Raw genomic sequence first — 57671 nt, forward strand, 5'->3', positions numbered from 1 at the left:
TTACTCAACTTCTTTCACATCTAGCAAATAGCAAGCTGCCAGTAGGCTTATAAGTCATGGAAAATATACGTTACGACCTCATTACCGCCTTACCTGAAATCATCCTTTTAGGGATGGCAATGCTTGTATTAATTGCGGATCTGTTTTTAAAACAGTCTAATCGGATTGCAATTTATGGCTTGTCACAACTAGGTTTGCTTTTAGCCGCTTATTTTACGGTGACAACACACGTGCCAAGTGTAGGTTATGCTTTTACGGGCACATTTGTTGATGATACTTTGGCTGATGTGTTGAAGCTGATGATTTATGTAGGGACGTCATTAATCTTTGTCTACACTAGACAATATATTCAACTACGTAATATGTTCCGTGGTGAGTTTTATGCACTAGTTTTATTCTCAGTAGTCGGCATGATGATTATGGTGTCAGGCCAAAGTATGTTGACGCTGTATATTGGTTTGGAGTTGCTGTCTCTCAGCCTCTACGCTTTAGTTGCATTAGATCGCGATAATCATCGTGCGACAGAAGCAGCGATGAAATATTTTGTGTTAGGTGCTTTAGCATCGGGCATGTTGCTATACGGTATGAGCATGATCTATGGTATGACAGGTAGCTTAAATATCTCTGATATTAATCATGCGTTAATGAGTGGTGCCAGAATACATTCAGTCTTGGTATTGGGTTTGGTGTTTATCGTAGCTGGTCTAGCGTTTAAATTAGGTGCTGTGCCATTTCAAATGTGGGTGCCTGATGTCTATGAAGGCTCGCCAACGGCCATGACAATGCTGATTAGCTCTGTGCCTAAACTAGCCGCGTTTGCTTTTGTGATCCGTCTTCTGGCTCAGGCCTTACCAACATTGGCAGTTGATTGGCAGCAAATGCTGTTAATTATGGCGGTGCTGTCGATTGTGCTTGGTAACGTGACTGCAATTGCACAAACGAATCTTAAACGGATGTTGGCATACTCAACTATCTCTCATGTTGGCTTTGTGTTGCTAGGTTTGATGAGTGCTAGTGGTAATGGCTATGTTTCAGCGTTGTTTTATATTGCTAGCTATGTGGTGATGACACTTGCAGGCTTCGGCATTATTCTTTTGTTATCACGCAAAGGCTTTGAAGCAGAAAACTTAAGTGATTTAAAAGGCCTCAACCAACGTAGCCCTTGGATTGCTTTTTTAATGCTAATCGTGATGTTTAGTATGGCTGGCGTTCCACCAACCTTAGGTTTCTACGCTAAATTCGCAGTGTTGCAAGCTGCATTACAAGCAGGCTTCTTGTGGGTGGTTGTATTTGCAGTATTGATGGCAGTGATTGGCGCGTTTTATTATCTGCGCGTCATCAAGTTGATGTACTTTGATGAGCCACAAGATAATAGTCCGATTGTTGCTCCATTTGACATGCGTGTTATTTTAAGCATGAACGCTTTGGCTTTGCTTGCAATAGGTATTATGCCGCAAGGTCTAATGAGTGTATGTTTTTATGCAATTAGCAGAAGTCTAAGCTAATGACAAATTGGGTGTTACTCGGCATTATGTTTTTAGCTGCAAATCTACCTTGGTTTTCAGATAAACTCTTTTATATGGTTCCGCTAAAGACTACCAACAAAACCAAGAATTTAGGTTGGTGCTTGTTAGAGTTAGTGATTCTTTATTTTCTAGTTGGTGCTTTGGCTGTATACGCAGAGCATGCAACTTTTGGACAAGTGTCGCCGCAAGGCTGGGAGTTTTATGCGGTTACAAGTTTCCTATTCTTAGTATTTGCTTTCCCAGGGTTCGTTTATAAAGTGCTCTGGAGAAAAGCAATCTGATACTCAAATCAATTGGTGGACTAGATATTAAATTTAGTCTGCCAACATTGGCTATTTGTCCTCCGTTGAATTTTTGGTCTTTTTCAATTATCTTCTATCATAGATAACGTTCCCGGCCTTTTCTTGAGGTATATTCTCACTACTTTTCGATATCTGTAACCAAAAGGATTTTTGATGGATTTGACAGAGCATTGCATTAGCACCGAAGATTTAGCTATAGGTGATTTTCTCTGTGTTAAACGAGATCAAGTTCGCTTGCCCAATGGGAATGTAAGTCAGCGTGAATATGTCACGCATCCAGGCGCAGTGGTAATCGTTCCATTGTTAAGTAATGGCAATATCGTACTGGAGCGTCAGTTCAGGTATCCTTTACATCAAGTATTTATCGAGCTACCAGCTGGGAAGATTGATGCTAATGAAAGCACATTGCAAACTGGACAAAGAGAGTTACTGGAAGAAACGGGTTATCAAGCCAAAGATTGGGTAAAACTAGGCGAGCAACACCCATGTATTGGATACTCTAATGAAGTGATTCATATTTACTTGGCAAGAGATTTGACGGCAGGGCTTTGTCATCGAGATGATGATGAATCTTTAGAGGTATTTCAACTCGCGCTAACAGATGCCATCACGTTAATACAGCAGGGTGAAATCACCGATAGTAAAACCATCGTCGCATTGTTTTTAACTGAAAAATATATCAAACAAAATGGATAGCATGCCCAAATTGAAAGTATTAATTGTTGGATATGGTGATCTTGGCAGCGATATTGCGGGTAAGCTAACACGTTTGGGTGTGCATGTTTTTGGTGTTGCTAGGGGCCCAAGAGCAACTGCTGAGGTTGATATGATTCGGGCTGATGTTACCGCGCCTGAATCACTTGTTAGGCTGCGAGCAATTCAGCCCGACATAATTGTGTATTGTGTTGCAGCTAGTGGGCAAACTGATGCTGAATATAAGCTAGCCTATGTTGATGGATTAAGTAATGTCTTAATGACTCAGGCAGGTAATCACCAATTAAAACATGTGTTTTTTGTCTCAAGCACACGTGTTTATGGACAGCAAACCGACGATATTCTAGATGAAACAATCACGCCGATAGCCAGTGATTTTGGTGGTGAACGTTTGTTGGAGGCTGAATCTTTACTACAACAGTTGACATGTGGTACTACCATATTGCGATTATCTGGTATTTATGGACCAGGTCGTTTACGTATGATTCAATTAGCAAAAGCAACTGAGCGTTGGCCTCAACACAATAACTGGAGCAATCGAATACATCGGGGCGATGCGGCTTCGTTTGTCGTATTTTTAATTCAAAAATTATTAGCAGGCAAAACCATTAGTGCTTGTTATATCGTAACAGATGCTAAGCCAGTGAGTCAGTATGAGGTGCTTATTTGGATTGCATCGGAATTAGCATTGGGGCACCCTGAGCAACTGCCGGTAGTTGGTGGCAAGCGGTTAAGTAATCAATTAATGATGTCATCTGGCTTTCAGTTGCAATATCCTGATTATCAAGCTGGCTATCATGCCTTATTGCAGGAACTCTCCGTTGACTAGGTACTTGTATTTACATTCAGTATTTATTCTGTTTGCGATGTTGTTCCCCAATACGCTTTTGGCCAAAGAAGACTTCTCAGTATGGCTACAGAATGTAAAGTATGAGGCTAAGTCGCTAGGTATCTCTGATGACACTACCGCTGATTTTACTAGCCACACAATTTTTTTGCCTAATGTTATTAAGCAAGATCGTGCGCAACCAGAGTTCATCACTCCATTCCTAGATTACTTTTCAAAACGTGTTGACGACAAAAAAGTAGCTTATGGGCGCGCGCTTATGCTTAAGCATCATGAGTTGCTTACTCAGATAGAATCGAAATACGGTGTCCCTAAGCAGGTACTAATTGCGTTTTGGGGAATGGAAACTCAGTACGGCAATGTTAAAGGAAATATCGATGTGTTGTCCGCTTTAGCTACATTGGCATATGAGGGACGTCGATCTGATTTTTTTCGAGCACAACTGCTAGATGCGATACTCATGATTGAGCTTGGGTATGTTGATATTGAGCGTTTTAAAGGATCATGGGCAGGTGCTTTTGGAAATATGCAGTTTATGCCAACTACATTTATGCTTTATGCTGTAGATGGCGATGCTGATGGTGTTATTGATGTTGTTAACTCTCTACCTGATGCATTTGCTTCTGCTGCACATTACCTTGCTAGTATAGGGTGGAAGCAGAATGAGCCTGTCATGGTGGAAGTTAAATTGCCAAATGATTTTGATTGGCAAAGCGCACAGATGGCTGTAAGGAAGGCACCTGAAGAGTGGTCTAAGTTGGGTGTGCAAGTTTGCGTGATTGAAACAGATACTACTGATAATCTTACGTCTATGAATGTTGATACTCCCTTAGGTGGTGATAATCAAAAAACAAAGCGGCAAGTGTGTGACCAAGAACAAACAGAGACAACCCTAAACATCAAATCATCTGGAGCCTTTCCAAACGTATCAGGAATGGCCTCTATTCTCTTGCCACAAGGTTGGCAGGGTCCAGCCTTTATGGTGTTTGATAATTTTGACATTATCATGCAGTGGAATAGGTCAGTTAACTATGCATTATCAGTCGCACAGTTGGCCAAACTATTAAATCGAGAACCTAGTATCTTGGGCGGTGGCTTTGCAGAGAGTGGAGCGCTTACTTATCAACAAATGTTGGAGTTACAAAATAGACTTAATGATCTTGGTTTTGATGCTGGCGTTGCCGATGGTTTACCTGGTTTGCAAACGCAGGCCGCTGTACGTTCATATCAATTGGAGCAACAATTACCTGCTGATGGTTACGCAAGTCCTAGTTTCTATCAAAGATTGCTACTGCACTGATTAAAGTTCAGATAACTCGATTTCACCAATCTTATTTATAGTCTTTTGCATTTGAGTCATTATTTATGTTTGCGCCTGATGTCACAATCGGCTAAAATCATGCCCTGTCTAGATTTGCTGAAAACGTGAAGGCACTTTTTATATTTTTAGGCATTAGCTAATATAAATACAGGCGGTTAGCTCAGTTGGTTAGAGCGCTTGGTCGACATCCAAGAGGTCAGCAGTTCGAATCTGCTACTGCCTACCAAATTTAAAACCACTTCAAATTTGAAGTGGTTTTTTGTTATGTATCACGGAGTGACATCAATTTTTATTGATTATTCGATTAGATAATCGAATAATTGCCGTCTTTTATCTTGCTGTGAGATAATTCTTATCTTTGTGCCTTATGTCATTTAAAGCCGCTTGCGGCTTTTATGTTTTAGAAAGAAATTGTATGCCAGTCATTCGTCTGCCCGATGGGTCGCAACGTAGTTTTGATCAGCCAGTAACAGTGGCCGAAGTCGCCATGAATATCGGTGCTGGCTTAGCCAAAGCAGCGCTAGCTGGTAAAGTGAATGATAAACTAGTGGATACAAGTTATTTAATTGAGACTGATAGTGACTTAGCGATTATCACTGACAAAAACCCTGAAGGGTTGGAGGTGATTCGTCACTCAGCTGCCCATTTGTTGGCGTATGCAGTGAAAGAGTTATTCCCTGATGCACAAGTGACCATTGGTCCTGTGATTGACAATGGCTTCTATTATGATTTTTCATATAAACGCCCATTTACGCCAGAAGATTTAATCGCCATTGAGAAAAAAATGGCGGAGCTTGCGAAAAAAGACGAGCCGGTTACGAGAAAAGTATTACCACGCGATGAAGCTGTGGCTTACTTCAAAAGCATAGGCGAGCAATATAAAGCTGAAATTATCGAGTCTATTCCTGCCGGTGAAGATGTCTCTCTTTACACGGAGGGTAGCTTTACTGACTTATGCCGTGGTCCACACGTGCCAAGTACAGGTAAGCTTAAATCATTCAAGCTGATGAAGTTAGCTGGTGCATACTGGCGCGGTGATAGCAATAATGAGATGTTGCAGCGTGTGTATGGTACTGCTTGGCGTAATAAAGAAGAGCTAGAGGCTTATTTGTTCCAGCTTGAAGAGGCTGAGAAACGCGACCACCGCAAATTGGGTAAACAGTTGGATTACTTCCATATGCAAGACAATGCCCCGGGTATGGTGTTTTGGCATCCTCGTGGCTGGAGCATGTGGCAAGAGATTGAGCAATACATGCGTCAAATGTTTAAAGACTTTGGCTATCAAGAAGTCCGCACGCCAACCGTGATGGATAAGACGCTTTGGGAGCAGTCTGGTCACTGGCAAAATTACCGTGACAATATGTTCGTGACTTCATCTGAAAATCGTGAGTACGCGGTGAAGCCGATGAACTGTCCTGGCCATGTACAGATTTTTAATAACCAGTTGCATAGTTACCGCGACTTACCTTTACGATTGGCTGAATTTGGCTCTTGTCATCGTAATGAGCCATCAGGTTCATTGCATGGCTTAATGCGTGTGCGTGGTTTTACGCAAGATGACGCACATATCTTTTGTACTGAAGATCAGGTTGAAGCAGAGGTGGCTGACTTTATCCAGATGCTTTATAAGGCTTACGGTGATTTCGGCTTTCATGATGTATTGGTTAAGCTGTCTACACGCCCAGAAAAACGTGTAGGCGCTGATGAAACTTGGGATAAGGCTGAAGCTGCATTGGCCAATGCTTTAAATAAAAACAAGCAAGTTTTTGATTTGCAACCCGGAGAAGGTGCATTTTACGGCCCTAAAATTGAATTTACATTAAAAGACAGCTTAGGCCGCCTCTGGCAGTGCGGTACCATCCAGCTCGACTTTAACTTACCAGAGCGCTTAGGTGCCGAGTATGTGGCCGAAGATAACACACGCCAGCGACCAGTCATGTTGCATCGTGCGATTGTAGGTTCAATGGAGCGCTTTCTCGGCATCCTGATTGAGAACTATGCAGGTGCAATGCCATTATGGTTAGCGCCAGTACAGGTGATGGTGCTGAATATTTCAGAAAGTCAGGCGGATTATGTACGCCAAGTAGTTGAAACTTTGAAACAAAATGGCATTCGATGCGAATTTGACTTGAGAAATGAGAAGATTACCTATAAAATACGCGAACATAGCATGCAGAAGATGCCTTATCTGCTCGTTGCAGGTGAGCGCGAAATGCAAGCAGGACATTTAGCCGTGCGTACCAGAAAAGGTGAAGACCTAGGTTCTATGCCGATTGACGCGTTAATTGAGCGCCTAAAGGCAGAGATTGAAGCTAAGGTTTAAACCCACAGGTGCACGGCTTAACTATTTGGAGAATTTGATATAGCACAGGAAAAAGAAACCCGAATCAATGGCGACATTACAGCGTCACAGGTTCGTTTGGTGGGTGTTGAGGGTGAACCCTTAGGTATTGTGAGTTTAGCGGAAGCTTTTGCAAAAGCGGAAGAAGCTGACATTGATCTTGTAGAGATAGCGCCGAACGCGGCGCCGCCTGTTTGTAGATTGATGGACTACGGCAAGTTTAAATATGCCGAGAGTAAAAGACAGCACGAAGTTAAGCTTAAGCAAAAACAAGTGGTTGTGAAAGAAATCAAGTTCCGTCCAGGGACAGATGATGGTGATTACAACATTAAAGTGCGCAATATCATTCGATTCATTCAAGAAGGTGATAAGGCAAAAATTACTTTGCGCTTTAGAGGCCGTGAAATCACGCACCAAGAGTTTGGTATGGCTTTATTGAAACGTGTTGAAGCAGATTTGAAAGAATACGCAATCGTTGAACAATACCCGAAAATGGAAGGTCGCCAAATGGTGATGGTATTGGGTCCGATTAAGAAAGTTAAGTAGTTGCTTAGGTTGATTCCAGAGTAATTGCACTAAAGAAGTAGTAAGTAGTAACCCTGAGTGATACGGCTAAACGGCATGCCTAAGCACTCTTAACCACTCTAAGGAGAACAAAATGCCAAAGATGAAAACCAAGAGCGGCGCCAAAAAGCGCTTTAAATTCTTGGGTAATGGTAAAGTGAAGCGTACACACTCTCACTTGCGCCATATCCTAACGAAAAAGACCACCAAGCAAAAGCGTAAATTACGCGGCACGGCGATCATTTCTTCAACTGATGTCAAGCGCGTCCGCGCTATGATGCCAACACAATAGGAGTAGAACATGCCTAGAGTAAAACGTGGTGTCATCGCTCGCGCTAGACACAAAAAAGTATTAAAAGCAGCTAAAGGCTACCGTGGTCGTCGTAAAAACGTTTACCGCGTAGCTAAACAGGCGGTAATGAAAGCGGGTCAATACGCTTACCGTGATCGTCGTCAAAAGAAACGCCAATTCCGTACATTGTGGATCGCACGTATTAACGCGGGTTCACGTGAGTTCGGTTTGACATACAGCCGCTTCATGAATGGCTTGAAAAAAGCTGCGATTGAAGTGGATCGTAAAGTTTTGGCTGACTTGGCTGTGTTCGATAAAGCTGCATTTGCAAAATTCGTTGAATTAGCAAAAGCAGGTTTAGCGGCTTAACCGATAGGTTAGTACTTTTCAAACTTAATTTAAGTTTGATTAAAAAAAGAGGCTTCGGCCTCTTTTTTTTGTTGTAAAATCCTACCTTGCATTTTTTACATGCAAATCAACGTATTACAAAAACTTATCGTGATCTATTGTTAGCATCACTTTGACTTCAAACGCTAATAGCATTAACCATAATTAAAGATCGAAATAACATGGCAGACTTAACGCATTTAATTGCAGAAGCAGAAGCAGACTTTATTAACAGTGCTTCAATGAATGATTTGGAAATTGCTAAAGCAAAGTATTTAGGTAAATCAGGGTCACTTACAGATGCTTTAAAAGGTTTAGGTAAGTTAAGCGCAGAAGAGCGTCCGGCTGCTGGTGCTGTAATTAATGTGGTAAAACAGGCGATTGAGGCGGCATTAACTGCACGTAGAGAGTCAATCTTAAATGCCGAACAGGCGAAGCAGTTGTCGCAGGAGTCTATTGACGTGACGCTGCCTGCAAGAGCACAGTCCCAAGGTGGCTTACATCCTGTAACCTTAACTTTAAAGCGCGTTGAAGAGTTGTTTCACTCTATCGGTTTTGAGGTCGCGACAGGCCCTGAAATTGAAACGGATTTTTATAACTTCACCGCATTAAATATTCCAGAAGATCATCCTGCGCGAGCCATGCATGATACGTTCTATATTGATGAAGCCAATGTGCTGAGAACACATACGTCACCAGTCCAAGCACGTTATATGGAAAATGCATTAAAAAATAATCAAACGCCACCATTCAAAATTATTGCACCCGGTCGTGTGTACCGTGTGGATTCAGATGCAACCCATTCGCCTATGTTCCATCAAGTAGAGGGTTTGTGGGTAGATGAGGATATTAGCTTTGCAAATTTAAAAGGCGTAGTTCAGGATTTCTTACAGAAGTTCTTTGAACGCGATGACCTAACTGTGCGTTTTAGACCCTCATTCTTTCCCTTTACCGAGCCATCAGCTGAAATGGACATGAGCTGGAACGGCGGTTGGTTAGAGATTGGTGGATGTGGCATGGTACATCCTGAAGTATTTAAGCACGTGAATATTGATAGTGAAAAATATCGTGGTTTTGCTTTTGGTTTAGGCATTGAGCGGTTGACCATGCTTCGCTATGGCGTAAACGATTTACGTCATTTCTTTAATAATGACTTGCGTTTTTTAAGTCAGTTTAAATAACTCGACAGTTTGCAAAACGCACACTGAGTACTTAGATATTTAATCCTTAATTTAAGGTTATAAAAGCATTATGCAATTTTCAGAAAATTGGTTACGTAGTTTAGTAAATACTGACTTGGATAGTCAGGCACTGAGTCATGCCTTAACAATGGCAGGGCTTGAAGTCGAAGAAATGCAGCCTGTTGCTGCATCATTTAGCAAAGTGGTTGTGGCTAGAATTATTTCTGCCGAGAAGCATCCTGATGCAGACCGTCTGCAAGTTTGTCAGGTGGATGTAGGGCTTTCTGCACCATTGCAGATTGTATGCGGTGCAGCTAACGCACGCGCTGGCCTCATTGCACCATGCGCTTTAGTGGGAGCAGAGCTACCAGGCATTTCTATCAAACAAGCAAAAGTACGTGGGGTAGAATCATTCGGGATGATGTGTTCATCTAAAGAGCTTGGTATTACCGCTGAAGCATCAGGTTTGTTAGAGTTGGATAATGATGCTGTCGTTGGGCAAGATATTCGTGAGCATCTAGATCTAAACGACCATCTTTTTACCCTAAAGCTGACCCCAAATCGTAGCGATTGTTTAAGTTTGACTGGTATCGCACGTGACGTTGCAGCCATTACTGGCGCAACTACCCAATTTGCAGCTATTCCATCTCTAGCTACTGAACATTCAGACGTCAAACAAGTAATGGTGAATGAATCTGTTGCTTGCCCTCGATATTGTGGTCGATTGATTACTGGTATTAACGCTCAGGCTACTACGCCTGCTTGGATGGTAAAGCGTTTAGAGCGTAGCGGCTTACGTAGCATTAGTGTGGTGGTTGATATTACCAACTACGTGTTACTGGAGCTAGGTCAACCTATGCATGCGTTTGATGCTGCTAAGTTAGACGGTGATATCAGTGTGCGTTTTGCTAAAGCTGGTGAATCTCTTGCTTTACTCAATGACCAAACCATAGAATTAAAAGCGGATGATTTGGTGATTGCTGATAAAAGTGGTGCACTTGCACTAGCTGGTGTAATGGGTGGTCAGGCCAGTGCTGTGAGCGAGACAACGACTGATATTTTCTTGGAAAGTGCTTTCTTCACGCCAGCCGTGATTGCTGGTAAAGCACGGAGGTTAGGGTTTAGTACCGATTCATCTTACCGGTTCGAGCGTGGTGTTGACTTTGGTAATACACGTAACGCAATTGAGTATGCAACGTCACTAGTGAAAACATTATGCGGTGGGCAGGTTGGACCTATCACTGAAGTAATAGCCGCATTGCCTGCACGTGACCCAGTTAAACTGAGAATGTCGCGCTTGGTCTCTGTGTTAGGTATTAGCCTTGATCCGCAGAGTGTTGCACAGCTATTAACGCAACTTGGTTTCGCATTTGAATCTGCTGACGACGTATTCACAGTGGCGCCTCCTAGCTATCGTTTTGATATTACAATCGAAGAGGATTTGATTGAAGAAGTTGCGCGCTTGCATGGTTACGACCATATTCCTGCGACACCACCAGTAGCTGCATTAAATATGCTAGCAGCACCAGAACAACATTTACATTTGAATCGGCTGCGTGATGGGTTAGTGGCAGCAGGATATCAAGAAGTCGTGACTTATAGCTTTGTGGATGAAGGCTGGGAGCGCGATTTACTGGGTAATCATTCGCCAATTAAACTTAAAAATCCGATTGCAAGCAATTTAAGTGTGATGCGTACAAGTTTGTGGGGCGGACTGTTGGACACGCTTACTTATAATTTGAATCGCAAACAAGAGCGTGCTAATTTATTTGAAATTGGTGCTGTGTATCATCAACAGGCTGGTGCTTACCATGAAACTACGCGTATTTCAGGCCTGGCTTACGGTAGTGCAATGCCTGAGCAATGGGCTACAGCTACTGCTGATATTGATTTCTTTGATGTTAAGGCAAATGTTGATAGTTTGCTTGGTGCAGACAGCTCAACTAAGCATGTTGTTTATGAAAAAGCAGAGCATTCGGCGCTTCATCCAGGTCAGACGGCACGAGTTTTGTTAAACGGAAAAGTAGTGGGTTGGTTAGGCAAGTTGCATCCTAAATGGCAGCAGCATTATGGCTTTGCTAAAAGTACTTACCTTTTCGAGCTTGATGCAGATGCCTTGGTAAATCGCATGTTGCCCGCATACCAAGAAGTTTCAAAGTTATTACCTGTGCGTCGTGATTTAGCGATTGTTTTAGATGAGAGTGTTGCTGTACAAAGTGTGTTGAGTGCAATTAATGAAGAAAATATTCCATTGATTGCGGATGTCGCATTGTTCGATTTGTATCAAGGTAAAGGCGTACCAGAAAATAAAAAAAGCCTTGCATTATCAGTACTTATGCACGATACTCAAAAAACATTAACAGATGGTGATGCTGATACAGCAATTGCAAATCTGCTACAATTGTTGCAAATAAAATTTGATGCAGTATTAAGAAACTAACTTTTCCACGCCGCTGTATGGAAGAGTTTATTTTTTTGTTGTGCTTCAATCAATAATATTAAATAGCGATACAAAGCATTAAAAAAACGGGAGTGTTTATGACTTTAACAAAAGCTGAGCTTGCTGATTTATTGTATGAGCAAGTTGGGTTGAATAAGCGTGAAGCCAAGGATATGGTGGAAGCATTTTTTGAAGAAGTGCGTACTGCGTTAGAAGCTGGTGATAGTGTTAAATTATCTGGCTTTGGTAATTTCGAGCTGCGTCAAAAATCAGAGCGGCCAGGCCGCAACCCAAAAACGGGTGAAGAAATACCAATTACTGCACGTCGCGTTGTTACTTTCCACGCTAGCCAGAAATTAAAAAGCAAGGTTGATGCAAATTTCGCTGTATAAATAACTTCTCTTGAGACGACTGCTTTTTTTAAAGCTCAGTCTAGTGTTGGTTAGAATGTATTAGTGAGTAGTTTTCTTAATGTAATAGCAATATGAGTGAGAAAGCCGAAAGTATGAGTGAGCAGATCGCCAAGGTGCAATTGCCACCAATTCCAGCAAAGCGTTACTTTACAATTGGTGAGGTTAGTGAGCTTTGTGGTGTAAAACCACACGTATTAAGATACTGGGAACAGGAGTTTACCCAACTTAAGCCAGTTAAGCGCCGTGGTAATCGCCGTTATTATCAACATCATGAAGTGCTACTGATTCGTCGTATTCGCGAGTTGTTATATGAGCAAGGATTTACCATTAGTGGTGCTCGTAATAGGCTTGATGATGTTGAGTTTAGTGCTAAGTCTAGTCAACATGATAAGCAAGCCACAGTAAAGCTCGATGATGGTAGTCTTTCATCAGCAAATCTAGGGTCAGATATTGCTGTTTCTGCTCAGGGAGACAATAATCCTTTCGATTATGCGAAGATTAAGTCAGAGTTGCGTGAGATATTAACTCTACTACGTGCTGATTTTTCTGTTGTAAAGGCAGCACATTAATTGTTTATACGCTCAGTTAGTTGAATGGCTTTTGCGATATAATGCAAACCTTGTTACATGCGGTAAGTAACATAGGTTCGGGGCGTAGCGCAGCCTGGTAGCGTACTTGCATGGGGTGCAAGGGGTCGTGTGTTCGAATCACACCGTCCCGACCAAAAAATATAACTTTCAAAATAGTCAGCCAAGCGCTGGCTTTTTTGTATGTAGATTTAACGCTTAAATAGGCGCGAATATTGCGGTGATTTCTTGCAATTAAATATTTTAATATGATGTATATTTTGCGCTATCGCAATAGTTTGATTGTCAGTTTTTGTTAGTAGGTAATCTAGCTTAAGCATCAAGTTTTGATAAGAATTCATGGCTTAATAGGAAATTCATGGAACACGCTACATTTGACCATAATGAAGAGCAGTATATTGTGCATAACTCGAAAGAGGTTATGCAGATTCTGAACGACTTGATTAAGCATAAAGCTATGCTCAAGGTATCGTTTAACCATGGAGCAGACGATTATCTAACAAATATTATTAGTATTGACCCTAAAGTTGGTGCGGTCTACTTGGATATTGGTGTCGATGAGGAATTTAATCGACGATTGCTTGCAAGTAGTCATGTGGTGTTCTTAAAAGAAGACGGCGTTAAAATTAAATGGACCAGTACGCAAGTGACTGAAGTAAGTTTGAAAGACGGTAAGGCCATTAAGATTGCCCTACCTAAAGACTTGATTCGCCTTCAGCGTAGAGACTTTTATCGTTTTGCTACTCCTGTTGCTAATCCCGTGATGTGTCGAATTCCAGTGCCGGATGTATTAGATCCTGAGGCTGAAAGTATTCTAGAATTGACATTAGTTGATGTTAGTCTAGGGGGGGTAGGTGCTTTTGTGTCTTCTCCATTAAACCCTGCAATTGAAGTTGGTAAAACATTTAGTGGTTGTAAGATTGGTTTTCCGGATGTCGGCGAAACAAATCTCACTTTAATGGTTAAAAATATTACCGAGACCCACACAAAAGAGGGGGTAACTAAATACCGTATTGGTTTTGTGTATGTAGATCCATCACGGGGTAATGAGGGATTGATTAATCGTTACGTCTATATTTTAGAGCGACAAGCAATAGCGTTAGCGCATGGAAATTAGCATGTGCGCTGATTTGCACATGCGATGAGCTTAAGTTGGTTGAGAACTTAAGTTTTTAAATACCTAATGATTCCGCCCAAGCTAAAGCAGCAATGTGACATTCATTTACTTTGGCTGCATCGTACTGTAAAAGCTCTGCAAGTTCTAATATGCGCTTGCTATCAGCACCTTCACACGCTTCTGTTAACTGCAAGAACGGTCCATATACCCCTTCGCGGTTAAGTAGTGCCTCTGATACATTTTCCGGTAATTGAATTTTTTCCAGAACCTGATCCATAGGCATTTTAAGTATGGCATCCAGCAACGAGAACACGCCTACAATAAATAAATTATCCCTATCATGTTTGTCAAAATAGCCCTCACCTAGGAGTTCGGTAAGCCGCCCACGTGTGATAGAGGTTTTCATTAAGGCAGGAGGAGTTGAGTTTTCTCCTGCAGTGACCATTAGTAGTGTTAGCCAGCGATAAAGCTGCTTTCTACCTAAAATAGTGAGAGCATGCTGAATGGATTGAATCTCACATGAAAGGCCAAAGCCGACAGAGTTAATGTAGCGCAGTAACTTAAATGAAAGTGCTGCATCACGTTTAAATCCGTTTTCGATTTCTATGTTGTCTGAATCTTGTGTTACTAGATTCAGTAGATTTAATACGCTATCAAATGATGGATTGATGACTTTAGCTGTGAATGTTTCGGGTCTTGCAAAATAGAAGCCTTGAAAGCGTCTGAATCCAATTTCTTTGTAAGCATTGAACTGGTCTGATGTTTCAATTTTTTCGGCAATCATTTGCACGTTAGGTGCGGAGTATTTTTGGAATAGTTTATAAGCTTCTTGAGTGCTGACGCTTAGTGAGTCAATTTTAATAAAGTCGGCAAGTTCGACAAGAGGTTCTAATTGAGTGCTCAGTTGGGGATTATCTAATGCGATTTTAAATCCAAGTTTGTGCAACTCCTTGCACCGTTCAAGTACAGCTTCGCCAGCAACTACTGAGCGTAGAATTTCTAGGGCCGTACGTTGCGGAGGCATCAGTTCGATAAATTCGCTCATGAGCATTGCTTCATTCACGTTGATAAAAGCGAGTTTGTCACCTAATAACCATTGCACATCCATATCACCCATCGTGTTGACGAGTACGCTAGAGCAAGCCTTCAATTCGTCTTCAAAAACTGCTTTATCTGCATCAGCACTGTGTCTGAAAAGTAGTTCATAGCCGATGATGTGTTGTTTCACATCCATAATTGGTTGGCGTCCAATAAATACTTGATCTTCCATTTTCTAGCCTTAAAGTGTTCTTATAGTCAGGTGCTAAATTGTAGAGATAACATTAAGCATGGTAGCTTTGCTTGATGCTAAATGCAGATTATAAATTCTACCTGACTAAAGCTTACTAGGTGACGTATTTGTAAAATATTTGGTCTGATATTCAGAATTGTTGTTGAGTTGAGCAACATACTTTATATTGTGTGATGTGATTTAAGAAAAGAGTGGATTCTATGAGAGTTATTGTAACGCCAACGCAACCATTTAATGACCAGAAGCCAGGGACGTCTGGGCTGCGCAAAAAGGTGAAGGTATTTCAGCAAGCACATTATCTTGAAAATTTCGTACAAAGTTTGTTTGATACCTTAACTGTTCCAAACGATGCTGTATTGGTGATAGGTGGAGACGGGCGCTATCATAATAGGCAAGCGATTCAGACAATCATTAGCATGGCTGCAGCAAATGGTTTTGCTCGTGTGTTAATCGGGCAAGGTGGCATCTTATCAACCCCAGCTGCCTCTCATGTTATTCGCAAATATAAGTCCTTTGGCGGGATGGTATTATCGGCAAGCCATAATCAGGGTGGGGTTAATGGTGACTTTGGTATTAAGTACAATATTAGTAATGGTGGCCCAGCACCTGAAAAGATTACAGACGAAGTGTTTGCAAAAAGTAAGGTAATTTCTGAGTACAAAGTATCAGATTTACCAACGGTTGATATTGATACGATAGGTGAGAAAAATTTTGAAGGTATGGTCGCTGGACATTCTTTTACGGTGCAAGTGATTGACGCTGTTCAGGATTACGCTGATTTAATGCAGAGTCTATTTGATTTTAAGGCAATTAAACAATTGCTTGCTAGTGGTTTTGAGATGAAGTTTGACGCGATGCATGCAGTGACAGGGCCCTATGCTAAAGAGATTTTTGTGAATCGACTAAATGCACCGATTGAGAGCTTGATGAATTGTGAGCCTTCGGAGGATTTTGGCGGAGGACATCCTGATCCTAATCTAACTTACGCAGAAGATTTGGTGAATATCATGTTTGCTGGAGAAGATGCGCTTGATTTTGGTGCCGCATCTGATGGCGACGGTGATCGCAATATGATTCTAGGTCAAAACTTTTTTGTGACGCCATCGGATAGTTTGGCAGTCTTAGCCGCTAACGCAACTTTAGTGCCGGCTTACGCAACCGGTATAGCGGGTGTTGCTCGTTCTATGCCGACTAGCGGTGCTGTAGATCGTGTGGCTGCAAAATTCAATGTTCCGTGTTTTGAAACGCCGACTGGTTGGAAGTTTTTTGGTAACTTGATGGATGCAGGTAAAGTGACTTTATGTGGTGAAGAGAGCTTTGGTACCAGTTCTAATCATGTGCGTGAAAAAGATGGCTTATGGGCTGTGCTGTTCTGGCTTAATATCATTGCAGCAAAAAAGATGGGGGTAGAGGCCATTTTAAAAGCCCATTGGCTGGAATATGGACGTAACGTTTACTCACGCCATGATTATGAGGCAATTCCAACTGAGGCTGCCAATAGTGTCATTGCGCATATTAAGTCTCAGTTTTCTAGTTTGCCAAATCAGAAGTTTGGACACTATACCGTCAAGCTGTGTGATGACTTTAGTTACCATGATTCAATTGATGGGTCCGTGAGTAACAATCAAGGGATTCGTATTTTGTTTACGGACGGGTCGCGTATTGTATTTAGGCTTTCTGGTACAGGTACTGAGGGCGCCACTTTGCGTATTTATCTTGAAGCATATGAGCCAGATAGTACCAAACATCATCTGGATGCACAGGTTGCGTTGGCAGAAATGATACAAATCGCTTTGCAGATTTCACAACTTATTGAAAAAACTGGACGTGTTGCACCTACTGTCATTACCTAGATTCTGATGTTAGGAGTTGCTGTGTTTTAAAGTTTGAGTTGCTAGATATTCAAGCCTCTTGAAACACTAAGCCGTTATTTTAGTGAGCTTATTTTCACAAGTAACGGCTTAATCAACTTGCGTGATGGTCATTTCACCTTTGTAAAGTCGGATGTCCATTCTTCCTAAAAATGACATGCCAAGTAATATGTCACCATCTAAGCCGGGAGCAATCATTGCCGCTACATTGTTAGCATGTACGCCCCCAATCTGTACTGAGTCTAACCTTACCATGTAGCCTATGCTTTCACCATTTGCAGTGTTGGTTCTTACTGCGTTAATGCTTTTTAGGTTAAGTTTGTCTGCGACTGATTGTGATATTGCTACGCCGGTAGCGCCAGTATCAACCAGCACATTCACTTTTTCACCATTAATGAGTGCTTCTGTACGGTAATGTCCATCTAATCCGCGTTTAAGTACAACGGAGCTAGTGTTACCGAGTTTGTATATCTTGTTAGGATTCTGGATACTATCTGCTAGGTAGTAAATCGTGCCAGCTAATGCTAACCAAACCAAAATGGAGATGAATGTGTTTCTTGACATACAGGTTATGCAAGGTTGAATGCAATGGCAATGATTGCAAAGTAAGTGAGGTGATGAAGGAGTTGGTCAAAGCCTAGTAATATCCAAAACCATTCACTATTGTTTGCTTTTAGATCAAACTTCATACTGATATTCATTTTGGCCCAGTCGATATGGTAGTGGATAATCATGTCGACAATTGCAAACAACGATGCGGATAAACCAAACCAATAGATTAGCGCTATAAAAGTGCCTGCACCATGTATAGCTGCATGGACTAAACCACCAGCATGCCCATAAGTACCCTTGTTTTTGTACATCCAAGGGGATGCTTGTAGTGGAAAGTCGCAAATGAAGTGCTTGATAAATAGGCACAACAGCGCTTCCAGCATCGAGGTTTCAAGCATTGGTGCAAGTTCCAATGCTAGTCTGCCTCGTCAATCCACGCCAGTTGGATTGCTTCTAGAATTCTTTCGCCGCATTTATCTGCGCTATCGCTAAAGCCTTCAAGATTTAATACCCAATCCATCAAGTCTGTAAAGCGAATTGTTTTAGGATCGATATCCGGGTGCTTATCATAAAGCGCTTCTGCAATTGTTTGGCTGTCTGTCCATTTCATATCTCTCTCCTCAAATTTTTTTGATTATAGCCTTCTCAGCTATAAAAATCACAGGTGGAATTTATCTAGATAAAAAAATCCCGTAGCACCTCATGAGGTGTACGGGTAAGGGGAGCGATTTTGGAGATATGCGCTTGTTTCTACAAAAGCAATTAAAGTGCCAATAATAATGTTGTTATTATTCAATAGGTTGAATTATTTAAGTTGGTGCTTGATGCACCAAATTGAACCAATTTGGCTAATATCAACCATATTGGTTTGTAAAATACATCTAGATTAAATTTTGTAAGTTGAATACTTCACTTTAACGATGAAGAGTTGGCATGTTAAAATGCTGACTAATCCCTTTTATTCAAATATTTGGAAAACTAAACACCATGTCGCAAGCACCATTTAACTACGCTAATACTTTAAATCAAGCTGATCCTGCATTGTGGGGCATGATTGAGCAAGAGGTTGTGCGTCAGCATGAACACATCGAACTTATCGCCTCTGAAAACTATACTAGCCCAGCAGTAATGCAGGCGCAAGGCTCACAGCTAACTAATAAGTATGCAGAAGGCTACCCAGGAAAGCGTTTCTACGGTGGTTGCGAATTTGTTGACCAAGTGGAGCAGCTTGCGATTGATCGTTTGAAAGCTTTATACGGTGCAGAGTACGCTAATGTACAGCCTCATTCTGGCTCACAAGCTAACCAAGCGGTTTACTTCTCTATTTTGAAGCCTGGTGACACTGTGATGGGGATGAACTTGGGCCATGGTGGCCATTTGACACATGGTTCGCCAGCAAACTTGTCTGGTAAGTTATTTAACATCGTGCCTTACGGCTTGAATGACAAAGAAGAAATTGATTATGACGAGATGGAGCGTATTGCGGTTGAGTGCAAACCAAAATTATTGATTGGTGGTGCGTCAGCTTATGCTTTGCGTTTTGACTGGGCACGTATGGCTGAAATAGCTAAAAAAGTAGGCGCCTACTTTATGGTGGACATGGCGCACTACTCAGGATTGATTGCTGCTGGGGTGTATCCTAACCCAGTACCACATGCTGATTTTGTCACGTCAACGACGCACAAAACTTTGCGCGGACCACGTGGCGGTATCATTATGGCTAAAGCTGAATTCGAAAAATCATTGAATTCTAGCGTTTTCCCGAGCTTGCAAGGTGGCCCGCTGATGCACGTAATCGCAGCAAAAGCGACAGCATTTTTGGAGGCAGCACAGCCAGAGTTCAAAACTTACCAAGCACAAGTCATTAAAAATGCACAAGTCATGGCGGAAACCTTGGCTGCGCGTGGGCTGCGTATCATTTCAGGCCGTACTGAATCACATATGTTTATGGTGGATTTACGTCCAAAAGGTTTAACCGGCAAAGCGGCAGATGCTGCACTTGGTTTAGCACATATTACTGTGAACAAAAATGCCATTCCAAATGATCCAGAAAGCCCATTCGTGACCTCTGGTATTCGTATTGGTGCTCCTGCAATTACCACGCGTGGGTTTAAGGAAGAAGAAGCTAAATTAGTGGCTAATTTAATTGCTGACGTTTTAGATAACCCAACAGATGAAGCTGTCATTGCTGCAACAAAAGTAAAAGTACATGCTTTAACTGCACAATTTCCTGTGTATCAAGGCTAATTGTGAAGTGTCCTTTTTGTGGAACAGATGACACCCAAGTCATTGACTCTAGAGTGAATGACGAGGGTGACTCAATTAGGCGCCGCCGTAAGTGTGGTGTTTGTGATAAGCGCTTTACGACCTATGAAACGGCGGATTTGCACTTACCACAAGTTGTGAAGCAAAATGGCACGCGAGAAGAGTTTAAGCGTGAGAAATTAAGATTGTCGTTTACACGTGCGCTTCATAAGCGTCCTGTACCGACAGAATACGTTGATAAAGCACTTGACCATATCACCCAAAAAATACTTGCGCGTGGCGAGCGTGAAGTCCCTGCTAGGGATTTGGGTGAAATGGTCATGCATGAGCTTAAGATGATGGATAAAGTCGCTTATATTCGTTTTGCTTCTGTGTACCGGAGTTTTTCTGATGTCGATGACTTTAACGATGTTATCCGTGATTTAGATAAGCAAACTGTGTTGGTAAAGCGCCGCTCTACCGATAGTTAAGTCATGGCTCCAACCATCACAACTTAATATATTACTAAAGTCTTTTGTCCAACTTCTCCACTACTGACTATACCTATATGAATCTTGCGCTGCGCTTGGCCGCGCAAGGTTTATACACAACGCAGCCTAACCCAAGAGTAGGTTGCGTCATCGTTCGAGATCATCAAATTGTAGGGCAGGGCGCTCATTTGAAAGCAGGTGAACCGCATGCAGAAGTATTTGCATTACGGCAAGCGGGCGAGTTGGCACATGATGCCGATATTTATGTGACGTTAGAGCCATGCAGTCATTTTGGGAAAACACCGCCCTGCGTACAAGCCGTGATTGCGGCAAAGCCTAAACGTGTGATTATTGCCATGCAGGATCCAAACCCATTGGTAGCTGGTCGTGGGGTTGATGCCTTGCGCGCGCAAGGGATTGAGGTTGTCGTGGGGTTGTTGGGGCAAGAGGCGTCTGCGCTTAATGCAGGGTTTGTTTCGCGTATGATCCATGGTATGCCTTATGTGCGCAGTAAAATTGCGGCGAGTTTAGATGGCCGCACCGCACTCAATAATGGTAAAAGTCAGTGGATTACAGGAGAGGCTGCGCGGCAGGATGTTCAACACTGGCGTGCACAGTCTTGTGCGATTTTAACTGGCATCGGTACGGTATTGGCTGATAATCCTAGCATGACCGTGCGTTTAGACCCAACTACACGTCAGCCATTGCGTGTGGTTGTGGATAGTCATTTACAAATGCCGTTAGATTGTAAAATGCTTGAGCCATCTCTATTGGCAGCAAGCCCAGTGTTCATTGCTTATGCTGAAGATACACAACAGCGCTCTGCTGCTCTGATTAATCAAGGTGCTGAGCTCATTTGTTTGCCCAATGATGAGTGCCGAATTGATTTGCAAAAGTTATTGCTTGAGTTAGCACAGCGTGGAGTGAATGAGGTGCTGGTTGAGGCTGGGCAAGGTCTCAATGGCGCATTGTTAAATGCAGATTTGATTGATGAGTTTGTTTTTTATTATGCCCCGAAACTGATGGGAAGCACCGCACACGGTATGTTTGCGATGCCTGAATTTACAGCAATGCAGCAAGTGCCAGATTTGCAAGTGTTAGATGTGCGCCAAGTGGGAACTGATATTCGTGTGCGTGCAAAGCCTATTGTGAATACAGCTTAATGCTGGACTCTATTGCTTGCTCTTTGTTGGTTACTCAGTTTTCGTTAGTTCGACTTTAGGTAGTGCAGAATTAACACCTGTTGATGTATGGTCATCATCACGTGAGCTTAGTGGTAACGATTAAATAGAAATGGAATCATCATGTTGATTGATACTCACTGCCATCTTGATGCAGCCGAGTTTAATGCTGACCGTGACGAAGTTGTGACCTCTGCATTGAATCATGGCGTATCCGGTATTGTGGTTCCCGCTGTAGCGCGTCCTTATTTTGATGACGTCATTAGCCTATGTCAGCGTTATCAAAACTGCGTTTACGCGCTTGGTGTTCATCCTATGTATGTTGAGCGTTCATCATTAGATGACCTTGACACACTGAGCACCTATGTACAAAACCACAATCCTATTGCCATTGGTGAAATTGGGTTGGATTATTTTTTAACGAATCCCAAAGATCACCCTGAAAACATTAAGCAACAAACTCACTTTTTTGTTGAGCAGCTTAAAATTGCACAGCAGTACGACTTACCTGTTATTTTGCATGTACGGCATGCGATAGATGAGATCTTAAAGCAATTGCGCAAATATCAAGTTAATGGAGGGATTGCGCATGCGTTTAATGGCAGTATGCAACAGGCTGAGCAATTATTAGCATTAGGTTTTAAGCTTGGCTTTGGCGGGGCAATGACTTATACACGTGCGTTACGGATTCGTGCGCTGGCTGTACAGTTGCCTTTAGAGGCGATTGTGCTTGAAACAGATGCACCAGATATTCCACCTGAATGGATTGGATCGGCGGGTAGAAATAGCCCTGTGGAATTACCTAAAATTGCGCAGGTTTTAGCAGATTTAAGACAGGTTAATGTGTCTCAAGTGCTTGATATTACTAGTGCCAACGCCATAAAAATCATGCCAAAATTAGCTGACTTATGCACACCAGTTAATGCACTACATTAAGAAAGCCAAAAAACCGTTAACAATCAAAGGCTGTTTTTTAAGTTGTTGATTTTTAAAGATTAAATAATAGATTAAAAAATAAGCGATTTGAAAAAACCCTTATAAAATGGCATGTTACATTTTTAAGTCACAACAATTCACAAAGTTATCCACAGATATTGTGGAGAGTATTTTAAGTTTGACGGAACTTTTTAAAAGTCAACTTTTAAATTTATTAATTTTTACAAAAAAGCGTGTTAAACGCTGGAATTTCTATGCTAGTCAACCATCAGCAATACCGCACTATTTGGCCTAATTTTGACCATGAACAGCCTTGTGTTGAAATCATAGATCAGACCAAGCTGCCGCATGTTTTTGAAATTGCTAAAGTAGCAACATTAGCGCAAATGATTGTTGCCATTAAAACTATGCAAGTGCGTGGCGCACCTTTAATTGGCGCTGCTGCTGCTTATGGACTTGCACTTTCAGTACTAGAGAGCTGTTCTGATCAGCATTTGCAGCAGTCTGCTGTACAGTTAATCGCCAGTCGCCCAACAGCGGTGAATTTAAAGTGGGCAGTACAGCGTATGTTGGATGTGTTATTGGCGTTACCAATAGCTGATAGACGCTCGGTAGCGTGGTCAGAAGCCGCGCAGATATGTGATGAAGATGTGCAACTTAATCAGGCGATTGGTACGCATGGCCTTACACTAATTAGTGAGCAGTATCAGAAAAAAGCACGTACGATTAATATTCTCACGCACTGCAATGCAGGGTGGTTGGCAACAGTTGATTTTGGTACAGCATTGGCACCTATTTATGCAGCGCATAATGCTGGAATTGATGTGCATGTGTGGGTGGGAGAAACTCGTCCTCGTAACCAAGGTGCCAGTTTAACGGCATGGGAGCTTGGTCAGCATGGCGTGCCACATACTGTTATTAGTGATAATGCGGGTGGGCATTTGATGCAACAGGGCCGAGTAGATATGGTCATTGTTGGTGCAGATCGTGTAACAGCCACAGGCGATGTATGCAATAAAATTGGTACCTATTTAAAAGCGCTGGCTGCCTTTGATAGCGTTGCCTTGGGGCATCATGTGCCTTTTTATGCTGCTGTTCCATCACCCACCATTGATTGGACGATTGAAGATGGCGTGAAGGCGATTGAAATAGAAGAACGCGGTGCTGAAGAGTTGTCTTGGATGAGTGGCAAACTTGCTGATGGTACGATAGCCACAGTGAATATATTGCCACATGGTACTCAAGTGGCGAATCCTGCATTTGATGTGACGCCTGCAAGGTTGGTAACAGGCATTATCACTGAGCAGGGTGTTTTTTTACCACAACAATTAAACACAATGCAACGATAACGGGACGGGTATTACAATGACTGAGAATTTACAACATGCACGTGAGCAGCTGCTGTTAATCAGTCAGCAGCTTTGTGCGCTGGGGCTAAATTGTGGCACATCAGGTAATGCAAGTATCAGAGTCAATGATGCGCAAGGACAGTTAGGTTTGCTCATTACTCCTTCGGGTATGGCGGTCGATAAAATGACGCTAGATGATTTAGTGTGGATGGACTTTTCCGGGAGTGCGCAAGGTAATCGGGCGCCATCAAGTGAGTGGCGATTTCATGTAGATATTTTGCGGCAAAGACCAGAGATCAATACGGTGATTCATACGCATAGTGTGTTTGCCACTACATTAAGTACGTTAAGGCGAGATATTCCTGCATTTCATTACATGATCGCAATGGCTGGGGGTGATAGCATTCGCTGCGCACCATATGCGCTATTTGGCAGCCAGCAGTTGTCAGATAATGCCTTGCTTGCGTTGAAGCAAAGAAAAGCATGCTTGTTAGCGAACCACGGCATGATTGCAATTGGAGAGACTGCTGAAAAAGCGCTAAGTATTACTGTGGAAGTGGAAACCTTATGTGAACAGTATTTAAGAGCGCTGCAGGTAGGTGAGCCGTACGTTCTGACCCAGCAAGAGATGGCGGAGGTGTATGAACAGTTTAAGGGGTATGGTGCTTGGGCCACGAACCCTTAATGTTCACAGTGTGTTTAAAATAGTGCTTAGGTTTACTCTTGGTCTTGTGGCTTTGCAGTCATGAATAAGCGGATGAAAAATGCAGCCATTAACAGCACAAATACAATCACACCTAAACTTAATAACCCTGTAAACGTGCCAAACAAATTTGCGTACATTTTTAATCTCCTCAATAAAATATAATCACCTTGATTATTTCATTGGTAATTTTATTCGGATGAGAATTCATTTGATTGATTTATATCAAAATTACGTTATTTGCTTCAGATAAGAATGACGTTGTTCAAGATTAGCTTTGAAAAGCTTAGTGAAAGTAAGTGCGGTAAAATAAACGCAGAATTAAGAGTTTTTATTTGTAGGCGTTGGGGCTTTAAAGTAAAATAGACTCCCGTCTGTAATAATAATTTAAGTGCCTTCTCCATGACCAAATATGTATTCGTAACCGGCGGTGTTGTTTCCTCTCTTGGTAAAGGCATCGCTGCCGCCAGTCTAGGCGCAATTTTAGAGTCACGTGGTATCAAAGTGACGATGCTCAAGCTAGACCCCTATATTAACGTTGACCCAGGCACCATGAGCCCATTTCAGCATGGTGAAGTATTTGTCACTGATGACGGTGCTGAAACTGACTTGGACTTAGGTCACTACGAGCGCTTTATTAGCCAGCGCATGGGTAAACGCAATAACTTCACTACTGGCCAAATTTACGAAACTGTGATTAAAAAAGAGCGTCGCGGTGAGTATTTAGGTAAAACGGTACAGGTGATTCCACATATTACCGATGAAATAAAAGCGCACGTAAAACGTGGTGCTGAGGGTGCTGACGTTGCCATTGTTGAAGTTGGTGGCACAGTAGGTGACATTGAGTCACTACCATTTTTAGAGGCCATCCGTCAGATGGGTTTTGAAGAAGGCAGAAACAACACCTGCTACATCCATTTGACGCTATTACCTTGGATTCCAACTGCGGGTGAATTAAAAACTAAGCCTACACAACACTCTGTGAAAGAGTTGCGTGAAATTGGTATCCAGCCAGATGTATTGTTATGTCGTGCTGATCGTAATATCCCTGATGATGAGCGTAGAAAAATCGCATTATTTACCAATGTAGCTTCTGAGGCTGTAATTAGTGCGATTGATGCGGACTCTATTTATAAAATTCCAGGTTTATTGCACGAGCAAAATTTAGATGGCATCGTTTGCGACAAGTTAGAGCTTAAGGTAAAACCAGCCGATCTTTCTGAGTGGGAGCGTATTGCCACAGCATTAGCCAATCCGAAACATTTAGTGAATGTAGCTTTTGTTGGTAAGTATGTTGATTTAACTGAATCTTATAAATCACTAACAGAAGCATTGATTCATGCTGGTATTCACACTGAATCAAAAGTAAAAATTCACTATATTGATTCTGAAGATATCGAGCAAAAGGGCACGGCTGCCCTACAAGGGATGGATGCGATTTTAGTGCCAGGCGGCTTTGGTGTGCGCGGTACAGAAGGTAAAATCGCAGCTATTCAATATGCACGTGAGAATAAAGTGCCTTATTTGGGGATTTGTTTAGGTATGCAGTTGGCTGTGATTGAATTTGCACGCCATGTAGCAGGCTTAACCGACGCTAACAGTACAGAGTTTAATCCGCAGGCCCAGCATAAATTGATTGGCCTCATTGATGAGTGGCAAGATGCATCAGGTAATATTGAAAAACGTGATGAAAACTCAGATTTAGGTGGCACGATGCGACTTGGTGCACAAAGTTGCCCAGTGGTGCCTAATACATTAGCAGCAAGTATCTATGGCGCAGCGGTGAATGAGCGTCACCGTCATCGCTATGAGGTGAATAACCATTATGTAGATCAGTTGAAGGCATCTGGGCTAGTGGTTTCTGCGAGAACACCAACTGAAGACTTATGTGAAATGATTGAATTGCCACAGAACGTGCATCCTTGGTTTGTCGCTTGCCAATTCCACCCAGAATTTACTTCTAACCCACGTGCTGGGCATCCGTTGTTTACAGCTTATGTGAAAGCAGCGTTGAACAATAAAAAATAATCTAGCCACTAGTCAAGTCCAGTAAAAGTATAGATAACTCAAGGTGCCTAGTTTTTAGTTCAATCAGTTGTTATCTGTACTTGGTAGACGCTAATTTTTAAGGTGTTAATCGTATGAAATTATGTAACTTTGATGTGGGTCTAGAGCATCCGCTATTTTTAATCGCTGGCCCATGTGTGATTGAATCGCAACAGATGGCGATTGATACAGCTGGCCAACTAAAAGAAATTGCGACAGCGCTAAATATTCCATTTATTTACAAGTCTTCTTACGATAAAGCTAACCGTAGCTCAAACAAAACGTTTCGTGGTTTTGGCATGGATGAAGGTTTGAAAATCTTAGATCATGTACGTAGCCAGATAGGCGTGCCTATTTTGACCGATGTGCATACAGAAGAACAGGTACCGCATGTGGCTGCTGTTGTGGATGTTTTGCAGACGCCAGCCTTTTTGTGTCGTCAAACAGACTTTATCACTGCCTGTGCGCGTTCAGGGAAGCCTGTGAATATCAAAAAAGGCCAATTTATGGCGCCTGGTGATATGAGAAATGTCGTGCAAAAAGCGAAAGAGGCTAACGGTGGTGCAGATAATATTATGGTGTGTGAACGTGGCGCATCCTTTGGTTATAACACACTAGTTTCAGATATGCGTGGCCTGGCAATTATGCGTGAAACGCATTGCCCGGTGGTATTTGATGCAACGCACTCTGTGCAACAACCAGGTGGTCAAGGCGATAAAAGCGGTGGTCAACGTGAACATGTGCCAGTTTTGGCGCGCGCTGCTGTCGCTAGCGGCATTGCAGGTATCTTTATGGAAACCCATCCTGATCCATCAAAAGCGTTATCTGATGGACCAAATGCGTGGCCATTGCACAAAATGAGAGATTTATTAGAGGTGTTGGTGGATTTAGATAGGTTAGTTAAAAAAGCAGGTTTTATTGAGAGTACGTTATAAGTAATAATTAGGGTAAATAATAATTAGGCTACTTCACACCAAGCCATTATTGATGCGTTTAATTGCGCTAAATTGAGTGTGAATTTTGTTTAACTGTGGCCAAACGATTTAGAACTTAGGAGAAAGTAATGAGCGCAATTGTAGATATTATCGCCCGCGAAATTTTAGACTCACGCGGTAACCCAACTGTTGAAGCAGATGTGCTACTTGAAAGTGGTGTTATCGGCCGTGCAGCAGTGCCTTCAGGAGCATCTACTGGTGCTAAAGAAGCGGTTGAGCTACGTGATGGCGATAAAAATCGTTATTTAGGTAAAGGTGTTTTGCAGGCTGTTGAAAATGTAAATACTGAAATTACAGAAGCGATTATCGGCTTAGATGCTGAAGAGCAAAGCTTTATTGATAAAACGCTGATTGAATTAGACGGCACTGAAAATAAAGACCGTTTAGGCGCAAATGCAATTTTGGCTGTATCAATGGCTTGTGCGCGTGCAGCTGCTGAAGAGTCAGGTCTGCCGCTTTATCGTTACTTGGGTGGTTCAGGCTCAATGCAATTGCCAACACCGATGATGAATATCATTAACGGTGGCGCTCACGCAGATAACAGTGTGGATATGCAGGAATTCATGATTATTCCAGCAGGTTTGCCATCATTCCGTGAAGCGATTCGCTGTGGTGCTGAAGTATTTCATGCATTGAAAAAGACGTTACATAAAAAAGGGCTTGCGACTACAGTGGGCGATGAAGGTGGCTTTGCACCTAATTTACCTTCTAATGAATCTGCGATTCAATATATCTTAGAAGCAATTTCAGATGCAGGCTACGAGCCAGGTCGTGATGTTTATCTAGGTTTAGATTGTGCAAGTACTGAGTTTTATAAAGATGGCCGTTACCACCTAGAGTCAGAAGGTTTGGCATTGACTTCGGGTCAATTTACTGACTACTTGGCAACGTGGTGTGATAAATACCCAATCATCAGTATTGAAGATGGTATGGCTGAGTTCGATTGGGATGGTTGGGACACATTGACTAAGCGTTTAGGTAAAACAACGCAGTTGGTGGGTGATGATTTATTTGTGACTAACACAAAGATCTTGCGTGAAGGCATTCAACGCGGTGTTGCAAACTCTGTGCTAATTAAGGTAAACCAAATCGGTACATTGACTGAAACATTCCAAACCATTGAAATGGCTAAACGCGCTGGTTACACTGCGGTTGTTTCACATCGATCAGGTGAAACAGAAGATAGTACGATTGCTGACATTGCTGTGGCAACTAATGCATTGCAAATCAAAACAGGTTCACTGTGCCGTTCAGAGCGTATTGCTAAGTACAATCAATTGTTACGTATTGAAGAAGAGTTGGGTGATGCAACTAGCTACGCGGGTAAGTCAGCTTTTTATCAATTATTTAAATAATTTTAATATGCATTCGAATCGATACCTGATTGCATTTAAGCGCTATGTTTATTACGTAGCGCTCACTTATGCGTCAGGTTTTTGTTCGATAGCCAGTCATTTGAGTTTGAATAATTAAAATTGAAAGCCCTCACGCTAATTTTTGTGATTCTGATTGCCTTGCTACAATATCCATTGTGGCTTGGCAAAGGTAGCTGGTTACGCGTGTGGGACTTAAATCGTCAAGTAGCACTACAGCAAGAGAAAAACACCACTTTAAAAGCACGTAATGACACGCTAGAGGCTGAAGTGCGAGATCTTAAGAGTGGGCAGGCCGCAATCGAAGAACGTGCGCGTAGTGAGCTTGGTATGATTAAACAAGATGAAGTGTTTTATCAAGTGATCGACCAACCGTTGCCTCAAGCACTGCCAGTTCCTACACCAACACCTCCGGCTGGACAGTCCACACCAATCACTCCGTAATCGTATTTATTCTAATTTTCTTAACGCCAAGCATTTCCATCAATGACAGATGGTGTCATTGATGATAGCTGTTTAGCTTATACTAAAGCGGATAGGGTAATGATTGAATAGATAGTGCATTCCCACCAACTGATAATTGATTACTATCAACATTTTCACATCTGATTTCAGCAAGTAAGTCGTAACCGCCGTTAGGGGATGCTGCGCTTCGTACTATCTTGCCTACAGCTTCATTAGCAGCATTTAAAACATTGTCACCAGGGGCGGGTTTTGTAGTGTGATCTAAATGTACTAAGTAGGTACGGCGTTTGATGCTACCTAAGTAATGCGTACGAGCGACAATTTCTTGGCCTGTGTAACAGCCCTTTTTAAAATTAATGCCGCCAATTAAATCCAGATTTAACATTTGTGGAACAAACTCTTCTTGTGTAGCAAGTACTACATCAGGAATACCTGCTTGTATCTCTAGCCACTCCCAATGTGCGGCATCAGCCACTGTGGCATGCGATGATAAAGCGCTCCAAATAGATTGTGCATGGTTGATGTCCGTGAATATTTCAAATCGTCCATGTTTGCTTGGTAGTTTAAGTAATGCGCCGTTTTCATGTGATACTAATTCGTAGTCATTTTGAGGCACTTTAGAAAATAAGGTGTTTAGTAGCTCGCTAGCTTTAGGGCCGCTCAGTCCTATTTTAATCATTGAATCGCTTACATCTTGTATCTCTACCTTACTGCGCATCACATACATTTTTAGCCGTTTGGCAACTGCTGCAACTAATTCTGCAGGCATTTGTAAATGAATGTGGTCATGATGCGAGAATGCTAAAAACAGCGCGAGCATACGACCTTTGGGAGTGCAGTAGCCAGTGTAATGCGCTGAGCTACCGCTTAATAGTTTGATGTCGTTAGTGACTTGACCTTGCAGAAAACTAAATGCATCAGCACCATCGATTTGTAATAGACCTAAATGCGAGAGGTCACACATAACGGTTTCATGATCTAATAATGGTGAAATCTCTCCCGTATTTTTTGGGGAAGCTGATGTTTGAATAAATTGCTGCCATTGTTGATTGCTCATGTTAACCTTTTGTATTATTACTTAGTATCAATAGACTATTTAAAACTTATTGCCGATTATAACGTGAAGCCTATCGACCTGAATTTCAAGCCCTCATTTATTTTATCTATCGCGATATTTCTGATGAGTGTCATGAGTAGCTGGATTGTTTATGTGGTTAATCTATCTTTATCTATACAGTGTTTTTCTCTATTGCTAATATGGATAGCGGCTATTTATGCCATTATTAAAGATGGATTACTTTTGTTTCCGTGGTCACTAGCAAAACTTCATGTTAACGCGAAGAACCAGTTGAATGTGATACGAAAAGATGGCCAAGTATTGAGTGATTTATCATTAAAAGATGAGAGCGTAGTCACGCCTTTGCTAACGATTGTTCATTTTCGACCTAAAAACACTACATGGGCTAAACGTTTATTTAATCAGCGTTTTTTAATTTTGGCTGATAGTGTTGATGCAGAAGCGTTTAGGCAGCTTAGAGTATGGTTGCTTTGGGGAGAAAATCGCAAGTAGTGTTCGATGGGTTTTGTCTAACGCTACTTGCGACTTGTTTTGACACTTTATTTGTTAGGTGATTTTCTAAGTAACTTCTAGGGTTACTGTTTAGATTAAGTGACTTACTTAGATGAATTTACGTTTCTTTTTTAATCGCTTGTCTGCGACTAATGAGATTGCGCCAGTGCATTTTTAACTCATTGATTGGATGTTTTGGCAAATAAGCGAATATAAACAATACGCCAGCCAATGCAGCCAACACCCAACGCAACTCAAAGCTAGCATTATCGCGGCGTGCAGGTTTTTGTTTCTTCATTGCATCAAGTATTGAAGATACACTGTCCGCGCGCACATACATACCATTAATTTCTTTGGCTAGATCTTGTAGGTACGTTTCATCTAGTTTAGATAAATAACGGTCACTTTCACCATTGGCAACGCTATCATTTCTTGAACCTATATTGGCTTCGGATATCTGTGCAATACCAGGCTGCATCGCAAAGCTTTCGTTGGCCCAGTAACCAATCAGTTGGTTGTGCTCATCAAATTTGGGGATAGGCGTGCCCTTGTCAGACCCTACACCAACTAGCAACCAGTCATCACCACCTTGAAAAGAGCTCAAGTCTTCTCGATTAAAAACATGTAACTTAGGCGCTTCTTCACCATCTGTGAAAAACACTACTTGTGCTGGTGCAGGAAAAGAGCGGATGGTTTTAGCCAATACTGGCATGCTTGCCCTGATTCTACTGTTACCTGACCAGCCTGTACGCCAGTCAAAGTGATCGATGGTGTCATTAATTGCGTCAAAGTTTTCGCATATTTCAATCGGTGTATAGAGTGCGGCAACGCTTACCCCTGCGAATAAACCAATACTGACGTTAGTGCCGCATGGCAATTCACTGACGAGTTTGTGTAATGTATCTTGTATGTACACTAAGCGTGAAACTGGTTTCCCGTTGAGTGTTTTATCTACTACATTCATGCTTTGTGAAATATCCACAGCAAATATGTAGCTGTAGATGTTGCGCTTCACTGGAATCGTCGGGTTAAATAATGCGATGACTAACAGTGTAAATGCGGCGAGCAACAGACTTACATCTTTGCGATGACGTAAATAATTATAAATTGGATGCATAATGAATCAATCAGTCTTAGTTTTTAGTTGGATTTCACTCTTTGATTTAAGGTAAGCCAACAGGGATGTTACCCATGATTAAGCCAGGTGAGTCACTGTCGCCAACACCAGGAGTTGGATTTTCTGGCAGCATTGTCAATAAACGATCTAAGTTATGACGCGCTCTCCAGTTACTACTATCTTGTCTTAATGAGAGTTGATAGGCTGTTTTAGCTTGCATCAGCAAATATTCAGCTTCATCGCGTACGGTCATGTTGGTACCTGCAATCGCAAGACCACGTCTAAAAAAGATATTGCCTAAGTTATATTGAATCGCCGCTTTTTGCTCAACCGTTGCACCATTGAGTGCTTTGTTGAATAACAGTGTTGCTTCTTTATAGCGTTCATTCTTAGCTAACCAATAAGCCGTTGAGAATTTAGCCTCAAAGCTTTGTAAATCAGTTTTAGGTTGTTTGCCTGTGCTAACGGCTGTATTAAATGCTTCAATCTGCTGAATACGATTAAAGTAGTAAATGCTAGCAACCGCTGCAAGCAGTGCTGTCATTATGAATAGCCATGACAAGACTTTCACATTAAAAAAGTGGGTTAATTTTTTTGCTGATAATAAATGCAGTGCTGTATTTTTGATGCTTAATGCCATGTTGTCACCTCAATTCTTTTAACGCCCAGTAGGAGTGCAATCATGATGGCTGCAATCATGAAGCATATGTTTGAATACTCTCGTCCCGGAATTTTTTCGAAATATTTAATGGGTTTCTTTTCACGATTATTAATATCGTTCATCGCAAGTTGAAGCGATTTCGGGTCTTCTGCCTCATAAGCTCTAAATGGCGTTTTGAATTTCTGAAAGAACTCATGAAGCTCAATTTGTGCTGGCAATGGCTGGTCTTCAACAGGCACATAGCTCGTATCAAAAATACTAAGTCCGCCAGGCTGACGTAACACAATCCAATATAAGCTGATATTTAAACGCTCAAACCAGTCTTTGATTTTTTGTTGTGTGTTGGCATCTACCCGGCCAGCACCATCGGAAAGTAAAATAACTGCACGTGAGCCAGAGTCTGGAATCTTGTCGAATAATCCAGCGCTGCTGGTTAATCCACTACCGATGTTTGTTTGAAACAGCGCGTTACCTGCTGTTGCTTGCACGGCCGCAATCACGGCTTTTTTGTTCTCGCTGAGCGGTAACACATACATGGCAGAGTTGCTAAATGTGATCATGCCAAACATGTCTTGCTGACGAGATTTTACAAAAGCAGTAATCAGCCTTGCTGCTGCCACTGATTTTGTTTCACCTACGGTTACATTGCCTGTGCTATCTGTAGAACCTGAGAACGGGTCGTCCATACTTGCGCTTCGATCTAGTACAAGCGCGATTTGTGCACCAATGCCAATACGTTCTACTTTTTGCTCAGTGGTATGCGGCGCTGCTAATCCTAATATGATAAAAATCAGGGTTAATACAGCCAATATTTTTAGAATGAGACTAATTAAATTAGATAATGGGTCGATAGGGAGCATGTCCACCCAAGAGTAGTGCTTGGCGTGAGCGCGTTGTAGTAGCAAGGGTAAAAATGCTAATGGTAGTAGCCATAATACCCATGGGTGAGAAAAAACCATGGTCTAGACTCCAGCCTTGATGGTTGTTGGAATTAATCCACGTTCGCAATCGCGGCATTGTTTTGTGAACTGCAATAGCCATTGTGATGGATTATTACCTACGCTATGTTGGGCATTAGGCTCAAAGTAAACTTGACGTGATAGCCCGAAAAATTGGGATATCTCAGATTTTAGATGTGAGAAGTTAGGATTGTTCTGAATAAACTCGTCTAAATTGTCATTAAAAACACTCATCTTTGCCGTTTGGTTAAACGATAGATGTACTGCAGAAATTGCCTGTTTAAGACCAGTTTCATTATTTGGTAGTTTCTTAATCGTGCGATAAGCTTTTGCAAAGCTTCCACCCATGCGCGGTAGCCATGCATGCTTTCCAAATATGTAGAGCAATCCGAGTAAACTTACTGCAAGTGCGCTAATCGCCACTTTGAGCCATTTTCTCTCCTGATCATCTTTGATTAACAAAGGTTCAAGAAACTGGCTCATATTGTTTTCTACTTTAACTTGCCCAAAAATTGAGAGTGGCGAGACTGCAATATCTAAACTAGGGATGCGGTATTTGACTAATTGCTTTTTGTTTTTTGTATTAATTAAATTTAAATACTCAGGACCTAACGCAACATTTTTTGCGACAACACTATTAGTGAATACCTGATAAGCAAGTTTAATTTGATGCGTTGTATAGTCTTTGTGCTCAACTTTACTGTGCTCGATATTTTTTAACTCAATACCAATCACTTTGCCTCTGTAGCGCTTCTCGTAGCCGACAATTGGTAAAGAAGTTTCAATCAGTTTGTATGGGGCTTTAATTGTTAACGTGACCTCCCTTTCAATCACGTCACCAACGGTATAGCCGACACGTTTGTAAGGATCTATGGTGTTAATGCTGACAACACCTTCATCAACGTCTGGAAGGGTTTGACTATCAATCGCCAGCGCCTGCATTGAGCTAACGCTCAGAATGGCTGTAAGTAGTAGGACTCTAAAGTATTTTGTCATGATTAGTTTTTAATTGGTTTAGGCAGCTACAAATTGGTGAAAGTATTCAGTTAGTGAGTCAGCATCAAACTCACCTTCTACATAAAATGGTGGCATATCAAAGCGCATAAATAGCTCATAAATTTGATTGCGCCTATCTTCAAACGACTGCACGATCTTTTCACGTAATTCTTTTCGTAAAAATAAAGTACGTTTTTCTCCAGTTTCCGCATCATCTACATTGACTAAACCAAACTCTGGCAAGTTTTTGTATTCAGCGGAATCCCATAATACAATTGGCACGATATGGTGGCGTAACAGGTTGGACAATGCCTCTTCCAGTAAGGTGTTAGGCATGTGAAAGTCTGAAATTAAGAACACTAAAGAACGTTCACGCGGTAAAAAACGATAAACTTCAGTAATGCCATTGCAATTGACTTGTGCTGGATGGAAGTCTTTTAGTGACTCAGCCATCGAAATTGCGTGATGAGATTTGAACGAGGTTGTACTGATCCAGTCCTCACGTACTTTTTCATCGAAACCGATAAAGCCAAACGGGTCATGATGCTCGCTTGCTGATTGTGCAATTGATTCTGATATTTCAGCAGCTAATTTAATTTTTCTTTTTTTAGCGCCAAAGTTCATGCTGCCTGATAGGTCACAGATGACATAAACAGGGGTGGCACTCTTTTGGTTAAATAATCGCACATATACTTGCTCAAGTGGATCACGTATGGTTTGACGTATATCGATACGGCGTGGATCTGGGTAAGAAAGCAACGAGGTGTGTCCACGAAACTCCATGCCCATACCACGCTGCGTACTTGCATGCCTCCCTGGATGGCGTCCGCGTGATCTCCAGCTAACGTGGTAGTCAAAAGATTTAATATTTTCAATCATAAAAATCCAACATAAAAATCCAATGGATGGATAACTTTCAACATCAATTTTCTATTGATTTGATGGTTCAGTACCAAAAATCCAGCAGGCATTTAGTAACGGCACTACTACCTGGTAGATTGCGACTTAACTTCTTAATCACATCTTAAATTTCATACTTAAAATCTAATATCTAGAATTTAAGGTGCAGAAACTGCATTGACAATACCTGATAACATTTCACGTGCAATTTCAGTACGACGCATTTCATACACTGGGCTAAACACCAAACGATGGGCAATCGTTGAGTGAAATACCGCATGAATATCGTCAGGTAGCACTGCATTGCGATTGTTTAACCAAGCATTAACACGTGCTGCACGCAACATCATGCTCATGCCACGAGGGCTGGCACCTGAAAGCACAAGACGGTTCATGTCAACACCAGATACTTTTACACCATAATCAAGTGGTGTTTTAGTTGCTTTCCACAAGTTAAGTGCATATTTTTTAAGTGTATCGCTGGCTTCAATGCTACTTTGAATCACGCTCGAAAACGCGTTAAGTTCGTCAAACTGCAGCACATCCGGTTTAACTGTATCAACTAGCGCATCTACGTTATGGAATTTAGTGTCAAACACTAATGCTTCCATGATTGCATCATCATTTGGTACCACAATTGGAATTTCCATCATAAAGCGGTCACGTGCCGCGGATGGAATTTCAAAAGTTTCTTCTTTTTCAACTTGATTACGGTCAGCAAAAACAATCATGTGTGGGAAGTAGTGCTCTGTATTAAACGCTGACAAGCTACGCTCAGCCATGACGCGGAGTAATAATGAATGCACCTGTGGACGAGCGCGGTTGATCTCGTTGAAGAAGAACACAGATAAATTTTCACCAGACATTAGCAGTGGGCCTGGGCTGACATGAGGTTTGCCGTCTTCACCAAGATAGGTGTGGTAAACCAAATCATTAGGCATTAAATCAATGGTGCCTTCGATGCGTTGGTAGCCACCACCGATGCCGCGTGTAAAGGCGCGTAATAGTGTGGTTTTTCCTACCCCTACATCACCTTCAAGCAATACGTGGCCACGCGCAAAAATTGAAGTGGTAATCAGTCTAATTGGCGTTTGTTGGCCAACCACAACTTTATTGACTTCAGACTCTAAGGTAAGCGCATGATTGCGCCAATCAGCTAGTTGAACATCACTCATCGAGAATTCCTGTATTTTTTTGAAATGGTTGTAATAGAACTTAAATACATAGTAAACGTTTTTATTGAAGGGGTAAACAGATCTGTATACCCCTTTGCTAAATATATCCTAAATATTGAATTAAATCGCTAAAAAATGAATAAAAATATTAATAAAAGATGAATATCGCTTTCGTAAAAATGGTTTTCCAGCGAAAATAGCGAAAGTTAAATCAAGTGGTTTGATTAATCATCGCTTGATTGGGTTCAAATAGACGTTAAAAACTTATTTACAAAGTCAAAATTATGCAAAGACAAAATAGTTTCACAAAAGAAGAATTACTCAAATGTGGTCGTGGTGAAATGTTTGGTGAGGGTAATGCACAGTTGCCTTTACCGCCAATGTTGATGTTTGATCGTATTGTTTCAATTACTGAAGAAGGTGGTAAATACGGCAATGGCCAAATCATTGCAGAATTGGATATCACCCCTGATTTATGGTTCTTTGAATGTCACTTTACAGGTGACCCTGTCATGCCAGGTTGTCTAGGTTTGGACGCGATGTGGCAGTTAGTTGGCTTTTATTTAGGTTGGATGGGTGGTCCAGGGCGTGGCCGTGCATTAGGGGCAGGGGAAGTGAAATTTACAGGCCAAGTGTTACCAACTGCTAAAAAAGCAACCTACACCATTGACTTGAAACGCGTGATTATGCGTAAGCTAGTCATGGGGATTGCAGATGCAACTATGCAAATCGATGGCCGTGAGATTTATGCAGCAACAGATTTACGTGTAGGTTTATTTACACGCACGGATAATTTTTAGTTTTTAGATCATTTGTAGTTTTTAAGTAGAATAAAAAAGTTTTTAAGGAGCACGAAATGCGTCGTGTCGTTATTACGGGGTTTGGAATTGTTTCCAGCTTAGGCAACAATAAAGCAGAGGTGTTGGCGAGCTTAAAGTCTGGACAGTCAGGGATTACTTATCAACCAGAGTATGCTGCCATGGGCTTGCGCTCACACGTGGCTGGATCTATCAAGAATCTCAAAGTTGAAGAGCTAATAGATCGAAAATTGATGCGTTTTATGGCCAAAGGCCATGCTTATGCATGGCTTGCTATGCAAGAAGCAATTGCAGATTCAAAGTTACCTGAAGAAATGGTGTCTAATGTTCGTACCGGTTTAATCGTTGGTGCAGGTGGCGCATCACATGAAAGCATCTTAGAGGGTGTTGATACGCTACGTGAAAAAGGTGTGCGCCGCGTAGGCCCGTATATGGTGACAAAAGCGATGGCGAGCGGAGTATCTGCATGTCTTGCTACCGGTGCAAAAATCAAAGGCATTAATTATGGGATTAGCTCAGCCTGTTCCACCAGTGCGCATTGTATCGGTGCAGGCGTAGAACAAATTCAATTGGGTAAGCAAGATATTATTTTTGCAGGTGGCGCAGAAGAAGAGCACTGGACATTGTCGTTTATGTTTGATGCCATGGGTGCATTAAGTAGCAAATATAATGACACACCTGATAAAGCATCACGCACTTATGATGCTGACCGTGATGGTTTTGTGATTTCTGGTGGCGGCGGTATTGTCGTGCTAGAAGATTATGAACATGCCAAGGCACGTGGCGCAAAAATCTATGCAGAAGTCGTAGGCTATGGCGCTACCTCTGATGGTTATGACATGGTTGCACCAAGTGGAGAGGGCGCTATTCGCTGTATGCGCTTAGCCCTAGAAGGCGTAGATGCAAAAATTGATTACATCAATACGCATGGTACAAGTACACCAGTGGGCGATGTGAAAGAGCTTGAGGCGATTCGTGAAGTGTTTGGTGAAAATGGCTTAAACCAAAATCCGGCTATTGCTTCCACTAAGTCTTTATCTGGTCACGCTTTAGGTGCAGCTGGTGTGAATGAAGCGATTTATACCTTACTGATGATGGAAAATAATTTTATTGCAGCCTCAGCCAATATCGAAACTTTAGACCCAGCAGCAGAGGGTTTGAATATCGTTAGAACTGCAATAGAAAACGTTAAAATTGAAACAGCATTATCCAATAGTTTTGGTTTTGGCGGCACCAATGCCACATTGTTGCTATCAACAAAAAATCTGTAAATAACTTTTGTAATTAACTTTGTAGTGATTACAGGTGCGGAAATATGAGTGTGAAAGCTAAATTCTTAAGCCTCATATTTCCGACCTTCTTGATGATAGGTTGTGCGGGTTTTTCTGACCACACCGTCTATATCTCCGAGCAGCAAATTCAATCTAAGCTGAATGATAAGCTGGTGATTCCTTTATCTTTGCTCAAAGTATTCGATCTTAGCTTAAGTAATGCCAATGTTAAGTTCGACCATGCGACAGGTAGGATGCATACAAAATTTGATACGCAGTTAATGAATCAACTCACTGGCAAAAAGATGGCCGGCAAGTTGGCGGTGTCGGGCAACTTGCATTTAGATGCATCTACCAATTCTGTCATTTTGAACGATGCGGAAGTTGATGATTTTGTGATTGATGGTGTTGAGCCAAAGTATGCAGATGCAATGACCGGTATAGCTAAGATGCTTGGGAGTCAATTACTAAATGGTCTTAATCTTTATACGGTAAAAGCTGACTCACTTAAAGTTGGTAAAACTCAATATTATCCAAAGGAAATGAAAGTGACTGACCGTGGCTTGGTAGTGACATTAAGTCCATATCATTAGCGTTCATACATTGCTAACTTTCTGTCATCACTGTCATTAATGAGGCTCGAAAAATCTTATATACTTGATTTAACATTGAAATGTTTACTTGTGGTGAACAATTGGCTTCTTCATAAACGCTTTTAAGTATTTCTTACCAATCATCGTAGCAAGGTCTTCATTCATTTATTCCATTCAATATTATCCAATTACCCCATCACATCTTATGATGTTTATCAAGAATATAACGCCATGAAGTAGAAACTCAATAAGTGAGCTACATTCAGGGGATAATCATTTTCTAATTATTACGCTTATATGTGCGCTATCGCACAAATATACCTACTTGCAGTAACGTAAACTTTATTTGCATAAGATAAGTAAATTTTTGATTTGGATGAAGTGCTCCGCCTAATTGCGACATAATTAACATCGCTTGGTAGTGCCTGATGAAGCGCAATTAATTAGAGACATTTCATCACACGACAATCCCAGTAGTCTCATCAATATTTTTGATATTCAAAGCGTGATGAAGTTAATGCTCTCGAACTTTTCCGTATTTTATTGCTTAGTACTCTCTGAAAATTAAGCAATTCTTCAGCAATCACTCAAGTTGATGAATCCTCTTCACTCTTCAGTAAGTCTTTGAAAAAACAAATTAGGCTAAAATGAATCTTGCTGATTTTATAATTGATAACATGGAATCTATTCTTCAGGATTGGCAGGAGTATGCAAACTCTCTGCCACCCGGCAAGCGTATGAATAAAACTGAATTGCGGGATCATGCAAAAGTTATGTTGCAGTCGATTGTTAAGGACTTAATGGCGCCACAATCAGTCATACAAGAAGTCAATAAATCTAAAGGGCAGGTTGAATATCTTGGAAAATACTCCAAGGTGTTAGACGAAACAGCTGGTCAGCATGCAATTGGTCGGTTCGATTCGGGTTTTAGTATTCAAAACTTAGTCTCGGAATTTAGAGCGCTTAGAGCTAGTGTATTGAGGCTTTGGGAGAAAAGTCCACAAGATGCACAGTTGTCTGATCTTAATGAAATAAGTCGATTCAATGAAGCTATCGATCAAGCTCTGGCTGAGTCTGTAGATGTGTATGCTAACCAAAAAGAGCGGAATATAAGGTTGTTCGAGACCGTTTTGTTATCTTCACCAGATCACAACTATATACTTGATTTAGAAGGTAAGTTTTTATATGCCAATAAAGCACTGGCCGACCAATGTGGTAATGAAGCGCAACAGATGTTAGGCAAAAAAATCATTGAGTTTGGTTTGGTTGAAGTTGCAGAAATGGAGCAAGCTATTGATAAAGTTATTCAAGAGAAAGCTGCAGTTCGTGGAGAGGTTAGATATCGGTCACAAGTAGGAAAAACTAATTTTTATGAGTATATATTAACGCCAATACTTGATCCTGAAGGAAAGGTAGAGGCGATTGCTGGGACTGAGCGTGATGTCACAGAACGAAAGTCTTGGGAGGATGCTGTATGGCATCGGGCTAACTATGACCATCTAACTGAATTGCCCAATCGAAGTCTATTCCGGGATAGATTGGAACAACAAATCAAGAATGCTGAACGTACAGGTAAGCTAGTAGCACTGTTTTTTATCGATTTAGACAAGTTTAAAGAAGCGAATGATAGCCTTGGGCATGAGGCTGGAGATAACCTATTACAACAAGCAGCAACCCGAATAAGCTCATGCGTACGTCAAAATGATACCGTCGCAAGAATTGGAGGCGATGAATTTACAGTGATTTTGACCGAGTTTGATCAAATCTCGCATGTGAAAAGAATCGCTAATAAGATGATTAAAGAATTAGCTAAACCATTCCAAGTATATGGTAACAAAGTGAGTATATCGGGAAGTATTGGTATATCGCTCATTCCACAAGATGCAGTAAATTCCGAGGACTTAATCAGTAATGCAGATCAGGCTATGTATGCAGCAAAAAATGAAGGACGCAATCAATTTAGATTTTTCTCGTTAGTGGCGGAGAAAGAATGAAAGTTGGCCAATTGAGTGAGTAGCGACGCAAGCAATTGACTTAATTCCATATTAAGTTATTCAGTGCTGATATTTATTGCTATTCAAGTATCAATGCCGCAGCGACAACTCTGCCCTCGCTCATCAATATATTATAAGTACGGCAAGCTGCGGCTGTTGTCATACACTCAAGCGCAATAACGTTTTCAGTCAGTATTTGATAGTTTTTAGGGTGTAAAAACAAATGTGTTTTGCCCGTTCCTAGTAGCACTACTTCTGGCTTTAATTTAGATATTTCTTGAAAATGATCATTATTTAACGTGCTTACATTTTCTGCATTCCAATCAAGAGTGATACTCTCTGGCATGACAATTAAGTTTTGTGCATATCGCTGTTTATTGATCTCAATATAGCTTTCGCTATAGGCCGTGATTAAGTTGTTATTTTCAGCGGTAGTTAAATGTAGTTTCATTGTCTAATTTGCCTTTATTCTCTGAGGCTTAATTGAATCAAAGCCTCATTCTAATGTAAACTAATGCCTTTCACTAATAAGCTTTTTTTAAGCGCGAATTCACGCATTATGCAGCCTTTACATAAATCTAATAAACTTAACAATGTCTGTTACGACATTCGTGGCCCTGTGTTGCAGCGCGCACGCGAGATGGAAGAAGACGGCCATCACATCATCAAGCTTAATATTGGCAATCCTGCCTCATTCGGGTTTGAAGTGCCTGAAGAGATTCAACAGGATGTGATTCGTAATATGGCTAAAGCCGGTGGTTATACCGATAGTAAAGGTCTATTCGAGCCGCGTAAATCCATTATGCATTACACGCAAAGTAAACATATCAAAGGCGTGACCGTTGACGATATCTTTATTGGCAATGGCGTATCTGAGTTGATTGTGATGTCGATGCAAGGCTTATTGAATAATGGCGACCAAATATTGGTGCCAATGCCAGATTATCCTTTGTGGACCGCCGCGGTGACATTAGCAGGCGGTACTGCGCGCCACTATCTATGTGATGAAGAATCTGGCTGGATGCCAAATCTTAAAGATATTGAGTCAAAAATCACGGCCAATACGCGCGGCATTGTGGTGATTAATCCTAACAATCCTACTGGTGCGCTATACCCACGTGAGATTTTAGAGGGGATTGTAGAAATTGCACGCCATCATGGTTTAGTGATTTTTGCAGATGAAATTTACGATAAAGTTTTATACGATGGTAACGAGCATACGTCGATTGCATCACTTGCAGATGACGTTTTGTTTGTTACATTTAACGGCTTATCAAAAAACTATCGTACTTGTGGTTATCGCGCAGGTTGGATGATTCTAAGCGGTGAGAAGAAGCATGCAAAAGACTACATTGAAGGTCTAAATATGCTAGCCTCCATGCGTTTATGTGCCAATGTGCCAGGCCAGTTGGCCATTCAAACCGCTTTAGGCGGTTATCAGAGTATTGAAGATTTAGTCGCTCCAGAAGGTCGTTTGTGTAAACAGCGTGACATTGCCTATGAACTGCTTACTGCAATTCCAGGTGTGACCTGTACTAAACCGCAGGCTGCGATGTATCTGTTTCCGAAGTTAGATCCAAAAGTCTACCCAATTGAAGATGACCAAAAGTTCATCCTCGATTTGCTGTTGGAAGAGAAAGTATTACTAGTGCAAGGCACTGGGTTTAATTGGAAAACGCCAGATCATTTCCGTGTTGTGTTCTTACCAAATGTGGATGACCTAACTGAGGCGATTAAACGTATTGCTCGGTTCTTAGAGAATTATAGAAAAAAGCATGAATCAAAATTAGATGGAGCAAAAGCTTGAAACAGTTAAATGTTGGAATATTGGGCTTAGGCACAGTAGGCGGTGGTACCTATACAGTTTTAAAACGCAATGCGACTGAAATTACGCGTCGTACTGGTGTAGAAATTAATGTTGTACAAGTGGCAGATAGAAATTTAGCCCATGCAAAAGCTTTGGCTACTGACGCTGATGTCACGGATGATGCATTTGCAGTGGTAAACAACCCAGCGGTAGATGTGGTGGTAGAGTTGATTGGTGGTTACACATTAAGCCGTGAACTTGTGCTAAAAGCGATTGCTAATAAAAAACACGTGGTGACAGCCAATAAAGCACTGATTGCTTTGCACGGTAATGAAATTTTTGCAGCGGCAAAAGCAAATAATGTCATCGTGGCTTTTGAGGCTGCGGTTGCTGGGGGTATCCCGATTATTAAAGCGTTGCGTGAAGGTCTTGGCGCTAATCGTATTGAATGGGTGGCAGGTATTATCAATGGTACTACTAACTTTATTCTGACTGAAATGCGTGAAAAAGGTCTGAACTTTGCTGATGTGTTAGGCGAAGCACAGCGTTTAGGCTATGCAGAAGCTGACCCTACTTTTGACGTAGAAGGTATTGATGCCGCACATAAGTTGACGATTATGTCTGCGATCGCTTTTGGCATGCCAATGAAGTTTGAACAGGCTTATACCGAGGGTATTACCAAATTAGAACAGGTAGATATCAAATACGCTGAGGAATTAGGTTATCGTGTTAAGTTGCTTGGTATTACTAAGCGTACCGATCAAGGTGTTGAGTTGCGTGTACACCCAACGTTAATCCCAGAGAAACGTTTGGTGGCTAATGTTAATGGCGCGATGAACGCAGTAGTAGTGAAGGGTGATGCGGTTGGTCCAACACTTTACTACGGTGCTGGCGCTGGTGCAGAGCCTACGGCAAGCGCAGTCGTCGCTGACTTGATGGATGTTGCACGTTTGATCGATGCTACAAATGCACAACGTGTACCATATTTGGCTTTCCAGCCAGAGCAAGTGCAGGATTTAGCGATTTTACCAATCGACGATGTACAAAGTGCTTATTATTTACGTTTACGTGCCAGCGACAAGCCTGGCGTACTTGCTGATGTGACTAAAATTTTAGGTGATCGTAGTATTTCTATTGATGCAATGCTGCAAAAAGAGCCTGACGAAAACGAAACGGAAGCAGATATCGTGATATTGACGCATATTACTGTTGAGAAAAACATGAATGCAGCGATTGCCGCTATCGAAGCACTTGAAGCGATTACTGGTAAGGTAGTGCGTATTCGTATGGAAGAACTTGCAAAATAATGACTAAGCCGTGATTCCATCACAAGCTGAAATCACGGACGTATGAGAGATTAAATGAAATACATATCAACTCGTGGGCAATCGCCTGCATTAAGTTTTAGCCAAATTTTATTGGGTGGTTTAGCACCAGATGGCGGTTTATATCTGCCAGAGAGCTATCCACAATTCACTGATGCTGATTTATCCGCCATGCGGGGCATGTCATATGCGGACTTGGCGTTTGCAATTTTGTCGCGTTTTGTCGATGATATTCCTGCCTCTGATTTAAAAGCGATTATCGATAAAACTTACCGTGCTGACGTGTATGCTTTTACTCGTGCTGGTCAGGATGCTAAAGACATTACGCCAACTTTAAAGCTGGAAGAAAACCTATATTTGCTCAGTCTTTCTAATGGGCCTACTTTAGCGTTTAAAGACATGGCAATGCAGTTGTTAGGTAACCTGTTTGAGTATGTGCTCACTAAAGAAGGTAAGACCACCAATATTTTAGGTGCGACGTCTGGTGACACAGGTTCAGCAGCTGAATATGCGATGCGCGGTAAAAAAGGTATTCGTGTATTTATGTTATCCCCACATAAAAAAATGAGCCGCTTTCAAACGGCACAGATGTTCAGCTTGCAAGATGACAATATTTTCAATATTGCCGTAAATGGTGTGTTTGATGATTGCCAAGATATGGTGAAAGCCGTGTCTAATGATGCGGAATTTAAAGCACAGTATAAAATTGGTGCAGTAAATTCCATCAACTGGGGCCGTATCGTCGCACAGGTCGTTTACTACTTTAAAGGTTACTTTGCTGTTACGCAGAATAATAGCCAAAAGGTTAGCTTTTCTGTGCCATCAGGTAATTTTGGTAACGTATGTGCGGGTCATATTGCACGCATGATGGGCTTGCCAATTGATAAGCTCGTTGTTGCCACCAACGAGAATGATGTGCTCGATGAGTTCTTCAAAACAGGCGTTTATAGCCCACGCGGTTCTGCTAACACCTACCACACATCAAGCCCGTCAATGGATATCAGCAAAGCCTCTAATTTTGAGCGATTTGTGTTTGATTTGGTAGGCCGTGATAGTGATAAGACACGCGCGCTCTGGAGCAACGTGGATAGTGGAAACAGCTTTGATTTAAATGCAGATGGCTATTTTACAAAGATCGCTGATTATGGATTTGTGTCAGGTAGCAGCAACCATGCGCATCGTATGCAAACCATCCGTGAGACTAAAGCTAAATATGATGTGGTGATTGATACGCATACTGCAGACGGCCTTAAAGTTGCATTAGCCTATTTAAATCAAGAAACACCAATGGTGGTACTTGAAACTGCATTGCCAGCTAAATTTGAAGACTCTATTGTAGAGGCTTTAGGCCAAACACCAGAGCGTCCTTCTGCGCTTAACGGTATTGAGTCATTACCACAGAAGTTTACTGTGATGGATGCAAGGGCAGAAGACATCAAAGCCTTTATCGCTAAAAACACTTAATAAGCTGCCACGCTCAATATGTATGAGTGTACAGCTTATTAAATTAATAATGCTGGCAATCGCTATGCGGTTAAGGGCAATAAAAGTAATAGGTTTTTAATTGGGACAAACATGACGATAGCTTGGGTGGTAAGTTAAGAATGAAACAATACATCGACTTAGTGCAACACGTGCTTGAGCATGGTAATAAAAAAGAAGACCGTACTGGTACGGGCACCGTTTCAGTATTTGGTTACCAAATGCGATTTAATTTAGCAGATGGTTTTCCATTACTTACCACTAAAAAAGTACATCTAAAATCGATTATTCACGAGTTACTTTGGTTCTTGCAAGGCAGTACCAATATCGCATATTTAAAAGAAAACGGCGTACGCATCTGGGATGAGTGGGCCGATGAAAATGGTAACTTAGGGCCTGTGTATGGGTATCAATGGCGTAATTGGCCTAAGCCTGATGGCACGCACATTGATCAGATTACACAGGTAGTCAATGCGATTAAAAACAACCCAGACTCACGTCGCCTGATTGTTTCAGCGTGGAACGTTGCTGATGTTGATCAAATGAAACTACCGCCTTGTCATGCTTTTTTCCAGTTTTATGTGGCTCCAGCCTCTCCTGACGAGGCTGATCAAAGATCAAAACTATCATGCCAGTTGTATCAGCGCAGTGCTGACATCTTTCTTGGCGTACCTTTTAATATTGCCTCCTACGCATTGCTCACCATGATGGTGGCACAGGTGTGTGATCTTCAGTTGGGTGATTTTGTGCATACGCTTGGTGATGCGCACATTTACTCAAACCATATGAATCAACTCAACGAACAACTTCAGCGTGAACCACGTTCATTGCCAACGATGCGTATCAACCCAGAAGTGAAGGATATTTTCGGTTTTAAATTTGAAGACTTTACGTTAGAAAGTTATGACCCGCACCCAGCGATTAAAGGGCAGGTCGCTGTCTAATGACGCAGTTATCAATAATTGTTGCAGTTGCGCATGATGGCGTGATTGGTGTCAATAACACCTTACCTTGGCACCTGCCTGAAGATTTAAAGCGGTTTAGAGCTTTAACGATGGGGCATCATATCATTATGGGTCGCAAGACCTATGATTCGCTTGGCCGCCTGCTGCCTGGCCGTACTACGGTGATCGTGACACGTAACGAAAATTACAAAGTAGAAGGTGCGTTGGTTGCTCATTCATTAGAAGCAGCTATTGCCTTATGTGAGGACGACGAAGAGGTGTTCTTAATAGGCGGTGCCGAGTTGTATCAAGCCGGCCTTAAACTCGCACACAAACTATATATCACTGAAATTGAATTAGATGTAGCGGGAGATGCGTTTTTCCCCAAATTAGTCTCTACCGAATGGCAAGAAACTGAACGTGAAGCGCATACATCGGAAAAAGGCTTGAAATTCAGTTACGTTACTTACTTGCGAAAGTGACTTTCGCAAGTACAGCTAAGTATTTCTGTGTGATTGATGCATCAATCAATGTGCATCAGTAAGTAACATAGCCGAAAGTGACCGCTTAAATTTCGGCTATGTAATCATTAGCATTACTGTTCTACACAATCCACGTAGTAAATTGCTTTACCATCTTCCACTTGTTTTACTAGGCCATGTACATCAGTTTCAAAGCCAGGAAAGCGTTCGTTAAATTCACGTGCGAACTTGAGGTAGCTCACAATAATCTTATTGAACTGCTCACCCGGAATCAATAACGGAATGCCTGGTGGATAAGGCGTCAGCAACACTGCAGTAATGCGGCCTTCAAGCTCATCAATCGCCACACGGTCAATTTTACGGTGAGCCATTTTTGCGAAGGCATCAGTCGGCTTCATTGCAGGTACCATGTCTGACAAGTACATTTCAGTAGTAAGACGTGCTACATCGTTAGCTTTGTATACACCATGAATTTGTGCACATAGGTCGCGCAAGCCCATACGTTCATATCGCGGGTGTTTTTGAACAAATTCAGGTAATACTTTCCACAAAGGTTGGTTCTTGTCGTAATCGTCTTTAAACTGCTGTAGTGCCGCTACCATGGTGTTCCAGCGGCCTTTAGTAATGCCGATCGTGAACATGATAAAGAATGAATACAAACCTGTTTTTTCAACAATCACACCATGCTCAGCAAGGTATTTAGTAACGATGGCAGCTGGAATACCAAACTCATCAGAGAAATCACCGTGAATATCTAGGCCAGGGGTGATGATGGTAGCTTTGATCGGGTCTAGCATGTTGAAGCCTTCTGCTAGATTACCAAAACCATGCCAGCTTTCATTGGCTTTTAGCATCCATGCGTCACGCTCTTCGATCCCTTCTTCTGAAAGGTCGTTTGGCCCCCAGACCTTAAACCACCAGTCCGTACCCCATTCTTCATCTACTTTACGCATGGCACGACGGAAATCTAGGGCTTCCATGATAGATTCTTCGACCAATGCGGTACCGCCTGGTGCTTCCATCATCGCAGCTGCCACGTCAATACTCGCTACGATTGAGTATTGTGGGCTGGTAGAGGTGTGCATGAGGTATGCTTCGTTAAATACGTCACGATCTAGTTTGTTGTTTTCCGCATCTTGCACCAGAATCTGCGACGCTTGTGATAACCCTGCTAGCAGTTTATGGGTTGATTGCGTTGAAAATACCATAGACTCTTTACAGCGAGGGCGGTCAGCACCAATCGCATGGTAGTCGCCGTAGAAGTCATGGAACGTAGCGTGTGGTAGCCAAGCTTCATCAAAGTGCAGGGTGTCAATTTTTCCATCCAGCATTTCTTTAATTTCTTCTACGTTGTATAGCACACCGTCATAGGTTGATTGCGTGATGGTCAGCACACGCGGTTTCACCGTTTTGTCGGTTGCAAATGGGTTGCGATCAATTTTTTTCTGAATATTTTCCCAAGAAAACTCGCTTTTTGGAATTGGGCCGATAATGCCAAAATGGTTACGCGTAGGCATCAGGAACACTGGGATTGCACCAGTCATGATAATAGAGTGCAAGACTGATTTATGGCAGTTGCGATCTACCACCACCACGTCACCAGGCGCTACAGTTGAGTTCCACACCATTTTGTTAGATGTCGATGTGCCGTTAGTGACAAAGTATAAGTGGTCGCAATTGTAAATACGCGCTGCATTACGCTCAGAGGCCGCTACCGGACCAGTATGATCAAGTAGTTGACCAAGTTCATCTACGGCATTACACACGTCTGCACGCAGCATGTTCTCACCAAAGAACTGATGGAACATTTGTCCAACAGGCGATTTCAAAAATGCTACACCACCAGAGTGGCCTGGGCAGTGCCATGAGTAAGAGCCATCGGCCGCATAATGCGTGAGTGCTTTAAAGAATGGTGGTGGCAGGCTTTCTAAGTAGGCTTTTGCTTCACGAATAATTAAGCGAGCAACAAATTCTGGGGTATCTTCATTCATGTGAATGAAACCATGTAATTCGCGTAATACGTCGTTTGGGATGTGGCGTGAAGTGCGTGTTTCACCGTGTAAGAAAATTGGAATTTCTTCATTGCGGTGGCGTATTTCCGCGACAAACTTACGTAACTGCTCAATCGCCTCTGGCTTTTCCTCAATAAACTCTTCATCATCAATCGATAAGATGAATGCCGAAGCGCGACTTTGTTGCTGTGCAAATGAGGTCAGGTCGCCATAACTGGTAACGCCAAGCACTTCAGTACCTTCTTCTTCAATCGCTTTGGCAAGCACGCGAATGCCTAAGCCAGAGGAGTTCTCTGAGCGGAAGTCTTCATCGATGATAATGACAGGGAAACGAAATTTCATTCAAATGCCTTTAAATTTTATGGTGAGAGCGACTTTGCAAATTGCCTAGTCGCTTACTCTTAAATCTGTTTTTGTAATAACTAATACTCTTAGGATGATTGTTTCTTACTAGTTCTGTGAAGTCCTATCAACAAGCGTAAGAGCTAATACTAGATTTTTGGTAACGTCACGCCAACTTGACCTTGGTACTTGCCGCCACGATCTTTGTAACTGGTTTCACAAATATCGTCTTCGTCTGCTTCAAAGAACAACACTTGTGCACAACCTTCGTTTGCATAAATTTTAGCTGGTAATGGTGTCGTGTTGCTGAACTCTAGTGTGACATAGCCTTCCCATTCAGGTTCAAACGGCGTTACATTCACAATAATGCCGCAGCGAGCGTAAGTGGATTTGCCTAAGCAAACAGTGAGCACATTGCGCGGGATACGGAAGTACTCCACAGTACGAGCCAATGCAAATGAGTTTGGTGGAATAATGCAGTAGTCTGCGTTTACTTCAACAAATGAATTTGGATCGAAATTTTTTGGATCCACAATCGTGCTGTTGATATTAGTAAATAACTTAAATTCTTTTGAGCAGCGAATATCGTATCCATAGCTAGAAGTGCCATAAGACACCATGCGCTCGCCTGCCGCATTCATTTTGACTTGATTAGGCTCAAATGGCTCTATCATGCCGTGTTGTTCTGCCATGCGGCGAATCCATTTGTCTGATTTAATGCTCATAAGTATTTAAATTATAGAGGTTTAAAGTGAATCGAATTATAAGGCCTAATGGCTGATTATGATAAGTTTTTATAGTACTTAGACATAAAAAAACCTCACAGCGGATTACTAAGCTGTGAGGTCATTTTAGAGTGTTTACTACAAGCTAACTAGTTAGTGTTTATCGCCACCTAATTCAATACTGTAACGCCAGAATTGATCTTCAGATTCAAAAATGACGCTTGATTCTTGAGGGTCGCGGCTACCAGCTGGATATTGGTGTACAGGTGACTTATCTGACATCCAAGCTTTTACCACAGGGTCAACTAAACGCCATTGCGCTTCAACTTCACTGATGTGTAGGTAGAGTGAAGGGTCACCTTCCATCAAGTTAAGCATTAACGACTCATAAGAATCAATGGTTTCATCACCTTGTTGGCGTTGCGGGCCATCAATGCTGAGTGTACGCGTTGCGATATCTAAACCTGGAATCTTCGATTCGATTTCCATTTTGATGCATTCGCGTGGTTGAATATTAAGTGTTAACCAGTTTTGGTGCTGGCCTTCTACCAATTGCATCGGTGCTTTTTTGAAGCGGATTGAAATAGCAGTGTTGCCTTCGTGCATACGTTTTGCAGTGCGTACATAGAATGGCACGCCTTTCCAGCGTGGGTTATCAATGAATAATTTTAGCGCCGCATAAGTTTCGGTGACACTTTCTGTTACGCCGTCACGTGCTAATTCTTCCAAGTAGCCTGTTACGTTCTCACCATGACCGTCGCCAGCTTCTACGCGGCCTGCTTTATATTGTGCGCGGAAAGCGTGTTTGTTAAGGTCGTTCACAGGAATTGGACGAATTGACTCTAGTAGCTTGATTTTTTCAGCACGAATACTCTCAGGGCTTAGGTCTTGTGGTTTTTCCATTGCAACAAGAGCCAAAGTTTGTAGCAAGTGGCTTTGTACCATGTCACGTAGTGCGCCAGTTGCATCGTAGAATGTAGTGCGATCGCCAACCCCTAGTGTTTCGTTGTTGGTGATTTGTACGTGGTCGATGTGTTCGTTATTCCATAGAGGCTCAAACATTGCGTTAGCAAAGCGTGTCAGCATTACATTTTGCAATGCAGATTTACCTAAGTAATGGTCAATACGATAGATTTGACTCTCTTTTAGGTATTTAGTGAGCTCAGCTTGCAATGCTTGTGCACTTGGCAAGTCTGTACCAAACGGTTTCTCAATCAGCACACGGCGCCAGTAGTTACTTTCATCTACAAGGCCAACTTCTGCAAGCTGCGCAACAATCGGTGCAAAGTCAGTAGGGCGTACTGATAGGAAGTAAGCCAAGTTTTGTGGGAATACTGATTCATCAGACAGCTTTGCTTGAAGCTTTTTGAAAGCATCAGGGTCTGTAGGTGGGTTTGAATGGTAGTGGTTACGTGCGATAAAGCGTTCGAACACTTTTTGATCGTAACCGTTTTTGAATTTGGCATCTAACATTCCCTTAACATCGGCTTGCCATGCTTCGCGAGTTACTTCACCACGGCCAACTGAAAGAATCACCATGTGTTCAGGTAGGCGTCCAGCTGCATCTAGGCGAAACAAACCAGGCATTAGTTTGATGCGAGATAAGTTACCACTCGCGCCAAACAGCACCAAGGTACAAGGATCTATTTTTTTTGCCATTATTTCAAACTTTCTTAAATAGGTTTTTGTAAATACTGCGGCTATTTTACATTTGCTAGATTGATTCATAATTTCGCAACTTTATGAATCACTCAGGTTAAAATAGCGCCTTTAATGAATAAACGTAATTATACCGAAAAAGGCAGCACTGTTTTATGCAAACAACACAAACACTTGAAGTTAAATCACTCACTTTAGCTAACAATCAGCATACACGTTGGTATCGGTTTAATTCGCAAGATGAAATCAATCAAGCGACATTAAAGCGTATTCTTCAGGCAGCAGATGAGGCGATTGAAAAATACGGTAGTTTTTTAATTGTGCTTGCTGGAGGCAGTACGCCAAAAAGCGTTTATCAGCTGCTTGCTAAAGAAAACGCAGATTGGGCCAATTGGCATGTTTATCATAATGATGACCGTTGTTTGCCTGTCGATCATGTGGACCGTAATAGCAAAATGGCGCGTGATGCTTGGTTAAATCATGTGGCGATTCCACAAAATCAGATTCATGATATCCCAGCAGAATTAGGTAATATTGAAGGCGCGAAAGCTTATGCGCAAACCTTGGCTGGTGTGCGCACGTTTGATTTGGTGATTCTGGGTTTGGGTGAAGATGGTCACACCGCTAGTTTGTTCCCAAACCAAGCGGTTGATAATAGTGCTGATGCCGTGCCTGTATTTAACTCACCAAAACCACCTGCTGAGCGCGTGACCATTAGCCAAAACCGTCTTGATAATACAAATGGCGTGATTTTTCTGGTGACTGGTGCTGGTAAGCAAGACGCAGTGAATAACTGGTTGAATGGCGTTGCGATTCCGGCCACTTTGATTGCACCGGCTTGTGGTGTGGATGTATACAGTTTTGGTGTTGAGTTTTAATTCAAACTATCTAAACATACGCCTAAAATAATTGAAGCCTAAAAAACTAAAGGATAGGGCACGAGGTTATCGCGCGCTATCCTTCAAGATTCAAAACACTTCAAATAGCTTAAAGTGTTTTGAAGTTGATGCTATGTATTTTGGATCACGATGTTAGGGAACTTTCCACTGTGGTCTAAACTTGAGTTTGCGATTTTAATCGCGGCCTTGCGTGCAATTTCCTTGTAGATATTAGCCACTTTAGAGTCCGGATTTGCAATGACAGTTGGTTTTCCGCTATCAGCTTGCATACGGATATCAATATCCAATGGTAATGCGCCTAATAAATCTACGTTGTAGTCTTTTGCCATCAACTCACCACCGCCAGCACCAAAGATATGCTCTTCGTGACCACAGTTAGAGCAGATGTGTGTGCTCATGTTTTCAACAATGCCTAAAATAGGAATACTGACTTTCTCAAACATTTTAAGGCCTTTACGCGCGTCCAGTAAGGCGATGTCTTGTGGTGTTGTGACGATGATTGCGCCTGTGACAGGTATCTTTTGTGCCAGCGTCAGTTGAATGTCGCCAGTGCCTGGTGGTAAGTCAATTACTAGGTAATCCAAGTCACGCCATTTAGTATCACGTAACAATTGCTCTAGCGCGCCTGTCACCATTGGGCCGCGCCATACCATTGGTGTGTCAGTGTCGATTAAAAAGCCGATAGACATCGCTTGTATACCATGGGCTTCCATCGGTTCCATGCTTTTGCCGTCATGGCTTTCTGGTCGGCCGCTAATGCCTAACATTTGTGGTTGGCTTGGGCCGTAGATGTCGGCATCGAGTAAGCCAACACTTGCGCCTTCAGCGGCTAGTGCCAACGCTAAATTGACGGAGGTAGTTGATTTTCCCACACCGCCTTTACCTGAAGCTACTGCAATAATGTTTTTAACATTCGGTAGCAAGCTTACACCTTGTTGCGCTTTATGCGCGACGATTTTACTGCTGACATTCACGGCAACGCGGCCGATGCCTTCAATGCCTAACAGGGCTTGTGCTACGTGATTTTGTATGTCTGTCATGACAGATTTTGCTGGGTAGCCAAGTACGATATCTAAACTGACATCATTGCCATCTATTTTGATATTTCTTGCTGATTTACTGCTCACAAAGTCTTTGCCAGTGTTAGGGTCTATGCATAGTTTTAAGGTGCTTTGAATGAGTAGTTCTGAAATTGCCATGTTGTAAATTCCTGATTTAATCTTGATTTAATATGGGGTAGCGCTACAAGTCTTGATAACTTGAGTAAATTAATGGGTTATTTTAACTGATTGTGGTGTTGCCTTGTATGTTTTGCATCAAACTTTTGCATAAACTGTATACCAATATTGGTTAATTTCATTTGCATTCTTAAAAACAGTAATCATTGCTGTGTGAACGATGCGGCATTTGTTAGAATGTGGTTTTTAGCTCAATAGATTCATTTATCTCATGGCAACAGCAAATAATCCTCGTAAAATTCTTGTTACTTCAGCACTTCCGTACGCTAATGGCAGTATTCATTTAGGCCATTTAGTGGAATACATCCAAACTGATATTTGGGTGCGTTTTCATAAAATGCAAGGTCATCAAGTGCATTATGTCTGTGCAGATGACACACACGGTACGCCAATCATGCTGCGTGCTGAAAAAGAAGGCATTACACCTGAAACATTGATTGCTAATGTACATAAAGAGCATTCAGCAGATTTTTCAGAATTCTTAGTGCAGTTTGATAACTACTATTCTACAAATGCTCCTGAGAACAAGGAGCTTTCTCAAAGTATTTATAAGAAGTTAAAAGCTGCGGGCAAGATTTCAACCAAAACCATTGAGCAGTTTTATGACCCTGTCAAAAACATGTTCTTACCAGATCGCTTTATTAAAGGTGAGTGTCCTAAATGCCATGCTAAAGACCAATATGGAGATAGCTGCGAAGTTTGTGGCGCAACTTATAATCCGACAGAGTTGATTAATGCATATTCTGCAGTTTCTGGCGCTGCACCAGTGCGCAAAGAGACTGAGCATTATTTCTTTAAATTATCTGAGTGTGAGCTGTTCTTAAAAGATTGGACGCGTTCAGGCACATTGCAAGGTGAAGCTGCTAACAAGATGGGCGAGTGGTTTGAAAATGGCCTGAACGATTGGGATATTTCACGCGATGCGCCTTACTTTGGTTTCGAAATCCCTGATGCGCCAGGTAAATACTTTTACGTATGGCTAGATGCGCCAATTGGTTACATGGCTAGCTTTAAAAAGCTGTGCGCTGATAAAGGCCTAGACTTTGATGAATACTGGGAGAAGGATAGTCAGACTGAGCTTTATCATTTTATCGGTAAAGATATTCTGTATTTCCATGCTTTGTTCTGGCCTGCCACATTAGAGTTTAGTGGTCACCGCAAACCTACACAAATCTTTGCACATGGTTTCTTAACCGTGAATGGCGAAAAAATGAGCAAGTCACGCGGTACATTTATTACTGCACGTAGCTATTTAGATCATATTAAAAATCCAGAATATTTACGCTATTACTATGCGGCTAAATTAAACAGTACGATGGAAGATATCGACCTGAGTTTAGAAGATTTTGTGGCGCGCGTGAATAGTGATTTGGTTGGAAAGTACATCAATATCGCAAGTAGAACCGCTGGCTTTATTAATAAGCGTTTTGAAGGCCTATTAAATCCATCTGCCAATAACGCTGTGGTGTCAGAAATTAAAGCATCGGCTAATGTCATTGCTGAGAGTTATGCAGCGCGTGAGTACGGTAAAGCATTGCGTGAAATTATGCGTTTGGCTGATCTTGCCAATGGTTTTGTTGCGGATAAAGCGCCGTGGGTGATGGCAAAGCAAGAAGGTCAAGATGCAGCTTTACAAGAGGTATGTTCAGATGCTTTGGAAATGTTCCGTTTATTAACATTGTATTTAAAACCAGTGTTACCAAAATTGGCTGGTGAAATTGAGCAGTTCTTAAATATAGCGCCACTTAGCTGGGATGCTGTTGCTACTTCATTATTATCGCAACATCGTATCAATGCTTATGAACATTTGATTACCCGTGTTGATGGTAAGCAAATTGAAGCGATGACTGAGGCGAATAAAGAGAATTTACAAGCAACGCCAACACCCGCGCCACATTCTCAACAGCGCCATGCAGAGCATCAGCAAGCAGCGAGTGCAGAGTTGGCTGAAGCTGAATATATTAGTATTGATGATTTTACTAAAGTAGATTTGCGCATTGCAAAAATCGTCAATGCAGAGCATGTAGAAGGCGCAGAGAAATTGCTTAAGCTTTCTTTAGACATTGGTGAAGATAAGCCACGTCAAGTGTTTGCCGGTATCAAGTCTGCTTATGATCCAGCGACTTTAATCGGCCGCTTGACAGTGATGGTCGCCAATTTAGCGCCAAGAAAAATGAAGTTTGGCATGAGTGAAGGCATGGTACTTGCTGCAAGTGATGAGCGCGGCGGCCCGTTTATTCTGAGCCCAGATGTAGGTGCGGCGGCAGGGATGAAAGTGAAATAAGTAAAACATAAACAAAAGCCCGCATAAGCGGGCTTTTGTTTTATTGCAGCGCATTTATTTGATATTGACCGTAGCGTTAGGCTCTTTGGCTGGGCGATCTGCTTTAATCGATTTTACGATGAGAAGCTTGTTTGATGCGGATGCTTGAGTGGGGCTGGTTTTCGTATTTTTGGTTAATTTTCTATCATTAGACACGAATAGTTGTTTTTTAAGTTTGGTAACGGTTGCCTCGCCAATACCGTGCACATTATCTAGCTGATTGATCGTTTTGAAATCACCATGCTGCTTACGGTAGTCCATAATGGCTTTTGCTTTGACTGGGCCAATCCCTTTTATCTGTTCAAGCTCTGCTTGTGTTGCCGTATTGAGATTAATGGCCGCAAATGCTGCCAGATTAAAGTTTAGCAACAGAAATAAAGCGAGCAGAAAAGTTTTCATAGTTTGGTGTTAGCTAACTGTTTTGCACTCTTGATGGATTGCTTCTAAGGCGGCTAGCGGGTTGGCTGCTTTGGTAATAGGGCGACCTATGACTAAGTAGCTTGAGCCAAGCTTTAACGCGTCAGCTGGTGTTACGATGCGTGACTGGTCATCTTTGCTTGCATTTGCAGGGCGAATGCCAGGAGTCACTAAACAAAAATCCTGACCTAATTTCGCTCTTAATATTTCAGCTTCGAGTGCAGAGCAAACCACACCATCAAGGCCAGCCTGTTGTGTCAGTGTCGCTAAGTTCAATACATGTGTTGCTAAGTCGGTTTGAATGCCGACTTGACTTAACGCTTGCTGGTTCATGCTAGTGAGCACCGTCACCGCAATCAGTAAGGGCTTGTTTGGCGTGTTATTCACAGCCTGTTTAGCTGCTTGCATCATTTCCATGCCGCCACTTGCATGC

At 41.9% G+C, this 57671-nt stretch carries 57 protein-coding genes and 2 tRNA genes (2 of these 59 cut by a window edge); 40 read left to right on the forward strand and 19 right to left on the reverse strand.

All coding sequences use genetic code 11. The annotated features are described in order from the left end of the window. From A391_RS0105320 to A391_RS0105400, 17 genes are all read left to right on the forward strand, one after another. Nucleotides 1-53, forward strand: partial view of an NADH-quinone oxidoreductase subunit M gene (locus tag A391_RS0105320; protein ID WP_019897887.1) — the 3' end only. Its footprint begins 1447 nt before the window's first position; the window shows 53 of its 1500 coding nt (coding positions 1448-1500); the start codon falls outside the window, past its left edge; the stop codon is at nt 51-53. 3 nt (nt 54-56) lie between these two features. Then, a complete protein-coding gene (gene nuoN, locus A391_RS0105325; RefSeq protein WP_019897888.1) occupies nt 57-1505 on the forward strand; it encodes an NADH-quinone oxidoreductase subunit NuoN in 1449 nt (482 codons plus the stop codon). After that, nucleotides 1505-1807, forward strand: coding sequence for a DUF2818 family protein (locus A391_RS0105330; protein WP_019897889.1), 303 nt, complete (start codon nt 1505-1507; stop codon nt 1805-1807). Before nuoN ends, A391_RS0105330 begins: the two co-directional genes overlap by 1 nt. Nucleotides 1808-1981: 174 nt before the next feature. Beyond that, nucleotides 1982-2524: an NUDIX domain-containing protein gene (locus A391_RS0105335; protein WP_019897890.1), complete on the forward strand. Its 543-nt coding sequence runs from the start codon at nt 1982-1984 to the stop codon at nt 2522-2524. Nucleotide 2525: 1 nt separating this feature from the next. Next, nucleotides 2526-3371: an NAD-dependent epimerase/dehydratase family protein gene (locus A391_RS0105340; protein ID WP_036316672.1), complete on the forward strand. Its 846-nt coding sequence runs from the start codon at nt 2526-2528 to the stop codon at nt 3369-3371. A 37-nt stretch (nt 3372-3408) separates the two neighbouring features. Beyond that, the gene (locus A391_RS0105345; RefSeq protein WP_019897892.1) at nt 3409-4689 is read left to right on the forward strand and encodes a lytic murein transglycosylase; all 1281 of its coding nucleotides are present in this window, start codon (nt 3409-3411) and stop codon (nt 4687-4689) included. Nucleotides 4690-4859: 170 nt separating this feature from the next. Further along, nucleotides 4860-4936, forward strand: a tRNA-Val gene (locus tag A391_RS0105350). A 189-nt stretch (nt 4937-5125) separates the two neighbouring features. Beyond that, on the forward strand, nt 5126-7033 hold the full coding sequence (thrS, locus tag A391_RS0105355) for a threonine--tRNA ligase (protein ID WP_019897894.1): 1908 nt from the start codon (nt 5126-5128) through the stop codon (nt 7031-7033). Nucleotides 7034-7072: 39 nt separating this feature from the next. Continuing rightward, the gene (infC, locus tag A391_RS0105360) at nt 7073-7597 is read left to right on the forward strand and encodes a translation initiation factor IF-3 (protein ID WP_081621919.1); all 525 of its coding nucleotides are present in this window, start codon (nt 7073-7075) and stop codon (nt 7595-7597) included. Between the two features lie 112 nt (nt 7598-7709). Beyond that, entirely contained in the window at nt 7710-7907 is a 198-nt protein-coding gene (rpmI, locus tag A391_RS0105365) for a 50S ribosomal protein L35 (RefSeq protein WP_019897898.1), read from the forward strand. A gap of 9 nt (nt 7908-7916) precedes the next feature. Next, on the forward strand, nt 7917-8276 hold the full coding sequence (rplT, locus tag A391_RS0105370) for a 50S ribosomal protein L20 (RefSeq protein ID WP_015832524.1): 360 nt from the start codon (nt 7917-7919) through the stop codon (nt 8274-8276). Nucleotides 8277-8476: 200 nt separating this feature from the next. Beyond that, nucleotides 8477-9475: a phenylalanine--tRNA ligase subunit alpha gene (gene pheS / locus A391_RS0105375; protein WP_019897900.1), complete on the forward strand. Its 999-nt coding sequence runs from the start codon at nt 8477-8479 to the stop codon at nt 9473-9475. A gap of 70 nt (nt 9476-9545) precedes the next feature. Beyond that, nucleotides 9546-11915: a phenylalanine--tRNA ligase subunit beta gene (gene pheT / locus A391_RS0105380; RefSeq protein ID WP_019897901.1), complete on the forward strand. Its 2370-nt coding sequence runs from the start codon at nt 9546-9548 to the stop codon at nt 11913-11915. A 98-nt stretch (nt 11916-12013) separates the two neighbouring features. Next, a complete protein-coding gene (locus tag A391_RS0105385; RefSeq protein ID WP_019897903.1) occupies nt 12014-12307 on the forward strand; it encodes an integration host factor subunit alpha in 294 nt (97 codons plus the stop codon). Nucleotides 12308-12420: 113 nt separating this feature from the next. After that, nucleotides 12421-12897: a MerR family transcriptional regulator gene (locus tag A391_RS0105390; protein WP_019897905.1), complete on the forward strand. Its 477-nt coding sequence runs from the start codon at nt 12421-12423 to the stop codon at nt 12895-12897. A 78-nt stretch (nt 12898-12975) separates the two neighbouring features. Then, nucleotides 12976-13052, forward strand: a tRNA-Pro gene (locus A391_RS0105395). A gap of 221 nt (nt 13053-13273) precedes the next feature. Next, on the forward strand, nt 13274-14032 hold the full coding sequence (locus tag A391_RS0105400; protein ID WP_019897907.1) for a flagellar brake protein: 759 nt from the start codon (nt 13274-13276) through the stop codon (nt 14030-14032). Nucleotides 14033-14087: 55 nt separating this feature from the next. Here A391_RS0105400 and A391_RS0105405 read toward each other — a convergent pair whose 3' ends face one another. After that, nucleotides 14088-15302, reverse strand: coding sequence for an EAL and HDOD domain-containing protein (locus A391_RS0105405; RefSeq protein ID WP_019897908.1), 1215 nt, complete (start codon nt 15300-15302; stop codon nt 14088-14090). A gap of 221 nt (nt 15303-15523) precedes the next feature. Between A391_RS0105405 and A391_RS0105410 the strand changes: the two genes are divergently transcribed. Next, the gene (locus tag A391_RS0105410) at nt 15524-17176 is read left to right on the forward strand and encodes an alpha-D-glucose phosphate-specific phosphoglucomutase (protein WP_019897909.1); all 1653 of its coding nucleotides are present in this window, start codon (nt 15524-15526) and stop codon (nt 17174-17176) included. Between the two features lie 108 nt (nt 17177-17284). On the opposite strand, the gene A391_RS0105415 is transcribed toward A391_RS0105410, so the two are convergent. The 3 genes from A391_RS0105415 to iscX are packed head-to-tail and all read right to left on the reverse strand — an operon-like array spanning nt 17285 to nt 18356. After that, on the reverse strand, nt 17285-17758 hold the full coding sequence (locus tag A391_RS0105415) for a retropepsin-like aspartic protease family protein (RefSeq protein WP_019897910.1): 474 nt from the start codon (nt 17756-17758) through the stop codon (nt 17285-17287). Nucleotides 17759-17763: 5 nt separating this feature from the next. Beyond that, the gene (locus A391_RS0105420) at nt 17764-18144 is read right to left on the reverse strand and encodes a DUF3307 domain-containing protein (RefSeq protein ID WP_029144014.1); all 381 of its coding nucleotides are present in this window, start codon (nt 18142-18144) and stop codon (nt 17764-17766) included. Nucleotides 18145-18161: 17 nt separating this feature from the next. Beyond that, the gene (iscX, locus tag A391_RS0105425; protein ID WP_019897912.1) at nt 18162-18356 is read right to left on the reverse strand and encodes a Fe-S cluster assembly protein IscX; all 195 of its coding nucleotides are present in this window, start codon (nt 18354-18356) and stop codon (nt 18162-18164) included. A gap of 377 nt (nt 18357-18733) precedes the next feature. On the opposite strand from iscX, the gene glyA reads away from it, so the two are divergent. The 6 genes from glyA to A391_RS0105455 all read left to right on the forward strand — a co-directional run bounded on the left by glyA (nt 18734) and on the right by A391_RS0105455 (nt 24632). After that, nucleotides 18734-19993 carry a serine hydroxymethyltransferase gene (gene glyA, locus A391_RS0105430; protein WP_019897913.1) on the forward strand — a complete coding sequence of 420 codons (1260 nt, stop codon included), beginning with the start codon at nt 18734-18736 and terminating at the stop codon, nt 19991-19993. 2 nt (nt 19994-19995) lie between these two features. Continuing rightward, nucleotides 19996-20481, forward strand: coding sequence for a transcriptional regulator NrdR (gene nrdR / locus A391_RS0105435; RefSeq protein WP_019897914.1), 486 nt, complete (start codon nt 19996-19998; stop codon nt 20479-20481). 44 nt (nt 20482-20525) lie between these two features. Then, nucleotides 20526-21644 (forward strand): bifunctional diaminohydroxyphosphoribosylaminopyrimidine deaminase/5-amino-6-(5-phosphoribosylamino)uracil reductase RibD, encoded by a 1119-nt coding sequence (gene ribD / locus A391_RS0105440; protein WP_019897915.1) that lies wholly within the window; start codon nt 20526-20528, stop codon nt 21642-21644. A gap of 141 nt (nt 21645-21785) precedes the next feature. Beyond that, nucleotides 21786-22598, forward strand: a complete 813-nt coding sequence (locus tag A391_RS0105445; RefSeq protein WP_019897919.1) for a TatD family hydrolase — start codon at nt 21786-21788, stop codon at nt 22596-22598. A gap of 254 nt (nt 22599-22852) precedes the next feature. Then, nucleotides 22853-23947, forward strand: coding sequence for an S-methyl-5-thioribose-1-phosphate isomerase (gene mtnA / locus A391_RS0105450; RefSeq protein ID WP_019897920.1), 1095 nt, complete (start codon nt 22853-22855; stop codon nt 23945-23947). 16 nt (nt 23948-23963) lie between these two features. Continuing rightward, entirely contained in the window at nt 23964-24632 is a 669-nt protein-coding gene (locus A391_RS0105455) for a class II aldolase/adducin family protein (protein WP_019897921.1), read from the forward strand. Between the two features lie 32 nt (nt 24633-24664). Here the strand turns inward: A391_RS0105455 and A391_RS14300 are convergent, their stop codons facing one another. Further along, the gene (locus tag A391_RS14300; RefSeq protein ID WP_019897922.1) at nt 24665-24790 is read right to left on the reverse strand and encodes a DUF3149 domain-containing protein; all 126 of its coding nucleotides are present in this window, start codon (nt 24788-24790) and stop codon (nt 24665-24667) included. A 262-nt stretch (nt 24791-25052) separates the two neighbouring features. Here A391_RS14300 and A391_RS0105470 point away from each other — a divergent pair, with 262 nt between their 5' ends. From A391_RS0105470 to ftsB, 4 genes are all read left to right on the forward strand, one after another. Then, a complete protein-coding gene (locus A391_RS0105470; protein WP_019897925.1) occupies nt 25053-26678 on the forward strand; it encodes a CTP synthase in 1626 nt (541 codons plus the stop codon). A 113-nt stretch (nt 26679-26791) separates the two neighbouring features. Beyond that, nucleotides 26792-27631, forward strand: coding sequence for a 3-deoxy-8-phosphooctulonate synthase (gene kdsA, locus A391_RS0105475; protein ID WP_019897926.1), 840 nt, complete (start codon nt 26792-26794; stop codon nt 27629-27631). Between the two features lie 128 nt (nt 27632-27759). Continuing rightward, a complete protein-coding gene (gene eno, locus A391_RS0105480; protein ID WP_019897927.1) occupies nt 27760-29046 on the forward strand; it encodes a phosphopyruvate hydratase in 1287 nt (428 codons plus the stop codon). A 120-nt stretch (nt 29047-29166) separates the two neighbouring features. After that, a complete protein-coding gene (gene ftsB / locus A391_RS0105485; protein WP_019897928.1) occupies nt 29167-29508 on the forward strand; it encodes a cell division protein FtsB in 342 nt (113 codons plus the stop codon). Nucleotides 29509-29590: 82 nt separating this feature from the next. Here ftsB and A391_RS0105490 read toward each other — a convergent pair whose 3' ends face one another. Continuing rightward, nucleotides 29591-30586, reverse strand: coding sequence for a YgfZ/GcvT domain-containing protein (locus tag A391_RS0105490; RefSeq protein WP_019897929.1), 996 nt, complete (start codon nt 30584-30586; stop codon nt 29591-29593). 132 nt (nt 30587-30718) lie between these two features. Between A391_RS0105490 and A391_RS0105495 the strand changes: the two genes are divergently transcribed. Next, nucleotides 30719-31099, forward strand: a complete 381-nt coding sequence (locus A391_RS0105495) for a protein YgfX (protein ID WP_157261325.1) — start codon at nt 30719-30721, stop codon at nt 31097-31099. Nucleotides 31100-31217: 118 nt separating this feature from the next. Here the strand turns inward: A391_RS0105495 and A391_RS0105500 are convergent, their stop codons facing one another. From A391_RS0105500 to A391_RS0105525, 6 genes are all read right to left on the reverse strand, one after another. Continuing rightward, a complete protein-coding gene (locus tag A391_RS0105500) occupies nt 31218-32216 on the reverse strand; it encodes a VWA domain-containing protein (RefSeq protein ID WP_019897933.1) in 999 nt (332 codons plus the stop codon). A gap of 46 nt (nt 32217-32262) precedes the next feature. Then, complete coding sequence (locus A391_RS0105505; protein ID WP_019897934.1) at nt 32263-32856, reverse strand: hypothetical protein; 594 nt, start codon at nt 32854-32856, stop codon at nt 32263-32265. Beyond that, nucleotides 32847-33836, reverse strand: a complete 990-nt coding sequence (locus A391_RS0105510) for a vWA domain-containing protein (protein WP_019897935.1) — start codon at nt 33834-33836, stop codon at nt 32847-32849. Before A391_RS0105510 ends, A391_RS0105505 begins: the two co-directional genes overlap by 10 nt. A gap of 3 nt (nt 33837-33839) precedes the next feature. Then, a complete protein-coding gene (locus tag A391_RS0105515; RefSeq protein WP_029144015.1) occupies nt 33840-34832 on the reverse strand; it encodes a hypothetical protein in 993 nt (330 codons plus the stop codon). A gap of 18 nt (nt 34833-34850) precedes the next feature. Beyond that, nucleotides 34851-35711, reverse strand: a complete 861-nt coding sequence (locus A391_RS0105520) for a DUF58 domain-containing protein (protein WP_019897937.1) — start codon at nt 35709-35711, stop codon at nt 34851-34853. 179 nt (nt 35712-35890) lie between these two features. After that, entirely contained in the window at nt 35891-36907 is a 1017-nt protein-coding gene (locus A391_RS0105525; protein ID WP_019897938.1) for an AAA family ATPase, read from the reverse strand. A gap of 284 nt (nt 36908-37191) precedes the next feature. Here A391_RS0105525 and fabA point away from each other — a divergent pair, with 284 nt between their 5' ends. From fabA to A391_RS0105545, 4 genes are all read left to right on the forward strand, one after another. After that, a complete protein-coding gene (fabA, locus tag A391_RS0105530; protein WP_019897939.1) occupies nt 37192-37707 on the forward strand; it encodes a 3-hydroxyacyl-[acyl-carrier-protein] dehydratase FabA in 516 nt (171 codons plus the stop codon). A 56-nt stretch (nt 37708-37763) separates the two neighbouring features. Further along, nucleotides 37764-38996: a beta-ketoacyl-ACP synthase I gene (gene fabB, locus A391_RS0105535; protein ID WP_019897940.1), complete on the forward strand. Its 1233-nt coding sequence runs from the start codon at nt 37764-37766 to the stop codon at nt 38994-38996. A gap of 44 nt (nt 38997-39040) precedes the next feature. Beyond that, nucleotides 39041-39589 (forward strand): DUF1439 domain-containing protein, encoded by a 549-nt coding sequence (locus A391_RS0105540; protein ID WP_019897941.1) that lies wholly within the window; start codon nt 39041-39043, stop codon nt 39587-39589. A 677-nt stretch (nt 39590-40266) separates the two neighbouring features. Next, entirely contained in the window at nt 40267-41583 is a 1317-nt protein-coding gene (locus tag A391_RS0105545) for a diguanylate cyclase domain-containing protein (protein WP_198291925.1), read from the forward strand. 79 nt (nt 41584-41662) lie between these two features. On the opposite strand, the gene A391_RS0105550 is transcribed toward A391_RS0105545, so the two are convergent. Continuing rightward, complete coding sequence (locus tag A391_RS0105550) at nt 41663-42034, reverse strand: Mth938-like domain-containing protein (RefSeq protein ID WP_019897944.1); 372 nt, start codon at nt 42032-42034, stop codon at nt 41663-41665. Nucleotides 42035-42142: 108 nt separating this feature from the next. Here A391_RS0105550 and A391_RS0105555 point away from each other — a divergent pair, with 108 nt between their 5' ends. From A391_RS0105555 to A391_RS0105575, 5 genes are all read left to right on the forward strand, one after another. Next, nucleotides 42143-43390 (forward strand): pyridoxal phosphate-dependent aminotransferase, encoded by a 1248-nt coding sequence (locus A391_RS0105555; RefSeq protein ID WP_029144016.1) that lies wholly within the window; start codon nt 42143-42145, stop codon nt 43388-43390. Next, complete coding sequence (locus A391_RS0105560) at nt 43387-44697, forward strand: homoserine dehydrogenase (protein ID WP_019897947.1); 1311 nt, start codon at nt 43387-43389, stop codon at nt 44695-44697. The genes A391_RS0105555 and A391_RS0105560 overlap by 4 nt, the downstream gene beginning before the upstream one ends. Before the next feature lie 54 nt (nt 44698-44751). Continuing rightward, nucleotides 44752-46179 (forward strand): threonine synthase, encoded by a 1428-nt coding sequence (thrC, locus tag A391_RS0105565; protein WP_019897949.1) that lies wholly within the window; start codon nt 44752-44754, stop codon nt 46177-46179. Between the two features lie 140 nt (nt 46180-46319). After that, nucleotides 46320-47141 carry a thymidylate synthase gene (locus tag A391_RS0105570; RefSeq protein ID WP_019897951.1) on the forward strand — a complete coding sequence of 274 codons (822 nt, stop codon included), beginning with the start codon at nt 46320-46322 and terminating at the stop codon, nt 47139-47141. Further along, a complete protein-coding gene (locus A391_RS0105575; protein ID WP_019897953.1) occupies nt 47141-47623 on the forward strand; it encodes a dihydrofolate reductase in 483 nt (160 codons plus the stop codon). Before A391_RS0105570 ends, A391_RS0105575 begins: the two co-directional genes overlap by 1 nt. Nucleotides 47624-47736: 113 nt before the next feature. On the opposite strand, the gene A391_RS0105580 is transcribed toward A391_RS0105575, so the two are convergent. The 3 genes from A391_RS0105580 to zwf form a co-directional block, all read right to left on the reverse strand. Continuing rightward, entirely contained in the window at nt 47737-49977 is a 2241-nt protein-coding gene (locus A391_RS0105580) for an arginine/lysine/ornithine decarboxylase (RefSeq protein ID WP_019897955.1), read from the reverse strand. Nucleotides 49978-50126: 149 nt separating this feature from the next. Beyond that, nucleotides 50127-50702 (reverse strand): dCTP deaminase, encoded by a 576-nt coding sequence (dcd, locus tag A391_RS0105585; protein ID WP_019897957.1) that lies wholly within the window; start codon nt 50700-50702, stop codon nt 50127-50129. A gap of 153 nt (nt 50703-50855) precedes the next feature. After that, nucleotides 50856-52361: a glucose-6-phosphate dehydrogenase gene (zwf, locus tag A391_RS0105590; protein ID WP_019897959.1), complete on the reverse strand. Its 1506-nt coding sequence runs from the start codon at nt 52359-52361 to the stop codon at nt 50856-50858. 155 nt (nt 52362-52516) lie between these two features. Between zwf and pgl the strand changes: the two genes are divergently transcribed. Further along, entirely contained in the window at nt 52517-53239 is a 723-nt protein-coding gene (gene pgl / locus A391_RS0105595) for a 6-phosphogluconolactonase (RefSeq protein ID WP_019897961.1), read from the forward strand. A 131-nt stretch (nt 53240-53370) separates the two neighbouring features. On the opposite strand, the gene apbC is transcribed toward pgl, so the two are convergent. Continuing rightward, entirely contained in the window at nt 53371-54459 is a 1089-nt protein-coding gene (apbC, locus tag A391_RS0105600) for an iron-sulfur cluster carrier protein ApbC (protein WP_019897963.1), read from the reverse strand. A 250-nt stretch (nt 54460-54709) separates the two neighbouring features. Between apbC and metG the strand changes: the two genes are divergently transcribed. Continuing rightward, the gene (gene metG / locus A391_RS0105605; RefSeq protein WP_019897965.1) at nt 54710-56782 is read left to right on the forward strand and encodes a methionine--tRNA ligase; all 2073 of its coding nucleotides are present in this window, start codon (nt 54710-54712) and stop codon (nt 56780-56782) included. A 54-nt stretch (nt 56783-56836) separates the two neighbouring features. Here metG and A391_RS13735 read toward each other — a convergent pair whose 3' ends face one another. Beyond that, on the reverse strand, nt 56837-57220 hold the full coding sequence (locus A391_RS13735) for a ComEA family DNA-binding protein (protein WP_019897966.1): 384 nt from the start codon (nt 57218-57220) through the stop codon (nt 56837-56839). Between the two features lie 9 nt (nt 57221-57229). Continuing rightward, a protein-coding gene (gene pyrF / locus A391_RS0105615; protein WP_019897967.1) for an orotidine-5'-phosphate decarboxylase crosses the window boundary here: on the reverse strand, nt 57230-57671 show its 3' portion. The gene runs 287 nt beyond the window's last position; 442 of the gene's 729 nt are visible here — the last part of the coding sequence; the start codon falls outside the window, past its right edge — the gene reads right to left on this strand; its stop codon occupies nt 57230-57232.

Origin of the sequence: Methylotenera mobilis 13 (assembly GCF_000384255.1) — a bacterium.
Lineage (GTDB): Bacteria > Pseudomonadota > Gammaproteobacteria > Burkholderiales > Methylophilaceae > Methylotenera > Methylotenera mobilis_B.

Excerpts from the sequence above, each read along its gene's own strand:
- thrC (WP_019897949.1), top strand. The coding sequence starts at position 44,752 with ATGAAATACATATCAACTCGTGGGCAATCGCCTGCATTAAGTTTTAGC.
- pheS (WP_019897900.1), top strand. The coding sequence starts at position 8,477 with ATGGCAGACTTAACGCATTTAATTGCAGAAGCAGAAGCAGACTTTATT.
- A391_RS0105390 (WP_019897905.1), top strand. The coding sequence starts at position 12,421 with ATGAGTGAGCAGATCGCCAAGGTGCAATTGCCACCAATTCCAGCAAAG.
- nuoN (WP_019897888.1), top strand. The coding sequence starts at position 57 with ATGGAAAATATACGTTACGACCTCATTACCGCCTTACCTGAAATCATC.
- A391_RS0105330 (WP_019897889.1), top strand. The coding sequence starts at position 1,505 with ATGACAAATTGGGTGTTACTCGGCATTATGTTTTTAGCTGCAAATCTA.
- A391_RS0105385 (WP_019897903.1), top strand. The coding sequence starts at position 12,014 with ATGACTTTAACAAAAGCTGAGCTTGCTGATTTATTGTATGAGCAAGTT.
- A391_RS0105420 (WP_029144014.1), bottom strand. The coding sequence starts at position 18,144 with ATGCTTGAAACCTCGATGCTGGAAGCGCTGTTGTGCCTATTTATCAAG.
- A391_RS0105490 (WP_019897929.1), bottom strand. The coding sequence starts at position 30,586 with ATGAGCAATCAACAATGGCAGCAATTTATTCAAACATCAGCTTCCCCA.
- A391_RS0105410 (WP_019897909.1), top strand. The coding sequence starts at position 15,524 with ATGAGAGTTATTGTAACGCCAACGCAACCATTTAATGACCAGAAGCCA.
- rpmI (WP_019897898.1), top strand. The coding sequence starts at position 7,710 with ATGCCAAAGATGAAAACCAAGAGCGGCGCCAAAAAGCGCTTTAAATTC.
- A391_RS0105540 (WP_019897941.1), top strand. The coding sequence starts at position 39,041 with ATGAGTGTGAAAGCTAAATTCTTAAGCCTCATATTTCCGACCTTCTTG.
- A391_RS0105580 (WP_019897955.1), bottom strand. The coding sequence starts at position 49,977 with ATGAAATTTCGTTTCCCTGTCATTATCATCGATGAAGACTTCCGCTCA.
- A391_RS0105335 (WP_019897890.1), top strand. The coding sequence starts at position 1,982 with ATGGATTTGACAGAGCATTGCATTAGCACCGAAGATTTAGCTATAGGT.
- pheT (WP_019897901.1), top strand. The coding sequence starts at position 9,546 with ATGCAATTTTCAGAAAATTGGTTACGTAGTTTAGTAAATACTGACTTG.
- zwf (WP_019897959.1), bottom strand. The coding sequence starts at position 52,361 with ATGGCAAAAAAAATAGATCCTTGTACCTTGGTGCTGTTTGGCGCGAGT.
- A391_RS0105575 (WP_019897953.1), top strand. The coding sequence starts at position 47,141 with ATGACGCAGTTATCAATAATTGTTGCAGTTGCGCATGATGGCGTGATT.
- A391_RS0105525 (WP_019897938.1), bottom strand. The coding sequence starts at position 36,907 with ATGAGTGATGTTCAACTAGCTGATTGGCGCAATCATGCGCTTACCTTA.
- A391_RS0105405 (WP_019897908.1), bottom strand. The coding sequence starts at position 15,302 with ATGGAAGATCAAGTATTTATTGGACGCCAACCAATTATGGATGTGAAA.
- A391_RS0105400 (WP_019897907.1), top strand. The coding sequence starts at position 13,274 with ATGGAACACGCTACATTTGACCATAATGAAGAGCAGTATATTGTGCAT.
- fabA (WP_019897939.1), top strand. The coding sequence starts at position 37,192 with ATGCAAAGACAAAATAGTTTCACAAAAGAAGAATTACTCAAATGTGGT.
- pgl (WP_019897961.1), top strand. The coding sequence starts at position 52,517 with ATGCAAACAACACAAACACTTGAAGTTAAATCACTCACTTTAGCTAAC.
- A391_RS0105550 (WP_019897944.1), bottom strand. The coding sequence starts at position 42,034 with ATGAAACTACATTTAACTACCGCTGAAAATAACAACTTAATCACGGCC.
- A391_RS0105445 (WP_019897919.1), top strand. The coding sequence starts at position 21,786 with ATGTTGATTGATACTCACTGCCATCTTGATGCAGCCGAGTTTAATGCT.
- A391_RS0105455 (WP_019897921.1), top strand. The coding sequence starts at position 23,964 with ATGACTGAGAATTTACAACATGCACGTGAGCAGCTGCTGTTAATCAGT.
- A391_RS0105415 (WP_019897910.1), bottom strand. The coding sequence starts at position 17,758 with ATGTCAAGAAACACATTCATCTCCATTTTGGTTTGGTTAGCATTAGCT.
- kdsA (WP_019897926.1), top strand. The coding sequence starts at position 26,792 with ATGAAATTATGTAACTTTGATGTGGGTCTAGAGCATCCGCTATTTTTA.
- thrS (WP_019897894.1), top strand. The coding sequence starts at position 5,126 with ATGCCAGTCATTCGTCTGCCCGATGGGTCGCAACGTAGTTTTGATCAG.
- glyA (WP_019897913.1), top strand. The coding sequence starts at position 18,734 with ATGTCGCAAGCACCATTTAACTACGCTAATACTTTAAATCAAGCTGAT.
- A391_RS0105515 (WP_029144015.1), bottom strand. The coding sequence starts at position 34,832 with ATGACAAAATACTTTAGAGTCCTACTACTTACAGCCATTCTGAGCGTT.
- iscX (WP_019897912.1), bottom strand. The coding sequence starts at position 18,356 with ATGAAATGGACAGACAGCCAAACAATTGCAGAAGCGCTTTATGATAAG.
- A391_RS0105470 (WP_019897925.1), top strand. The coding sequence starts at position 25,053 with ATGACCAAATATGTATTCGTAACCGGCGGTGTTGTTTCCTCTCTTGGT.
- rplT (WP_015832524.1), top strand. The coding sequence starts at position 7,917 with ATGCCTAGAGTAAAACGTGGTGTCATCGCTCGCGCTAGACACAAAAAA.
- A391_RS0105345 (WP_019897892.1), top strand. The coding sequence starts at position 3,409 with ATGTTGTTCCCCAATACGCTTTTGGCCAAAGAAGACTTCTCAGTATGG.
- A391_RS0105510 (WP_019897935.1), bottom strand. The coding sequence starts at position 33,836 with ATGGTTTTTTCTCACCCATGGGTATTATGGCTACTACCATTAGCATTT.
- A391_RS0105545 (WP_198291925.1), top strand. The coding sequence starts at position 40,267 with ATGGAATCTATTCTTCAGGATTGGCAGGAGTATGCAAACTCTCTGCCA.
- A391_RS0105555 (WP_029144016.1), top strand. The coding sequence starts at position 42,143 with ATGCAGCCTTTACATAAATCTAATAAACTTAACAATGTCTGTTACGAC.
- A391_RS13735 (WP_019897966.1), bottom strand. The coding sequence starts at position 57,220 with ATGAAAACTTTTCTGCTCGCTTTATTTCTGTTGCTAAACTTTAATCTG.
- A391_RS0105520 (WP_019897937.1), bottom strand. The coding sequence starts at position 35,711 with ATGATTGAAAATATTAAATCTTTTGACTACCACGTTAGCTGGAGATCA.
- fabB (WP_019897940.1), top strand. The coding sequence starts at position 37,764 with ATGCGTCGTGTCGTTATTACGGGGTTTGGAATTGTTTCCAGCTTAGGC.
- apbC (WP_019897963.1), bottom strand. The coding sequence starts at position 54,459 with ATGGCAATTTCAGAACTACTCATTCAAAGCACCTTAAAACTATGCATA.
- A391_RS0105495 (WP_157261325.1), top strand. The coding sequence starts at position 30,719 with ATGAGTAGCTGGATTGTTTATGTGGTTAATCTATCTTTATCTATACAG.
- A391_RS0105500 (WP_019897933.1), bottom strand. The coding sequence starts at position 32,216 with ATGCATCCAATTTATAATTATTTACGTCATCGCAAAGATGTAAGTCTG.
- dcd (WP_019897957.1), bottom strand. The coding sequence starts at position 50,702 with ATGAGCATTAAATCAGACAAATGGATTCGCCGCATGGCAGAACAACAC.
- A391_RS0105340 (WP_036316672.1), top strand. The coding sequence starts at position 2,526 with ATGCCCAAATTGAAAGTATTAATTGTTGGATATGGTGATCTTGGCAGC.
- A391_RS14300 (WP_019897922.1), bottom strand. The coding sequence starts at position 24,790 with ATGTACGCAAATTTGTTTGGCACGTTTACAGGGTTATTAAGTTTAGGT.
- metG (WP_019897965.1), top strand. The coding sequence starts at position 54,710 with ATGGCAACAGCAAATAATCCTCGTAAAATTCTTGTTACTTCAGCACTT.
- A391_RS0105570 (WP_019897951.1), top strand. The coding sequence starts at position 46,320 with ATGAAACAATACATCGACTTAGTGCAACACGTGCTTGAGCATGGTAAT.
- A391_RS0105505 (WP_019897934.1), bottom strand. The coding sequence starts at position 32,856 with ATGGCATTAAGCATCAAAAATACAGCACTGCATTTATTATCAGCAAAA.
- eno (WP_019897927.1), top strand. The coding sequence starts at position 27,760 with ATGAGCGCAATTGTAGATATTATCGCCCGCGAAATTTTAGACTCACGC.
- mtnA (WP_019897920.1), top strand. The coding sequence starts at position 22,853 with ATGCTAGTCAACCATCAGCAATACCGCACTATTTGGCCTAATTTTGAC.